At 49.5% G+C, this 57,671-nt stretch carries 51 protein-coding genes, 1 tRNA gene and 1 riboswitch; of the genes, 31 read left to right on the top strand and 21 right to left on the bottom strand.

What is annotated here, in order from left to right; all coding sequences use genetic code 11:
* Positions 1-178: 178 nt before the first annotated feature.
* Genes map through dapD form a run of 3 tightly spaced genes read left to right on the top strand, consistent with a single transcriptional unit; the run spans position 179 to position 4,439 of the window.
* Positions 179-964 (top strand): type I methionyl aminopeptidase, encoded by a 786-nt coding sequence (gene map, locus J0A65_RS16245; RefSeq protein WP_206595373.1) that lies wholly within the window; start codon positions 179-181, stop codon positions 962-964.
* Between the two features lie 14 nt (positions 965-978).
* The gene (gene glnD / locus J0A65_RS16240; RefSeq protein WP_206595372.1) at positions 979-3,627 is read left to right on the top strand and encodes a [protein-PII] uridylyltransferase; all 2,649 of its coding nucleotides are present in this window, start codon (positions 979-981) and stop codon (positions 3,625-3,627) included.
* Positions 3,615-4,439, top strand: a complete 825-nt coding sequence (gene dapD / locus J0A65_RS16235; RefSeq protein WP_206595371.1) for a 2,3,4,5-tetrahydropyridine-2,6-dicarboxylate N-succinyltransferase — start codon at positions 3,615-3,617, stop codon at positions 4,437-4,439. The genes glnD and dapD overlap by 13 nt, the downstream gene beginning before the upstream one ends.
* An 81-nt stretch (positions 4,440-4,520) precedes the next feature.
* Here the strand turns inward: dapD and J0A65_RS16230 are convergent, their stop codons facing one another.
* On the bottom strand, positions 4,521-4,958 hold the full coding sequence (locus tag J0A65_RS16230) for a flavodoxin domain-containing protein (protein WP_206595370.1): 438 nt from the start codon (positions 4,956-4,958) through the stop codon (positions 4,521-4,523).
* Positions 4,959-4,968: 10 nt separating this feature from the next.
* On the bottom strand, positions 4,969-6,024 hold the full coding sequence (truC, locus tag J0A65_RS27420) for a tRNA pseudouridine(65) synthase TruC (protein ID WP_206595369.1): 1,056 nt from the start codon (positions 6,022-6,024) through the stop codon (positions 4,969-4,971).
* A gap of 95 nt (positions 6,025-6,119) precedes the next feature.
* Here truC and J0A65_RS16220 point away from each other — a divergent pair, with 95 nt between their 5' ends.
* The gene (locus J0A65_RS16220; RefSeq protein ID WP_206595368.1) at positions 6,120-7,139 is read left to right on the top strand and encodes a DUF3549 family protein; all 1,020 of its coding nucleotides are present in this window, start codon (positions 6,120-6,122) and stop codon (positions 7,137-7,139) included.
* Positions 7,136-7,438, top strand: a complete 303-nt coding sequence (locus J0A65_RS16215) for a DUF3301 domain-containing protein (RefSeq protein ID WP_206595367.1) — start codon at positions 7,136-7,138, stop codon at positions 7,436-7,438. The genes J0A65_RS16220 and J0A65_RS16215 overlap by 4 nt, the downstream gene beginning before the upstream one ends.
* Positions 7,439-8,071: 633 nt before the next feature.
* Here J0A65_RS16215 and J0A65_RS16210 read toward each other — a convergent pair.
* Complete coding sequence (locus J0A65_RS16210; RefSeq protein ID WP_206595366.1) at positions 8,072-8,707, bottom strand: GNAT family N-acetyltransferase; 636 nt, start codon at positions 8,705-8,707, stop codon at positions 8,072-8,074.
* A gap of 94 nt (positions 8,708-8,801) precedes the next feature.
* Here J0A65_RS16210 and J0A65_RS16205 point away from each other — a divergent pair, with 94 nt between their 5' ends.
* Positions 8,802-9,029: a DUF2789 domain-containing protein gene (locus J0A65_RS16205; protein WP_206595365.1), complete on the top strand. Its 228-nt coding sequence runs from the start codon at positions 8,802-8,804 to the stop codon at positions 9,027-9,029.
* Positions 9,030-9,043: 14 nt separating this feature from the next.
* Here the strand turns inward: J0A65_RS16205 and J0A65_RS16200 are convergent, their stop codons facing one another.
* The gene (locus J0A65_RS16200; protein WP_206595364.1) at positions 9,044-9,403 is read right to left on the bottom strand and encodes a DUF3192 domain-containing protein; all 360 of its coding nucleotides are present in this window, start codon (positions 9,401-9,403) and stop codon (positions 9,044-9,046) included.
* 161 nt (positions 9,404-9,564) lie between these two features.
* On the opposite strand from J0A65_RS16200, the gene J0A65_RS16195 reads away from it, so the two are divergent.
* Positions 9,565-9,861 (top strand): hypothetical protein, encoded by a 297-nt coding sequence (locus J0A65_RS16195; protein ID WP_206595363.1) that lies wholly within the window; start codon positions 9,565-9,567, stop codon positions 9,859-9,861.
* A 7-nt stretch (positions 9,862-9,868) separates the two neighbouring features.
* Here J0A65_RS16195 and syd read toward each other — a convergent pair whose 3' ends face one another.
* The gene (syd, locus tag J0A65_RS16190) at positions 9,869-10,408 is read right to left on the bottom strand and encodes a SecY-interacting protein (RefSeq protein ID WP_206595362.1); all 540 of its coding nucleotides are present in this window, start codon (positions 10,406-10,408) and stop codon (positions 9,869-9,871) included.
* A 61-nt stretch (positions 10,409-10,469) separates the two neighbouring features.
* Here syd and queF point away from each other — a divergent pair, with 61 nt between their 5' ends.
* The 9 genes from queF (at position 10,470) to J0A65_RS16145 (ending at position 21,560) form a co-directional block, all read left to right on the top strand.
* Positions 10,470-11,306, top strand: a complete 837-nt coding sequence (queF, locus tag J0A65_RS16185) for an NADPH-dependent 7-cyano-7-deazaguanine reductase QueF (RefSeq protein ID WP_206595361.1) — start codon at positions 10,470-10,472, stop codon at positions 11,304-11,306.
* 394 nt (positions 11,307-11,700) lie between these two features.
* Positions 11,701-13,254, top strand: a complete 1,554-nt coding sequence (locus tag J0A65_RS16180) for a GGDEF domain-containing protein (RefSeq protein ID WP_206595360.1) — start codon at positions 11,701-11,703, stop codon at positions 13,252-13,254.
* Positions 13,254-14,618 (top strand): nucleotide 5'-monophosphate nucleosidase PpnN, encoded by a 1,365-nt coding sequence (gene ppnN, locus J0A65_RS16175; RefSeq protein ID WP_206595359.1) that lies wholly within the window; start codon positions 13,254-13,256, stop codon positions 14,616-14,618. The genes J0A65_RS16180 and ppnN overlap by 1 nt, the downstream gene beginning before the upstream one ends.
* 104 nt (positions 14,619-14,722) lie before the next feature.
* Complete coding sequence (locus J0A65_RS16170) at positions 14,723-15,100, top strand: DUF3192 domain-containing protein (protein WP_206595358.1); 378 nt, start codon at positions 14,723-14,725, stop codon at positions 15,098-15,100.
* Positions 15,097-16,752, top strand: coding sequence for a hypothetical protein (locus J0A65_RS16165; protein WP_206595357.1), 1,656 nt, complete (start codon positions 15,097-15,099; stop codon positions 16,750-16,752). Before J0A65_RS16170 ends, J0A65_RS16165 begins: the two co-directional genes overlap by 4 nt.
* A 145-nt stretch (positions 16,753-16,897) precedes the next feature.
* Positions 16,898-17,905, top strand: coding sequence for an isocitrate dehydrogenase (locus J0A65_RS16160; protein WP_206595356.1), 1,008 nt, complete (start codon positions 16,898-16,900; stop codon positions 17,903-17,905).
* 351 nt (positions 17,906-18,256) lie between these two features.
* The gene (locus J0A65_RS16155; protein WP_232850009.1) at positions 18,257-18,562 is read left to right on the top strand and encodes a ComEA family DNA-binding protein; all 306 of its coding nucleotides are present in this window, start codon (positions 18,257-18,259) and stop codon (positions 18,560-18,562) included.
* A gap of 118 nt (positions 18,563-18,680) precedes the next feature.
* Complete coding sequence (locus tag J0A65_RS16150; protein ID WP_206595355.1) at positions 18,681-20,096, top strand: mannose-1-phosphate guanylyltransferase/mannose-6-phosphate isomerase; 1,416 nt, start codon at positions 18,681-18,683, stop codon at positions 20,094-20,096.
* A gap of 9 nt (positions 20,097-20,105) precedes the next feature.
* Positions 20,106-21,560 carry a phosphohexomutase domain-containing protein gene (locus tag J0A65_RS16145; RefSeq protein ID WP_206595354.1) on the top strand — a complete coding sequence of 485 codons (1,455 nt, stop codon included), beginning with the start codon at positions 20,106-20,108 and terminating at the stop codon, positions 21,558-21,560.
* A gap of 76 nt (positions 21,561-21,636) precedes the next feature.
* Here the strand turns inward: J0A65_RS16145 and J0A65_RS27715 are convergent, their stop codons facing one another.
* From J0A65_RS27715 to J0A65_RS16090, 11 genes are all read right to left on the bottom strand, one after another.
* The gene (locus tag J0A65_RS27715; protein ID WP_206595353.1) at positions 21,637-23,388 is read right to left on the bottom strand and encodes a methyl-accepting chemotaxis protein; all 1,752 of its coding nucleotides are present in this window, start codon (positions 23,386-23,388) and stop codon (positions 21,637-21,639) included.
* 172 nt (positions 23,389-23,560) lie between these two features.
* The gene (argS, locus tag J0A65_RS16135; protein ID WP_206595352.1) at positions 23,561-25,294 is read right to left on the bottom strand and encodes an arginine--tRNA ligase; all 1,734 of its coding nucleotides are present in this window, start codon (positions 25,292-25,294) and stop codon (positions 23,561-23,563) included.
* Between the two features lie 28 nt (positions 25,295-25,322).
* Positions 25,323-26,915, bottom strand: coding sequence for a peptide chain release factor 3 (gene prfC, locus J0A65_RS16130; RefSeq protein ID WP_206595351.1), 1,593 nt, complete (start codon positions 26,913-26,915; stop codon positions 25,323-25,325).
* Positions 26,916-27,103: 188 nt separating this feature from the next.
* Positions 27,104-27,571, bottom strand: a complete 468-nt coding sequence (gene rimI / locus J0A65_RS16125; protein ID WP_232850008.1) for a ribosomal protein S18-alanine N-acetyltransferase — start codon at positions 27,569-27,571, stop codon at positions 27,104-27,106.
* A complete protein-coding gene (locus J0A65_RS16120) occupies positions 27,547-28,020 on the bottom strand; it encodes a hypothetical protein (protein ID WP_206595350.1) in 474 nt (157 codons plus the stop codon). The genes rimI and J0A65_RS16120 overlap by 25 nt, the downstream gene beginning before the upstream one ends.
* Positions 28,021-28,343: 323 nt before the next feature.
* Positions 28,344-28,420: transfer RNA gene (locus J0A65_RS16115), tRNA-Trp, on the bottom strand.
* Between the two features lie 79 nt (positions 28,421-28,499).
* Complete coding sequence (locus J0A65_RS16110; RefSeq protein WP_206595349.1) at positions 28,500-29,291, bottom strand: phosphotransferase; 792 nt, start codon at positions 29,289-29,291, stop codon at positions 28,500-28,502.
* Positions 29,278-29,892, bottom strand: coding sequence for a nicotinamide riboside transporter PnuC (gene pnuC, locus J0A65_RS16105; RefSeq protein WP_206595348.1), 615 nt, complete (start codon positions 29,890-29,892; stop codon positions 29,278-29,280). The genes J0A65_RS16110 and pnuC overlap by 14 nt, the downstream gene beginning before the upstream one ends.
* The gene (locus J0A65_RS16100; RefSeq protein ID WP_206595347.1) at positions 29,892-30,149 is read right to left on the bottom strand and encodes a hypothetical protein; all 258 of its coding nucleotides are present in this window, start codon (positions 30,147-30,149) and stop codon (positions 29,892-29,894) included. The genes pnuC and J0A65_RS16100 overlap by 1 nt, the downstream gene beginning before the upstream one ends.
* An 84-nt stretch (positions 30,150-30,233) precedes the next feature.
* The gene (locus tag J0A65_RS16095; protein ID WP_206595346.1) at positions 30,234-32,315 is read right to left on the bottom strand and encodes a TonB-dependent receptor; all 2,082 of its coding nucleotides are present in this window, start codon (positions 32,313-32,315) and stop codon (positions 30,234-30,236) included.
* Between the two features lie 65 nt (positions 32,316-32,380).
* A riboswitch (TPP riboswitch) is annotated at positions 32,381-32,503 on the bottom strand.
* Positions 32,504-32,587: 84 nt separating this feature from the next.
* Positions 32,588-33,175 carry a DUF502 domain-containing protein gene (locus J0A65_RS16090; protein ID WP_206595345.1) on the bottom strand — a complete coding sequence of 196 codons (588 nt, stop codon included), beginning with the start codon at positions 33,173-33,175 and terminating at the stop codon, positions 32,588-32,590.
* A gap of 181 nt (positions 33,176-33,356) precedes the next feature.
* On the opposite strand from J0A65_RS16090, the gene J0A65_RS16085 reads away from it, so the two are divergent.
* A complete protein-coding gene (locus tag J0A65_RS16085; protein ID WP_206595344.1) occupies positions 33,357-34,784 on the top strand; it encodes a phospholipase D family protein in 1,428 nt (475 codons plus the stop codon).
* Between the two features lie 21 nt (positions 34,785-34,805).
* Here J0A65_RS16085 and J0A65_RS16080 read toward each other — a convergent pair whose 3' ends face one another.
* Positions 34,806-35,681 (bottom strand): MBL fold metallo-hydrolase, encoded by an 876-nt coding sequence (locus tag J0A65_RS16080; RefSeq protein WP_206595343.1) that lies wholly within the window; start codon positions 35,679-35,681, stop codon positions 34,806-34,808.
* 98 nt (positions 35,682-35,779) lie between these two features.
* On the opposite strand from J0A65_RS16080, the gene J0A65_RS16075 reads away from it, so the two are divergent.
* The 7 genes from J0A65_RS16075 to J0A65_RS16045 all read left to right on the top strand — a co-directional run bounded on the left by J0A65_RS16075 (position 35,780) and on the right by J0A65_RS16045 (position 42,439).
* Complete coding sequence (locus J0A65_RS16075; RefSeq protein WP_206595342.1) at positions 35,780-36,526, top strand: sulfite exporter TauE/SafE family protein; 747 nt, start codon at positions 35,780-35,782, stop codon at positions 36,524-36,526.
* Positions 36,523-36,912, top strand: coding sequence for a rhodanese-like domain-containing protein (locus J0A65_RS16070; RefSeq protein ID WP_232850007.1), 390 nt, complete (start codon positions 36,523-36,525; stop codon positions 36,910-36,912). Before J0A65_RS16075 ends, J0A65_RS16070 begins: the two co-directional genes overlap by 4 nt.
* A 283-nt stretch (positions 36,913-37,195) precedes the next feature.
* Positions 37,196-39,721 carry an efflux RND transporter permease subunit gene (locus tag J0A65_RS16065; RefSeq protein ID WP_206595341.1) on the top strand — a complete coding sequence of 842 codons (2,526 nt, stop codon included), beginning with the start codon at positions 37,196-37,198 and terminating at the stop codon, positions 39,719-39,721.
* 15 nt (positions 39,722-39,736) lie between these two features.
* Entirely contained in the window at positions 39,737-40,525 is a 789-nt protein-coding gene (locus J0A65_RS16060; RefSeq protein WP_206595340.1) for an outer membrane lipoprotein-sorting protein, read from the top strand.
* A 2-nt stretch (positions 40,526-40,527) separates the two neighbouring features.
* Entirely contained in the window at positions 40,528-41,784 is a 1,257-nt protein-coding gene (locus J0A65_RS16055; RefSeq protein WP_232850006.1) for a DUF1302 domain-containing protein, read from the top strand.
* Positions 41,785-41,860: 76 nt separating this feature from the next.
* Complete coding sequence (locus J0A65_RS16050; RefSeq protein WP_188696665.1) at positions 41,861-42,079, top strand: YgaP family membrane protein; 219 nt, start codon at positions 41,861-41,863, stop codon at positions 42,077-42,079.
* Between the two features lie 51 nt (positions 42,080-42,130).
* Positions 42,131-42,439 carry an ArsR/SmtB family transcription factor gene (locus J0A65_RS16045; protein ID WP_232848735.1) on the top strand — a complete coding sequence of 103 codons (309 nt, stop codon included), beginning with the start codon at positions 42,131-42,133 and terminating at the stop codon, positions 42,437-42,439.
* An 8-nt stretch (positions 42,440-42,447) separates the two neighbouring features.
* Here J0A65_RS16045 and J0A65_RS16040 read toward each other — a convergent pair whose 3' ends face one another.
* Positions 42,448-43,743 (bottom strand): sigma-54 interaction domain-containing protein, encoded by a 1,296-nt coding sequence (locus J0A65_RS16040; protein WP_232850005.1) that lies wholly within the window; start codon positions 43,741-43,743, stop codon positions 42,448-42,450.
* 199 nt (positions 43,744-43,942) lie between these two features.
* On the opposite strand from J0A65_RS16040, the gene J0A65_RS16035 reads away from it, so the two are divergent.
* The 6 genes from J0A65_RS16035 (at position 43,943) to J0A65_RS16010 (ending at position 51,397) form a co-directional block, all read left to right on the top strand.
* Positions 43,943-45,217, top strand: coding sequence for an NAD(P)/FAD-dependent oxidoreductase (locus J0A65_RS16035; protein ID WP_206595339.1), 1,275 nt, complete (start codon positions 43,943-43,945; stop codon positions 45,215-45,217).
* Between the two features lie 243 nt (positions 45,218-45,460).
* On the top strand, positions 45,461-47,032 hold the full coding sequence (locus tag J0A65_RS16030; protein ID WP_206595338.1) for a cytochrome ubiquinol oxidase subunit I: 1,572 nt from the start codon (positions 45,461-45,463) through the stop codon (positions 47,030-47,032).
* Entirely contained in the window at positions 47,029-48,165 is a 1,137-nt protein-coding gene (cydB, locus tag J0A65_RS16025; protein WP_206595337.1) for a cytochrome d ubiquinol oxidase subunit II, read from the top strand. The genes J0A65_RS16030 and cydB overlap by 4 nt, the downstream gene beginning before the upstream one ends.
* A gap of 10 nt (positions 48,166-48,175) precedes the next feature.
* The gene (gene cydX / locus J0A65_RS16020; protein WP_102796560.1) at positions 48,176-48,280 is read left to right on the top strand and encodes a cytochrome bd-I oxidase subunit CydX; all 105 of its coding nucleotides are present in this window, start codon (positions 48,176-48,178) and stop codon (positions 48,278-48,280) included.
* A complete protein-coding gene (locus J0A65_RS16015) occupies positions 48,273-49,871 on the top strand; it encodes an ATP-binding cassette domain-containing protein (RefSeq protein ID WP_206595336.1) in 1,599 nt (532 codons plus the stop codon). Before cydX ends, J0A65_RS16015 begins: the two co-directional genes overlap by 8 nt.
* Positions 49,868-51,397: an ATP-binding cassette domain-containing protein gene (locus tag J0A65_RS16010; RefSeq protein ID WP_206595335.1), complete on the top strand. Its 1,530-nt coding sequence runs from the start codon at positions 49,868-49,870 to the stop codon at positions 51,395-51,397. Before J0A65_RS16015 ends, J0A65_RS16010 begins: the two co-directional genes overlap by 4 nt.
* Here the strand turns inward: J0A65_RS16010 and J0A65_RS16005 are convergent.
* Positions 51,394-51,810 carry an acyl-CoA thioesterase gene (locus tag J0A65_RS16005; RefSeq protein ID WP_206595334.1) on the bottom strand — a complete coding sequence of 139 codons (417 nt, stop codon included), beginning with the start codon at positions 51,808-51,810 and terminating at the stop codon, positions 51,394-51,396. The genes J0A65_RS16010 and J0A65_RS16005 overlap by 4 nt on opposite strands.
* A 69-nt stretch (positions 51,811-51,879) precedes the next feature.
* Here J0A65_RS16005 and J0A65_RS16000 point away from each other — a divergent pair, with 69 nt between their 5' ends.
* The gene (locus J0A65_RS16000) at positions 51,880-53,946 is read left to right on the top strand and encodes a tRNA(Met) cytidine acetyltransferase TmcA (protein ID WP_206595333.1); all 2,067 of its coding nucleotides are present in this window, start codon (positions 51,880-51,882) and stop codon (positions 53,944-53,946) included.
* Here J0A65_RS16000 and J0A65_RS15995 read toward each other — a convergent pair.
* Positions 53,918-55,969 carry a winged helix-turn-helix domain-containing protein gene (locus tag J0A65_RS15995; protein WP_206595332.1) on the bottom strand — a complete coding sequence of 684 codons (2,052 nt, stop codon included), beginning with the start codon at positions 55,967-55,969 and terminating at the stop codon, positions 53,918-53,920. The genes J0A65_RS16000 and J0A65_RS15995 overlap by 29 nt on opposite strands.
* Positions 55,970-56,087: 118 nt before the next feature.
* Positions 56,088-57,173: an acyltransferase family protein gene (locus tag J0A65_RS15990; protein ID WP_206595331.1), complete on the bottom strand. Its 1,086-nt coding sequence runs from the start codon at positions 57,171-57,173 to the stop codon at positions 56,088-56,090.
* Positions 57,174-57,671 lie beyond the last annotated feature (498 nt).

Here is a 57,671-nt window from a genome sequence, read left to right as displayed (position 1 = left end):
GTGTTTGCATCGCCACCTCATAACTGAGGCGGACAAAATGCGCGCGCTTTATACCATAAAGCAGCTATAACTTACAACCATGGGTTATTTTATCCGAGCCAATCGAACCTATACAGTGTGCAGCCTAGCAGCTAGAATGCGGCCTGTTGTTTATTACTGATATGACGTTGGAATCCTTTTGACAGCCATAATCAAAACCCCTGAAGAAATCGCCAAAATGAGAACCGCCGGCCAATTGGCCGCTGAGGTTCTGGAAATGATCGGCCCTTATGTAAAGAAGGGTGTAACCACAGATGAGCTTAATGCCATTTGTCATGACTATATCGTCAATCAGCAGCAGGCCATTCCGGCACCTCTTAATTATCACGGTTTTCCCAAGTCCATCTGTACGTCGGTCAACCATGTAATTTGTCATGGCATCCCCTCTGACAAAGCCCTAAAAGACGGTGACATTATCAATATCGATGTCACAGTTATCAAAGACGGCTATCACGGCGACACGTCAAAGATGTTTGTTGTCGGCCAGCCTTCCATCCTGGCGGAACGCTTAATGCGTGTTACCCAGGAATGCATGTATAAAGGTATCGAGTTAGTGCGTCCCGGGGTGCATTTAGGCGATATAGGCCATGTTATCCAGGTTCATGCAGAGCAGCACGGCTACTCAGTGGTACGCGAATATTGCGGCCACGGCATAGGTGCCGATTTCCATGAAGAGCCGCAGGTGCTGCATTATGGGCGCCCTGGCACAGGTGACATTCTGCAGGAAGGTATGTGCCTGACCATCGAGCCTATGATTAATGCCGGCAAACGCCAATCTAAGCTGCTGAAAGACGGCTGGACTGTCGTGACCAAAGACCGCAGCCTGAGTGCCCAGTGGGAACATACCATCTTAGTAACAGCAACAGGCTGCGAGATTCTGACACTGCGCAATGACGATACGCTGGCTCGCATTATCAATCACTAATCAAGGGGTTTGTCTTGGCGCTGCAAAATCTGCTTGGCGACATTAATCAGTTAGACGATGTGAACAACGTGGGCGCTTTCAAAGCCTGCGTTGAAAACAGCTACCGCTGGCTGAACAGTGAGTCGTCGCAGGTGGATGTTGCCCATCTGGTTACCGGGCGCGCGGTATTTGTTGATGCACTGCTGCGTCAGGCATGGCAGTTACTGCAACTGGATACCTACAGTGACTTGTCTCTTGTTGCTGTTGGCGGATATGGCAGAGGTCAACTGCAGCCTTACTCTGATGTGGATTTACTGCTGCTTAGCGTCAAAACGCCCAATGATGAGATTAAAGAAAAGCTGGGACGCTTTATCACCCTACTTTGGGATATCGGTCTGGATGTTGGCCAGTCTGTACGTACCGTAAAAGAAACCATCAAGCTAGCAAACCAGGATATCACCATTGCTACCAACCTGGTCGAAGCCAGGCTACTCAGTGGCAGCCTGTCAACCTTCGAACAATTACAAAAGAAGGTACAGAGTCGGGAATTTTGGAGTAGTCAGGACTTCTTCCTGGCCAAATATGAAGAGCAGGTTCAGCGTCATGCCAAGTTTAACGGCACCTCTTATAATCTAGAGCCTAACGTTAAAGAAAATCCGGGTTGCCTGAGAGATATCCAAAGCATAGGTTGGGTCGCCAAAAAGCATTTTAAGGTGCTTAAAGGTCGCGAGTTAGTAGAACACGGGTATTTTACTGCCCGTGAATTTGAAGAGCTCATAGAATGTCGTAATCACTTGTGGCGCATACGCTACAGTCTGCATTTGGTGGCCGGACGCAGTGAAAATCGCCTGCTATTTGACTACCAGCCACAAGTTGCCAAGCGCCTTGGTTACGGTGAGGAAGGAAAAGCCTCCGTAGAAACCATGATGAAAGCCTTTTTTCGCACAGTACGGCGCATCAGTGAACTGAACGAAATGCTGTTGCAGCATTTCCGCCACGATATCCTTGCTCTCAAAGTGCGTAACCATCAGGTGATAAACCAAGACTTTGCCTTGGCTGATGGATTGTTGCAAGCTCGCCATGAAGCAGTTTTTGACAGCCCGGAAAAGCTGCTGGGCTTTTTGTTGTTGGTTGCCGATACGCCACAGGCACAAGGGTTGCACTCGGCTACCTTGCGTTTGCTGCGCAATGCCAGACGGCGCTTCCGTGAACATTATTTTTGTGAGCATGAAGGATGTCGGCAGATCTTTATGCAGTTAGTTCGCCACCCTGACTTTTTCGGTCTGGCCTGGGACTTGGCCCACAAGCACGGCATTATGCAAGCCTACCTGCCACAGTGGAATCAGATTGTCGGCATGATGCAGTTTGATCTTTTCCACGCCTATACCGTGGATGAACATACTCACAGACTGATCAAAAATATCTACAGCTACTCACAGCCTCAAGGTGCCAAGAGTTTCCCCCGTTGCCACCGTATAATGCAGAACCTGGATAAACCAGAGTTGCTCTATATTGCCGCTCTTTTCCACGATATTGGTAAAGGGCGTAACGGCGATCACTCCAAGTTGGGTGCTGCAGATTTACAGGAATTCTGTCAACAACATGAACTGTCGAGCAAGGATACCGAGCTGGCTGTGTGGTTGGTAGAACAGCATTTACTTATGTCAGTTACCGCACAGCGCCGGGATATTTACGATCCCGAGGTTATTCACGATTTCGCCGGTAAAGTACGCAACAAGGCATATTTGAACCACCTTTATGCCCTGACACTGGCTGACATTCGGGCCACCAACGATAACCTCTGGAACGACTGGAAATCGTCGCTGTTACGCGAACTCTATCAGATGACTCGCAAGGCATTGGAAAATGGCCTGGAATGCCAGATAGATCTGCAATCGCTGGTCAATGAGCATAAGCAGGAAGCCCTCACCTTACTACGCGAGCAGGGCCACGATTTGGAGCAAGTCACCCGTCTCTGGCGTCGCCTCGACTGGGATTACTTTGTGCGCTTTAAAGCCAGCCAACTGGTTTGGCACACCAGCGTAATTTTGGGGCATGAAGAGCTGGATGAGCAGCAGGTATTGGTGGCGTTATCAGATGATACCTCCAAAGCCGGAACCGAACTGATCTTGTATGGGCGTGATCGGGCCAGTTTATTCGCACAAGTAGCCTCCGTATTGGATAGCCGAAACTGCTCGATTCACGATGCTCAAATAATGAGCACCCAGGATGGTTATGTGCTGGATAGTTTTATTATCCTTGAGCAGGATGGTGGCCGAATTGACTCGGCTTCACGCCGCCAGAGCCTCAAGAATGCCATTCAGACCCAATTGGCCAAACCTGGCCACCAGCATATCAATAATCGCAAGATGCCAAGGCGTATGAAACAATTAAGCGTACCGACAAAAATGCGCTTTTTTACTAACCAGGCCAACATGACCTTGCTGGAACTGGAAGCCCTTGACGCACCTGGCCTGTTGGCCAAAGTCAGTCAGCAATTTGTGGCTTTCGGCCTGTCACTGCATATGGCCAAGATCACCACCATTGGCGAACGCGCAGAAGACCTTTTTATTCTGACCAATGCTCAAGGCCAGGCATTGAGTCAGGAAGAACAGCTTTCTCTTAAAAAACAACTGATCGAAACATTAGATCAACATAACCACGGTGAAACATGTCAGAACTGAAATCCATTATTGAACAAGCTTTTGAACAACGTAACGAACTGAATGCAGCCACGGCTGACGCCAGTATTCATGACGCTGTCGCCCAGGCCATGGCCTTACTGAACAGCGGTAAAGCCCGAGTGGCAGAAAAAATTGCCGGCGAGTGGGTCGTTCACCAATGGCTGAAAAAGGCGGTTCTGTTGTATTTCCGCTTGCATGACAACAAGGTTATGGATGGTGCGGAAAGCCGCTTCTTCGACAAAGTTCCACTTAAATATGCAGACTACAGTGCAGAGCAGTTTGCTGCCGAAGGGGTTCGCGTCGTTCCCCCTGCCACAGTGCGCACCGGAAGCTACATAGGTAAAAACGTAGTATTGATGCCATCTTATGTAAATATCGGCGCCTATGTGGATGAAGGCACGATGGTAGACACCTGGGCTACGGTTGGCTCTTGCGCGCAAATTGGTAAGAATGTACATCTGTCAGGTGGTGTTGGTATCGGCGGTGTATTAGAACCATTGCAAGCTAATCCTACTATCATTGAAGACAACTGCTTTATTGGCGCACGCTCTGAAATCGTCGAAGGCGTGGTGGTTGAAGAAGGCGCAGTTATTTCCATGGGCGTATTTATTGGCCAAAGCACCCGTATTTATGACCGTGAAACCGGTGAAATTCACTACGGCCGCGTGCCTGCAGGCTCAGTGGTAGTGCCTGGCAATCTGCCATCTGCCGACGGAAAGTACAGTCTGTACGCGGCCATCATTGTAAAGAAAGTGGATGCCAAAACCCGTGCCAAAGTGGGCATTAACGCTCTACTGCGCGGCGCAGAGTAATTACTTTATCAAGCTAATGCATAAAGGCGGGACTCCCCGCCTTTTCTATTAACGGCTCCGGAATATCAATACCTTGAACAGTTAGCCAAACACCTGCTTAAGCCAAGGAAGTACCTCATCCTGTGGATCCAGCGTCTCACAAGCGTCCACTTCAAATAGCGGCGCCAGCGCTTCCCCTCTTAATTCCTCAAGCAAAGCAAAAATTTTTCGTCCAGCGCCACAATAAGTGTCGCCATAGCTGCTATCTCCCAACCCCACTACGGCAAAACCTTTACCGTTGAGCAGCGGGAAGCGGGACTCCAGATCGAGAATAAAACCTTCCAGATTAGGTGGTATATCCCCTTGTCCTGTGGTCGAACTGATAAACAGCAACTGCTCGGCTTGCTGAAAGTCCGCAATACCGGGTTCTTCCAACACTTGCGCTTTATGTCCGGCTGCAATTAACTGCTGTTTGGCATCTTCAGCCAACTGCTGTGCATTACCGTAAACACTGCCGTAAAAAATACTGATATCTGCCATAACGCCTCAACTACCCTTTAATTTGATAAGAATGCCATTGTTCCCATAGTGCATCGAAGCGGGGCTCTGTCTCAACCTCAATGCTCAAGGGTTTTTCACTTACCGGATGAATAAGGTCAACCCGCCAGGCACACAACCCCAAGCCGTTAAAATCAAACTGCTCTCGCAGCAAGGCATTGTGCTTACCGTCACCATGATTAACATCACCAACAATAGGGTGGCGGATGTGAGCCATATGACGACGAATTTGATGTTTTCTGCCGGTCTGTGGGTACAATTCAAGCACTGAATAGCGAGCCGTTTTATATGGCCTTACCGGATAAGGCAGCTCATATTGCGCCAAGGTCCGATAGGCAGTCACAGCTGGCTGTGCAGGTTTATCCATTCGTGCTTGTTTGTCGGCAATCTTGTCTAGTTTTTCCTTCAGTGGATAATCAATCAACCCTTCGGCCGGGGTAAATCCCCGCACAATCGCCCGGTAGGTTTTCGTCACTTTCCCTAAGGTAAATTGCTCCGTCATTTTGCGCGCCACATCCTGGCTAAGGGCGAATAACAAAACTCCTGAGGTCGGCTTATCCAATCTATGTATGGTGTATACGGTCTTTCCCAGTTGATCACGCACCGCTTGCATGGCAAATCGGGTTTCATATTTATCGATTAAACTGCGATGAACCAATAAACCTGCCGGTTTGTGCACAGCAACTAAGTGCTCGTCCTGATAAAGAACAGGTAACACAGGCATAGGTGCATACAAATCATCAAAGGCCTTTAATACATCAAGCAACGGGACAAGTTCAGCTCGAGCTCCCCAACTTTGCTCAGCCATGGGCATCAAACTCATGGTCTGTGGCAATGGCACCTCCTGACCAATAAGTGTTGTCATTCTGGGTAGGAAAACGAACTGCAGCCACTGCTCAAATGCCATGGTATCGATACAGAAAGGAGCCTGGCTGGCCAGTGCTTGTGGCGACGGCGGCTCAGCACGCCACATATTGGTTTGCTGCAAGGCAGTAATAAGTTTGCCTAGCAATTTGTTACTTAACTTGCGTTTTACAAAGTCTGACATGCTATTTCTATCGGGTTATACTTGCCGGCCAATTTCATCTTAATAATGTCGGGCCACGAGCATTAGGCGCCGACAACCTGACATGCAAGAGTAACATGACCAGCATCAGCACACTTAGCGAATTCCTGCTGCAATCCGGCTGTCAGTACCGGGTCTATGATTTAGGCCGGGGTATCCGCAAACTCACTACCCAGCAGTTTCTGGATATCGAAAACAACAAACAGCCCCATCCATACCCACGTTTAGGCTTTGCCTGGATGGCCGTGCTGTTTTGGAACAAGCAGCTTTCCGGCCAACATTACATCTGGTTTTTAAAGCTACCGTTGGACGAACAAGGTATGCTGGTTTGTGCGGCCCGTAACCACTTTTTGGGTATAGTGCTGGAAGCACTGGGGCGACAGATGGACAACAAATCACCGGATGAACTGCCCGAACATCCCTATGGTTTTGTTCCTGGTGCACAACAAATGGCCGACTTTAACAGCCTGGTGAGACATGCCCTTAAGCTACCTGAAACCGAGTATCAGAAAGTTGCCCTGGCTTACCTAAAAAAGCCTGAATATTTTAACTGGCAGGACATCCCCCTACAGGGGCTGGCGGATATTGTCGTCAAACTTGGTGAGGATGAGCTAAGGTCACTTTTTTTAAGCCGATTTGAGCAGTTAAACGAAGCGGTACAGCTTAGTTTGCTCAACTCACTGGAAAACCACAAAATTGATGTCAATCTTAGCGAGTTTGTACTGCAGCAAATGGATACCCATAGACAACAGCCAGTCTGGCAAATAGCTTGTTTACGGGCGTTAAGTCAGAGTCAGGCAGAGGGCTTAGTCACCGCAAGATTAGCGGCGTTACTCAGCGCCCCAACAGAAATCGATACGAATCTAATGATCATTATCTCCGGGCGTCACTGGCAAAGACTGATGCACAAGGATTTACTGAGAACCTTTATGGACCGTTTGGCAATGCAAACTCCCTCTCTGTTTGCCCCGGTTTTTGCCGATTTAGTCAGATTGCCTGAACTCAGAGCAGACATGCTGAGTTTGCTGCGTAGCCCAGATAAAAGTGATGCATTAACCCAAGCCATAGGGCGACTGTTTAGCGAGACACAAGCATGAGCCTAGGAGAATTAACCCTCATCCTGGTAATTATTGCACTGGGTTGGCAATTCTGGCGTATTCGAGCCATGACGGAACAGGCTTACCGCTATATGGATAATTACTGCAACAAACAAGGCTTACAGTTATTGTCATTATCGAGGTACAAAACCCGTATCCGGCCATACCGGGGCAAACTGGATTGGTATTGTGAATTTAATTTTGAATTTTCTGGTAATGGTGAAGATGCTTACCAGGGAAGTTTAGTGATGCAAGGAATGCAAGTTACTGAGACCAACCTGCCGCCTTATCGAGTTTAGTGGCATTAAAAAGAATAAAGGCGTGGTCAAAAGACCACGCCCCTACCAATAACTAATTCCCTTTACGGCATACCATTGCCACTTCCATCCATGTTCCAGCTCCTTCTGGAATCCAGTCCATTTGCCCTTACTCTCCCTGAGTAAGACACTCATCCTGAGTGGATCCCGCTCCTTAGTCCTTCAACAACGCCTCCCTTGTGGCGCGATTCTCTATCCTTGAGTTGTCCTTTTGCATCATCTTGATGCCTTCCTTATGCTTCATCCTTAAAGCGCATCCGTTTCACTTCATCCTGAAGCCAATCCTTTACTTTCATCCTGAAAGTTGTCCGTCTTCCTTCCTTGACCCATCGTGTTTCCTTGTGACAGGGATAAAGATATAGTATCGGCAAATATTTGCTATCCACCCGCCAGTGTCCTACAAGTACAAAGCGTCGAAATCGCAATCAGCTAAAAATTATTAATTTATAAGTATCAATAGGTTGTGAGTTTTCGTAGGAATTTGGAGGCGCTAATAAAAGCAATTTTTCCTACAACATTGTGAGAAATGTCTTACAAAATGAATCGCCATTGTCGTACAGAGGATTTTGGCTAGCTAGCAAGAAACTGCGTGAATGCTGTTAAAAACTTTCAGGACTAAATAGTTTTTGAGTGGAACATTAGGTGTCCGGACAATCTCCCTACCTGTAATTCTGTAACTAAGTCGTAGTCACCATCTTCAAAAAAGCCAAGGCACTTAGGTAAAGTAACGAATACCGCTACCCCCTCGCTTTGCACATTTTCACGCATCAGCGTATCAATAGCACCCATCAATACATGCCCGAGTCCACGATGCTGATGGTCGGGATGCACACCAATAAAGGACAACATGTGATAATGCTTGGCTGGCACTTGCTCTTTGACCTTTTGCTCCTTGTCCATCATTTGCTTGGTACCGAGAAAGCCCGCAGTTAACAGCATTTTCAAGCGCCAATGCCAGAAACGATTGGGCCCAATACTGGCATCTGGCTGTATCAGGCAAGCAACCGCTAACAAGCGTTCATCTTCAAACAAACCTATCATTGGCTGCTTAGCCATCCAAAAGGAATTAAGCTCTTCTCGAATTGCAGCCCGCAGTCGCTCTTCATACCCTTCTTTTTCTGATTGGAAGATGCTCATAAACAAGGGATCATCGTGGTAGGCAAGATATAAAATAGACGCTGCAACTTTCAGATCTTCTGCGGACAGATAAATGGCTTTAACGCTATCTCTTGTGAGTTGTGCCTGACTCATGTTGATCCCAACAAAGTTGTCTATAGTTGTAGACAATACATCAGCATGAGATCTTTGTTAACACTTTGTTATCGAATTCATTGCGGGGGATGTCATGACGCTAACGCCAAGTATTCACGATCTGTTTGAACAATTAGGACTGGAAAATACCGACAACGGCATTAATGGCTTTATCGAACGCCACAAAGGGCTGAACGACAAAGTAAAACTGGAAAATGCGCCGTTTTGGAACCCATCACAGGCACAATTTATTCAGCGTGCGCTGGCGGAAGACGCCGAGTGGGCGGAAATCATCGACCAACTAAACGCCAGGCTACGCTGAATCTTAGCTATGCTTTACCTTTGCTGGTAGGCTGTTTCTCCCCAACCTACCAGTTGGGATTGTTTAAACACCAGCGGGGTGCATTCATCTTTGCTGGTAGTGCCATCACCATGATTACGGTGCGTACGATAAAACAGTACTTGAATGTCTTCTTGATCCTGATGATAAAGTTCACTGAAATCAGGCACACCTAAACGTGCGGTAACCGCTTCAATTGACATCCCGGGTGCCAGGCTGGCAATGGTTTTGCGGTTCATATCTTCTCTTTGTTGCCAGTCAGCTTGCCCATGTTGTTCGGGCTTAACTGAAATAATGCAACCGGACAGCCCCATCAAGGATAAGCTCAGCAAAACGACGGCAATGGGTTTATTCATATAGTTATCTCCAAGGTTGATATGTGTCAGCTCATGGAAAAGCAAACAACAGACCAAAAAGATAACAAATTGATAAATAAAGACTTATTAACCATCAACATGATTGACAGCCAATGATAGAATGCGTGATTAGCTAATAGATAGTTAGATTGACCACATTTATGAATAATGCAGACTACATTCTGTCCCTTTGCCAGGAGTTGGCAGCAGCAGGAAAGGCCCCCTCAGTGGCCTTAGTTAAAGCCAAAGCACAGAAACCCATACCTCTGGCCGATATTTTGTCTGTGCTGCAAAAATGGAAACAGGCACCAGCACAGATGGCTGCGCAGGCACTTCCCAGTAAGGCAACGGAAGTGCTGGTTCCGTCACTTGAGCAACGGGTCGACAAACTCGAAAAGCAACTCGCCGAACTAACCAGCCTGGTAAAACAGCTAAATAAGCACTTGCTAGAAAAGTAACCCGAATCTATTGAGGTGTCAGACTTTCAAGGAAACTGGCAAGATTTTCAGCCAGCACTTCCTTGGCAGGCAACCCCACCCGCTCCAACATCACCTGACCGCTTTGATTGTCTATGCTCAGGATAAAGTCGTCATCATCGGTTACGGCAAAAAACAAGGTGATCGGTTGCTTCAAACGCTTCTTCATTAACACATGGCCAATGAGATTTTGCTGTAAGCGGGCAAAGTCATCCTCATTCCATGGCAACAGCAATTGCAACGGACCACGCGGCGTTATCGCAGCGAGGTTTTCACTCCAATAGGCACTAAAAAATGCTTTGATATCTGGGTGAAAATCGATTTCCAGCGCACGCTCCGTGTCCCTGAAGTCACTGATTTCATGTCTGGCAACCGGCAACCAACGAATCATCCCTTGCGCATCCGGCTCACTTTGTTGGCAAGGTGACAACCAATCGGCATCCCACTGCGTAATTAAAGGGGACTGTGCATTTTGATGGTGCTCCAGATATCGCTGAACAAAGGCCTGCATGCTGGTAATCACGTCCATAACTATGGCTTCACCGCTAAAGAAGATAGAATAGTGGCAGTTTAACCTGCTTAGAAAAACGATGACAGAGAAGAAGCCGAGCAATCCCCTGGCGCACCTCAGCCTGGGTAAAGTGTCTGAGTATATTGACCACTATAGTCCGAACCTCTTACAGGCTGTGCCACGCAGCCTCAACCGTGAGGATCTCGGCATTGTGGAACAACAACCTTTCCACGGGTGCGATATATGGAACGGCTATGAACTATCCTGGTTGAACAAAAAAGGCAAGCCCTGTGTGGCACTGCTACAGGTGACCGTGCCCGCCAACAGTCCGAACCTTATCGAGTCAAAGTCATTCAAACTATATCTGAATAGCTTTAATCAGTGGCGTCTGGCCAATTCACAAGCGCTGACCGATGTCCTACGCCGTGATTTGTCCGTATGCGCAGGTGCAGAGGTTGACGTAAAGTTATTTGATTTGAATGCCGCTAGCGATTTTGCCATTCATCAATACGACGCAGAGTCACTAGATGAGTTGGATATTGAGGTTGATCACTACCAACCTACACCTAATGTACTCAAATGCACAGACACACAGGTACAGCGGACGCACATCAGCCATTTACTTAAGTCCAACTGCTTGATCACCAGTCAGCCGGATTGGGCTAGCGTGATCATTCGTTATCAGGGTAATGAGATCTGCCCAGAGAGTTTGTTGCGTTACTTGATATCATTCAGACAACACAACGAATTTCATGAACAGTGTGTGGAACGAATTTTCTGTGACATTCTGCATCAATGCCAACCTAAAAAGCTAACGGTTTACGCCAGATACACTCGCCGCGGGGGTTTAGACATCAATCCATTCAGAAGTAACTTTGAGACGAACTATCCAAACCACCGCTTAGTCAGACAGTAAATCTGTAACCACAAAAGATTAATTACAAAAAGACTTTCATTTTAAGATTGGCTGAGTAGAATATCCGCAGTTGTTGAATACAGGACTGGAACACACATGCCTCTTAACAATAATAAAAACGACCGGTTACCCTACTATCTGGTCAAACGTCCATTGAACGACGACTGAAACAAAGGGATGGCCATGCCATCCCTTTGTTTTTCAGGTTCCAGAAGCGAGATAAGCGTAATTTTCACAGTTAACAGTCAACGAAAGTACTGCAACTCCCCGCCATTCTTGAAAAAATTGATTATATCCAGAAAAATTCCCATTATACTGACAAGCATAAGCGCTTGAACAAGCAGGCACCGAGCAAGTCTATCTGACCCTGAGCCGCTTTAAAGGACCCATCGGCATGGATAATGAGTCACAATCCAATACTCTGCGAGCAGATATGTCTCCCCAGAATCAGCAGAAAGTGCTGCGCAACTTCAAACATCAAATTGATACTCTGTCGCAGTTTATTCTCCGACTCAGCAAATTTTACGATGGTTTCAATCCCTTACTGGATAGAGAGTTACATGCGCTAAGAGGGCATTTGGTTGGCAAAATGAACTTTGCCATGGCCGAAGTCTGTATTAGTAAACTGACCGGATTGCTGATAGAAAATGCCGACTTCAGCAAACAGCAAAATGCCAAAGTACATGGTTTACTTGAGAATGCCGTCAGCGAATTGCAACGTAACAAATCGCTACCCAAAGAGCTAAAGGAAGATACCCAGCAGTTTCTGCTAACCCTGCAACAAAGTCACACGTCGCTTTTTTCCAGTTATCCATACTTTGACCAAGCGCTCTCTCTCTACCAACGCGCTTTGCAAAGCAGTGTCTCCAAAGACCAAGCTGAGCAGCCTGAAGCAGAAGAGGAAAGTTTTCATCAGCAATTGGTTTGGGAGCTCAGGGATTTAGTCCTGCAGCTTTCCAGTGCCAGCAAAGAACAAGAACTGCAAGAGATTCGTCAACGACTAGAGCAAGGACTGACGCATAACCAATTATTAGAGTGCTGTTTATTGTTAGTACGCGCACTTTCAAAAGAAGTCCTAAAAGACCGCAAGCAGGCTGAACGTTTTATTTCCAGCCTGCATAATACTCTGGGCAATGTCAGTCAGGCTGTGGGGCGTTCTTTAAAAGATAGCCAGGCTGCGTACCAGTTAAAAGTGCAGAATAATCAACAACTCAGACAGCAGCTTAAAGGCATCGAACTGGCAGTTGATGAAACTCAGGACATCGCTTTGCTCAAGCAACAGGCCGGTGAGTATTTGAATAAGATGGCATCCACATTGGATAGCCGGGAACGTGCGGACAAGGAAGAACAACTTGTCCTGATGAACTTACTCAGAGAAATGAAAGACCAACTCAGCGCTCTGGAAAAAGAAGCCTCTGAGTATAAGCAGAAATTGCTACAACAGAAGTACCATAGCCATCACGATCCGCTGACCCAAATTCCCAATCGTTACGCTTACAACGACAGGGTTGAGCTGGAGTATAGGCGCTGGCGCCGCTATGGCACGAATCTGAGCATGGCCTTGGTTGATGTCGACTACTTTAAAAGTATTAATGACAGGTATGGTCATGCCGGTGGCGATAAAACCCTGCAGGTCATTGCACAGAATATTAGCAAATGTCTGCGTTCCACCGATTTCCTTGCCCGCTGGGGAGGGGAAGAGTTTGTTATCCTGTTCCCTCAAACCGCTGTCAACGAACTGGATGCGGTATTAGAGAAAGTTCGTCTGCAGATTGAGAAAATCCCTTTTAGATTCAAAGAGCAGGCCGTCACCATCACCGTCTCAATCGGCGCCGCGGGTTTTAACCGTGAAGATGATGTGGAGGCGGTTTTTGAGCGGGCAGACCGCGCATTATATGATGCTAAGAATCAAGGGCGGAATCGCTGCGTTATCAATAAAGGATCATAATGAAACGAACCGTACAGCTTAACCCCATTGGGGCAATGAGTCTGCTTTCCCAACTGGAAGTCGACCGTCTGAAACGCTCAACCTCCAGTGAACTGTATCAACTCTTTCGCAACTGCAGTCTGGCAGTTTTAAATAGTGGCGCCCACGAAGATAACTTTGAGAATATCTTCTCACCCTACGAAGATTTTGAGATTAATCTGCTACGCCGCGAACGAGGCGTGAAGATTGAACTGATAAATCCCCCAGCCCTGGCATTTGTTGACGACAAGCTGATAAAAGGCGTGCATGAACACCTGTTTGCAGTGCTGCGCGACCTGCTGCATATGGGTGCTCGTTATGAATACAACCTGTGTGTGAATGCCCCCGAGTCCGTGCACACCACGCATATGGTCTTTGATATGCTGCGTAATGCAGAGGTCATCCGACCCAGTGGCGAAGCGAATATGGTGGTATGTTGGGGTGGCCACTCCATCAGCGAGCACGAATATAAGTACACTAAAGAAGTTGGCTACCAACTTGGCCTGCGCGAGCTGAATATTTGTACCGGCTGTGGCCCTGGTGCCATGAAAGGGCCTATGAAAGGCGCCACCATAGGTCATGCCAAACAACGAGTCAGACATGGTCGTTATCTGGGCATTACCGAGCCGAGTATTATTGCCGCAGAGCCGCCGAATCCCATAGTCAATGAACTGGTGATCATGCCGGACATTGAAAAACGCCTGGAGGCCTTTGTCCGCATAGCCCATGCCATTGTGATCTTCCCTGGCGGCGTGGGTACCGCAGAAGAGCTGCTGTATTTACTGGGCATCATGCTGCATGAACAGAATCGCGATCAGGTTGTGCCCATTGTGCTGACGGGCCCCAAAGAGTGTGAAGATTATTTTGCCAGTATTGATCAGTTCGTTGGAGCAACCTTGGGTAAGGAAACACAGAACTTATACACTATTATCGTTGACGATCCGGCTTTGGTTGCCAAAACCATTAAACAAAACCAGTCTGATATCACTGAGTATCGCAAGATGCGCGGAGATGCCTACCAGTTTAATTGGTCGTTGAAAATCGATCCTGAGTTCCAGCAGCCATTCATGCCCACGCACAACAATATGAAGGCCTTGAATCTGCATTTTGATCAACCCAAGGCGCAATTGGCCGCTTCGTTACGCCGTGCATTTTCCGGTATCGTGGCCGGTAATGTAAAAGCTGAAGGAGTGAAACAGATTCGCGAGCAAGGGCCATTTGAAATAAATGGGGACCAAAGCCTGATGAGCATGTTGGACGAATTATTGCAGTCATTTGTGGTACAGCATCGCATGAAACTGCCTGGTAGTAAGTATTTACCTTGCTATAAGGTCGTTAGAGCTTAAATAAAGCTCAGTAGAACAATATCAGCGTCAGAGCCCCCTGTTCTGGCGCGCTAATTTGTGTAGACTCTTGCTGTCACCATTACAAAAACTAAATTCTTGCATTTATGAACAAAACCATCGCAAAACGAATTGGCCTGGGTCTGGTCGTTTATCTGCTGTTTGCCGCCTTGGTATTGCTGTTTTATCCTGATGATCCTAATTCCATGGATTGGAAGGATCGCGAGCAGTACAACAAAGTACAAGTAGGCAAACTTGAGCTTGGTACAAGTCGTCAAGCCATTATTGAATTGATGGGCTCCCCGGATATCAGCGAAGCCAAACGCAGTAACGATGACAAACTACAAGTGATGTTTTATCGCACTCAGCATATGGAGTCTGATGGCATCACGACTATGAATGAATGCACCCCACTGCTGTTTAAAAATGATCAGTTAGTCGCTTGGGGTGAAGGGGCTTATCAGCATTATCTGGATTGGCAGTGAGCCTTGAGCTCAGTGTATTGGTCGAGTTAACCCAGGCGCTAACACAAACGGAATCTTTAGCCGAGCGTGAAGGGTTCAGCACCACCTTCTTGCAACACTGCCAACAGATTGCCAGCCTAACTAAGGTGGCCAGCAAACAGTCTGAGCCGTTTTATGCCCTGCTAGTACTGCGAGTGCATTGTTTATCTGACAAAGCACAACATGCCCTTAACTATCTGGTTGCCACGCAGCTGCTTTGCCAGCGGATGTCGGTTAACGAACATACTGCGCATACCCTGCTGAGTGCCGCGGTCTGCTCGGTATTTTGCCCAGTTCAACAACATCAGGCTCTATTGGACTGGTTAAAACAACGTAATCATTCCCTGTGGTACAGTTCCCTGATTGCCCTGACACGTATACTGCCACATATGCACAAACGGCGCGTGCAATCAGCGCTCAGCAGACTGCAAGCGCTGCAACGTTTAATGCTCCTGGCTGCACTGCTTAGTGACAATAAATCGCATCCAAATGGATTAAGGGGCCAGCTACAATATTGGGCACCAAAACTTCCACCCAGCTTTGTTCCCCTATTGGATAGCCTGTTTCCCTTTCCGGGACTGCTTCCACCAGGAACCGCCGTCAGGCTACCAGATAAAACATCAGCATTGATTCTTTCGTTAACAGCTGATGGTTACCTTGTCAGGCATATTTCCTCGCCAGCGCAACTCAAAACAGTTCCGGTGTGGCAACTTCACCAAGAGGAGGTACAAGAAGTGCTCGCCACTCAGGTAGTTGAGAATATAGAAGAGCTCGGTCTACGCTGGGATGCCCAGTGGCATAACATGCAATCGCAAACTGAAGCTATTTCAGCCTGCAGCAAGTCCAGCTACCCCATTGCGCAGCCACCGGCCAAACTCATCGTGATTCAGGATCTGTTAGGACATGCAGAACCGGATCTCGACAAGCTGGCCCGACACATTGCTGACGAAGGTTTCCTTGCCCATCAACTTAATGAAGATGCCAGCCGCAGAGCGAGACTGAAGCTCCAGTTTGTGGAAGTAAAACATGCCTTGTTATTTCAGGGATTAGCCCGCACCCGTCACTTACTGATCCAACAGGCACTGCTTAGCAGAGTGAACCAACATTATTTTCCATTGCAGGAAAGCCTATTACAGATGACACAAGTACTGGTCAATAGCATGGAGGTTCTTGCCAATCAAAACGGTACTGCAGAACATGGCGAAGTTAAGACATTAGGTTATTTTGCCTGTGCAGGCTTATTTACCAACACCTGGCTCAAAGGCAGAGTAAAACTGCCGCAAAGCGCCTCCCCAAATTATTCGCTGACAGGCCTATTGGCGGTACCCCAGGCCGATGAATTAATCAAGCACGCTATTGCGCTGGCTCAGGGATGGAAACAAGACTCACAGCTCATTCAGGCTCTGAGGTATCATGCATCACCAGCACCTCAAATCCCACGCCCCGCGCGACGCTTAGGATGCTTGCTAGGGCTGGGATTGCTTATGACTCGACAAATTTGGTTTGGCGAGTCCGAAACGACAGAAATGGACTATTATCAGGAAGCGATGGCCTATCTGAGGCTATCTCCGGCGCGCTGGCAATACCTCAAGTGGCAGACTGTGGAAGTAACACACTGTTATTGTCCTAGATAAGCTAAGGTTCATCGGTAGCGGGTAGAAAATCATCGGCTAAAGTGCTATAAAACGCGCCCAGAAATCTGGCGCCTTTTGCGACCAGAGCATATTGCCTGTGGAGCTCTTCCATAGGCCAGCCTGACGACAGACATAGGAATTCTTCATGACTCAACAACGTATTACGGTTATTCGTGGTGACGGCATTGGTCCGGACATCGTTGACGCAGCTATTCAAATTCTGGATAAAGTCGGATGCGATTTTGCCTATGATTACGCCGATGCGGGTTTGGTTGCATTGGAGAACCACGGTGAATTGCTGCCGCAGGAAACCCTCGATCTGATCGCGAAGAACAAAGTGACACTGAAAGGCCCGTTAACAACGCCAGTCGGTGAAGGTTTTACTTCCATTAACGTCAGCCTGCGCAAGAAGTTCCAACTTTACGCAAACGTTCGTCCGGTATTGTCTTTCAAAGGCACCAAGGCCAGATACGAAGACATTGATATTATTACCGTACGTGAGAATACCGAAGGTATGTATTCAGGCTTGGGTCAGGTAGTTTCTGCCGATGGCTCAGAAGCCGAAGCCATGAGCAAAATTACCCGTGAAGGGGCCGAACGTATCGTTACTTTCGCCTACGAACTGGCCGTTCGTGAAGGTCGCAAGAAAGTGACTGCCGTACACAAAGCCAACATTCTGAAATCCACCAGCGGCTTGTTCCTCAAAGTAGCTCGTGAAGTAGCGCAGCGTTATCCACAAATTGAGTCCACCGAGATGATCGTGGACAACTGCTGTATGCAGTTGGTGATGAATCCCCACCAATTTGATGTAATTGTCACCACCAACCTGTTCGGTGACATTCTGTCTGACCTTTGTGCAGGTCTGGTAGGTGGTCTGGGTATGGCGCCTGGTGCCAACATAGGTAAAGACTGTGCCATTTTCGAAGCCGTACACGGCTCTGCTCCGGATATCGCTGGAAAGAACCTGGCTAACCCCACATCGGTTATCCTGGCCTCTATACAAATGCTGGAATACCTGGGCATGGCCGATAAGGCCGAGAAAATCCGTGCTGCAGTGAAAGACGTGATTGAATCCGGTGACCGCACGACTCGTGATTTAGGCGGCTCTCACGGTACCACCGACTTCACTCAGGCAGTACTGGAACGTTTGTAATCGCTTAGCCTTAATACTCAAGCCGGTCTATATGACCGGCTTTTTTATGTCCAGGGAAGGACGGTATGCCGATGTTGTAAGGAGCTTTCATCGGCGATGTCCTAGGATGGACGGGCAGAATAACTGCTCCTGCGTTTTCTGCACTTCCACCATCCCTAGCGAGCGTATGCCACGATCTCATGGATGCGGATGAGTAGCGATGTCCAGTGAAGGACGGTATACCGATGTTGCAGGCCGCCCTTATCGGCGATGTTAAATTTTCCTGGATACCGACCTACCACCTGACGGTTTAAGGTCTACACTTCTATTCGACGCTCAGCGTCAGGACAAGGATGCATAAGGAGAAGGACTATGAGAAAACTCTCTCTTTTACTAGCGATGATGCTTGGGCTTAGTACCCCTGCCCTGGCATCAGATAAGGATGTAAACAAGGAAAATGGGCTACAGGTAGAGGCAGGTGTTACCAGTATCAACATTAACACCGCCTCGGCCAAGGAGTTGATGAAACTGCCAGGAATAGGCAAAAGTAAAGCTGAAGCCATTGTGAAGTACCGTCAGGACAATGGGAACTTTCAATCCGTAGAGGATCTCGCCAAGATCCAGGGTATTGGCAAACAAACCGTCAAGGCCCTGGCAGGAAAAGCCAGCGTGAGGTAACGGCCCTGTTGTCAGGCACAGGGACGTGCCGCGCACATCAGCATATCGCTTATCTCCCCTATACCCCTTCACGCAAGCCGATGTTATGCTTGTAAAAAATCAATCTGGAAGATAGCGAATGAAACCCATAGTGATGGCAGGTGGCACCGGCAGCCGACTTTGGCCCAAGTCCAGGGCGGCATTTCCAAAGCAGTTTTTAACCCTGACTTCAACACAAAGTATGTTGCAAGACACCTTGGCTCGATTAAAAGGGATTGAGCATGAAGCACCAGTGTTTGTTTGTAACGATGCGCACCGTTTTATTGTTGCTGAGCAGTTACTTCAGGCTGGTATTCGCCATGACGGCATATTACTTGAGCCTGTCGGTAGGAACACCGCACCGGCCATAGCCTTAGCAGCGCTGCATGCGACTCAAAATGGTGAAGATCCCATTCTGCTGGTGCTAGCGGCCGATCACCTGATCGAAAATATTGAAGCCTTTCATACTGCTATCCACCATGCAGAATCCCTGGCCAAGCAAGATAAATTAGTCACCTTTGGGATAGTGCCTACCTGTGCCCATACCGGCTATGGCTATATTCGCCAGGGCGATGCCATCAAGGACAGTCAGGGCTTTAACGTGGCCGAATTTGTGGAAAAACCCGACCTCAGTACCGCTGAAAAATATATTTCCTCCGGCGCTTATCTGTGGAACAGCGGTATGTTCATGTTTAAAGCCAGCCGCTATCTGCAGGAACTTGAAAAACACGCTCCAGACATTCTGACCATCTGCCGCCAGGCCATTGCCAGTGAGAGCCAGGACCTCGACTTTGTCCGGGTAGACAGCGATATTTTCTCAGGTTGTCCTTCTGATTCCATCGATTATGCAGTGATGGAAAAAACCAGTGACGCCGCTGTCATTCCCCTAAATGCGGGCTGGAGCGATGTGGGTAGCTGGTCTTCGCTGTGGGAGGTTCAGCCCAAAGATGCTAATGGCAATGTCGTACGCGGCGATGCGATATTGGAGAATGTGCATAATAGCTATGTCAACGCCGAGCAGCGCTTAATTGCATTGGTGGGCATCGACGATGTGGTGGTGGTAGAAACTAAAGACGCCATTTTGGTCGCTCACAAAGACAAGGTACAAGACATCAAAAAGGTCGTCGATACCCTCAAAACGCAGCAGCGACCAGAATTCGAATTCCATCGCGAGGTTTTCCGCCCTTGGGGTAGCTACGATTCTTTGGATCAAGGCAGTCGCTTCCAGGTTAAACGTATTTGTGTCAAACCCGGTGAAAAACTCTCGGTGCAAATGCATCACCACAGAGCCGAACATTGGATTGTAGTGGCCGGTACCGCGCAGGTGACCTGTGACGATGAAACCTTTCTGCTCACGGAGAATGAATCTACCTATATTCCCATTGGCGCTGTACATAGTCTCGAGAATCCCGGCAAGATCCCGTTGGAATTAATCGAGGTACAGTCAGGCTCCTATGTGGGTGAAGACGATATCGTACGCTTTTCAGACCGTTACGGCCGCACTAAGCAAAGCTAAGGGTAAGCCATGCAATTGAGTTGTTTTAAGGCCTACGATATCCGCGGCAAACTGGGTGAGCAATTGGATGAGGCCATTGCCTATCGTATCGGCCGCGCCTTCGCCGAACATCTACAAGCAAAATCTGTAGTGGTGGGTGGCGATGCACGCCTCACCTCTGAGCCACTCAAGTTGGCACTAAGTGCCGGTTTGATTGATGGAGGGGCCGCGGTCACGGATATTGGTATGGTGGGTACTGAGGAAATCTATTTTGCCACCAGCGACCTTAACCAGGATGGCGGCATAGTCGTTACCGCCAGCCATAACCCCATTGATTACAACGGCATGAAGCTGGTCAAAGAAGGCTCTCGCCCCATCAGTGGCGATACCGGTTTGTTTACCATTCAAGCCATGGCTGAACAATACGATAACAGCACGGTTGAGCAAGCTCTTACACACTATACTAAGCAGACTCAAACTTACGACTTTGAAGCAGGCCAAGGCCGAATAGATCCGGCCAAGCTGGCCGCCAGCGGCCACTACAGCCAGCAATCTAATAAAGCCAACTTTACCGCGCATGTACTGGGCTATATTGATACCAACAAACTGCGGCCACTGAAATTGGTGGTCAACGCGGGTAATGGTGCAGCAGGCCCAACTCTGGATTATTTGGAAAAGGTACTACAGCGGGCAGGATGCCAGATTGAGTTTATTAAAATTAACCATCAGCCGGATGGCACCTTTCCTCACGGCATCCCTAATCCTTTGCTACCAGAGTGCCGACAACAAACGGCCGATGCCGTTACCCAACATCGGGCAGATATGGGGATAGCCTGGGATGGTGATTTTGACCGCTGCTTTTTGTTTGATGAAAAAGGCCAATTTATCGAGGGCTACTACATTGTTGGACTTTTGGCCCAAGCCTTTTTAGACAAAGACCCTGGCGCCGCGATTATTTTTGACCCCAGGGTATATTGGAATACGGAAGACATCGTCAAACAGGCAGGCGGCCGTCCGGTAAAAAGTAAAACCGGCCATGCCTTTATCAAAGAGAGAATGCGCAAGGAAGATGCGGTATATGGCGGTGAGATGAGTGCACATCACTATTTCCGTGATTTTGCTTACTGCGACTCAGGTATGCTGCCCTGGCTCTTAGTGGCAGAGCTTATCTGTACTAGTGGTAAACCCTTATCACAATTGGTGGAAGAGCGGATCCAGGCCTTTCCTTCATCCGGTGAAATTAACAGCGTGGTGAAAGATGCCGATGCCACCTTGCAAAAGGTGCTGAGTCATTATCAGGCTGATGCCGTCGCGCTGGATCACACGGATGGTGTTGGTCTTGAGTTTCCCGAGTGGCGCTTTAACCTGCGTAAGTCTAATACCGAGCCTGTTATTCGCCTAAATGTCGAGTCCAGGCGTAACATTGCTCTGATGGAAGAAAAAACCAAGGAACTACTGCAACTTATCAATAGCGGGGCAGAATAAACAAGGGGTGGTTTACCCTCCCCCATGTTGTTTAATTTTCACCAGTGACTTAGCTGTTACAGCTCTTACCACCTGACTATTCTCTTCGATTTAACACTTTCAGGGTATCAGACAAGCTGTTAAGCAAGCTTTGATTGGTACTGACCACCTGATTAATTTCACTGGCAGACTCACCTGCCTTGGCGGCCAGGTTACGCACCTCATCAGCCACCACAGAAAATCCTCGCCCGGCATCACCAGCCCTGGCCGCCTCAATAGCGGCATTGAGTGCCAGCAAGTTAGTCTGATCGGCAATGGCATTGATGCTTGCCACCATATGGTTGATACGCTGGCCAGATTGAATCAGTTGTTCCATCACAACTTCACTGTTTTGCACCACAGTTTTGTGCTCACTCACATCCGTACCAAACATAATGACCTTGTAAGGCTCTCCGGTCACTGTCCTTATTTGGCCAAACGTAGCCGCAATCACAAAGCTACGTCCGGCAACATGAATAACTACATCAGCAGATACATCGTCTTTCTCAGCAAAGTACTGACGTTGCTCCATGCTCAAATACTCGCTCCAGGGCTTCATCGCCTTGGCAAATATCTGGTTATCAATATTAAAGTGGCTGCTGGGATAGTTGTTAATCTCCAGCAAGTTACCCGCGTTATCCCATTCCACCAGTAAGTTGGAGCGACTTATCACTTGAAATCTCGTCTGATATTCCAAGGCGGCTGTTTTCACCACACTGATATCGGCCAAAATGGCAATAAAGCCGGCGTGTTGCCCCATCTCGTCGGTGACCGGGTTACTGGTTACCGATACCCACAATGAACAACCGTCGCGCTTATGTATCTCAAGTTCATCATAAAATGCCGCCGGCTTGGACAACTCATCCACGATACGCTGGCGGGTTTGCTCATCGGTTCTGGGGCCCACCAGAATGTCCCGGGTAAGCTCGCCTACCGCTTCGCTTTGACGGTAGCCAGTCATGCGACAAAAGCCGTTATTAACGTATCTAATACGACGCTCAACATCGGTAATAATTACCGCATTGTCGGTCTCATTGGCCACTAATGACAACAGCTTGAACTCATCTCGCTTTTCCACTTCAGCAGTGATATCACTGGCGAACTTCACTATTTTCTGCAGGGATTTATCGGGCCCATAAACCGGATTGTAGGTCGCGTGGATCCATACGGCCCGCCCCTCTTTAGTGATTCTCTTATATTCAGCGGTCTGGTAAGTACCGTTTCGCAAACTTTGCCAGAACTGCCGATAAGCGCTGGATGATGCTTCACCAGGTTCAACAAAAATCCCATGATGCTTACCCTTTACTTCTTCCAATTGGTAGCCCATCAGGTTCAGGAAATTGTCATTTGCGGTAAGAATATGGCCCTCAAGGTCAAACTCGATAACTGCCTGGGCTCGCAGAATAGCCTGTATCTGCGACTCATAGCTCGCCCGCTCCAGCACTTGTGCCGTCACATCGGAAGCAAACTTGATGATGCGTTCTACCTTGCCTTTTCTAAGGATGGGGGTGTAAGACGCCTGGATCCAAACAGCTTGCCCGGATTTGGTAATACGCCTGAACTGGGCTGTTTGCGGCTGACCTGCACGTAATTCATCCCAAAAACGTTGATATGCCTGACTGTTGGCTTCTTGGCTATCCACAAATATCTGATGGTGTTTGCCCTGCACTTCACGTAACTGATAACCCATTAAGGTCAGAAAGGTCTGATTGGCCGTCTCAATGGTTCCATCCAAGGAAAACTCGATGACTGCCTGAGTTTGGTGAATAGCACGAATAATGTCGTCGGCGTGACTGCCTCTAAACCACATAAAGACCCCAGTTAATCCCTTGAGTTATAAAGAAATAGTCAATAGTGGAGGATTTGCAAATAAGGTTCACTCAGTAGAAACAAATAGTGGCTTCTGGCCAAGTAAATATAATCGAAGTAAATAAAGCAAAAACGCCGGCGAAAGCCGGCGTTTTACATAGTGAAAAGGTCTTTTACATCTTTTCCAGAGTATCAATTCCTAGCAAGTCCAAGCCCGTACGCAAGGTCTTGGCGGTCAACGCTGCCAGTTGCAGGCGGCTGTTACGTATATCCGCAGCCACCCCTTCTTTGAGGATTGGGCAGGCTTCGTAGAAACTCATAAATTGGCTGGCAAGGTCATATAAGTAAGCACACAATACATGTGGCGTGGCATCACGTTCAACCTGCACTATGGCCTCTACAAACTGACTAAGTTGTAATGCCAGTGTGCGTTCCTGAGGTTCCAACAACTGAATCTTTGCCGTCAGACCCGCCGCATCCACGCCGGCTTTGCGGAAAACGCTCTGCACTCTGGTATAGGCGTACTGCAAATAGGGAGCAGTGTTACCTTCAAAAGCCAGCATACTGTCCCAACTGAACATATAGTCCGTCGTACGGTTCTTGCTGAGATCAGCGTACTTAACCGCACCAATCCCAACCGTTTGGGCAATCTGGTTTACCTCCTCAGTACTAAGATCGCTGTCTCTGGCAGTAATCAGCGCGGAGGCACGTTCCACCGCTTCGTCCAAAAGCTCAGCCAGTTTCACTGTGCCGCCGGTGCGGGTTTTGAAAGGTTTACCGTCACTGCCCAGCATCATGCCGAAAGGACAATGTTCATAGCTGGTCTGCTCGCGGATAAACCCGGCTTTGCGGCCGACAATTTCTGTCTGTTTAAAGTGCAGCGCCTGACGCGCGTCGGTCAGGATCAGGATACGATCAGCCCCCAGTTCAAAAGAGCGGTATTGCATGGCGGCCAAATCGGTGGTGGAGTACAAGTAGCCACCACCGGATTTTTGCACGATATACACCGCCGGGTTGCCTTCCTTGTCCGCGAGTTCCTGAATAAACACCACCTGGGCACCCTGATCTTCCACGGCCAGGCCCTGCTCTTTTAAGGCACTGACAATACCGGGCAGGCGCGCGTTATAGGCACTTTCACCCATAATATCTTCGCGCTTGAGGGTCACGTTCAGCTTCTGGTAAACCTCTTCAGAATGGGCGATGGAGATATCCACAAACTGTTGCCAGAGTTTCAGACACTGGCTGTCGCCGCCTTGTAGTTTAACCACATAGTCTCTGGCACGGTCAGCAAAGCCCTGTTCTTCATCGAAACGCACTTTGGCGGCACGGTAGAATTCTTCCAGATCCGACAAGGCTGTTTCGGCGACCTGATCCTGAAGCTGATCACTAAAGTGCGCCAGCAACATACCGAACTGTGTTCCCCAGTCTCCCATATGGTTCTGGCGGATCACCTTATGGCCCATAAATTCCAGAATACGCACCACGGCATCACCGATGATGGTGGTTCTTAAGTGGCCAACATGCATCTCTTTGGCCAAATTGGGCGAGGAGTAATCCACCACCACCGTTTTGGCGGATTCCTTTTCAATGCCCAAACGCGGGTCCTGGACGGCACTATCCAATTGAGCCGCCAGCCACTGGCTGCAAAGGTGAATATTAATAAAGCCCGGGCCCGCCACTTCCAGTTTGCTGGCAATGCCATCCAGTTCCACCGCTTGAATAATTTTGTCAGCGATATCCCGTGGCTTTTGGCCCAGCACTTTTGCAAGCGCCATGGCACCGTTAAACTGATAGTCACCAAATTCAGGACGGGTGCTGCGCGTCAATGGCGCCTGAGCACCTTCTGGTGCACCCACTTTCGCCAGCGCTTGCTTGAATTTATCCAGTAATAGTTCGTATATGTTCATCGTCTTTATCATCCTGTATCGCAGCGGCTTAAGAGTGTTCACGGGTTTTGTGGAACTTGATATCCGGATGACGCTCTTGCGCCAGTGACAGATTTACCATAGTCGGTGCGATATAAGTCAGGTTATCGCCGCCATCCAAGGCCAGATTCACCTCGGCTTTACGACGAAACTCGTCCAGTTTTTTGGCATCATCACAGTATACCCAGCGTGCCGTAGACACATTGACCGGCTCATAAATGGCATCCACGTTGTATTCAGCTTTCAGTCTGGCCACCACCACATCAAACTGCAGTACCCCAACCGCGCCAACGATAAGATCGTTATTGATTAGCGGCCTGAAGACCTGCACCGCACCTTCTTCAGATAACTGGATCAAACCTTTCTGCAATTGCTTCTGCTTAAGCGGATCTCTTAAGCGAATACGTTTAAACAGCTCAGGAGCAAAGTTAGGAATACCGCTGAATCTAAGTTTTTCGCCCTCAGTGAAAGTATCACCAATTTGAATCGAGCCATGGTTGTGCAAACCAATAATATCGCCGGCAAAGGCCTCTTCCACCGCTTCACGATCACCGGCCATAAAGGTCAGGGCATCGGATATTCGCACGTCTTTACCTATACGGGTCTGATGCAACTTCATGCCTTTTTCATAGCGACCCGACACAATACGGCAAAAGGCAATACGGTCGCGGTGCTTGGGATCCATATTGGCCTGGATCTTAAACACAAAACCGCTGAACTTTTCTTCTTCCACACTGACTTCGCGCACATCGGTTTGGCGGCCTTGCGGGCGCGGCGCCCACTTCACCAAGCCATCCAACATATGATCCACGCCAAAGTTACCCAAGGCAGTACCGAAGAATACCGGAGTCAGTTCACCGGCCAGAAAAGCGGCCTGATCAAACTCGTGAGAGGCCCCCATTACCAGTTCCAGCTCGTCGCGCAGTTGGCCAGCCAGAGAATTGCCAACGGCAGCATCCAGCTCGGGGTTATCCAATCCTTTTACAATGCGCACTGCCTGGATGGTATGGCCCTGACCAGACTGGTACAGAATGCTTTCATCACGGTGGATGTGGTAAACCCCTTTAAATTCCTTGCCACAACCTATGGGCCAGGTCACCGGCGCACAGGCTATTTTCAGTTCGGTTTCCACCTCATCCAGCAATTCCATGGGGTCACGGATATCGCGATCCAGCTTGTTCATAAAGGTCAGAATAGGCGTATCACGCAGACGGGTCACTTCCATCAGTTTGCGGGTGCGGTCTTCTACACCTTTGGCTGCATCGATCACCATCAGACAGGCATCCACTGCGGTAAGGGTACGATAGGTATCCTCTGAGAAGTCTTCGTGTCCTGGGGTATCCAGCAGGTTAACCAGGCAATCAGCATAAGGGAACTGCATCACCGAGGTGGTAACCGAGATGCCCCGCTCTTTTTCCATTTCCATCCAGTCAGATTTGGCATGCTGGTTAGAGCCACGCCCTTTCACAGTACCGGCTTTTTGAATGGCGTTTCCGAACAAGAGGACCTTTTCGGTGATGGTGGTTTTACCGGCATCTGGATGCGAGATGATCGCAAAGGTGCGTCGTTTGTTCAGTTGTTCTAGATAAGCTTTGCTGGCCACGGGACTCTCTGCTGCTGTTTGGCTGATATCAGACTGTTTTCTGTTACCGGCAGCGCGTTGTAGCCGGACAGAAACAGTTTAAAAACAAGGCGCGGATTGTAGCCTAAAGCGCGTGTAAAGTCGCCCATGAGAGAGAGGAATTTAAGCCAATGGGTATCAGTCGAAGAAATGACTGGCCGCTGTCGTCATCAACTATTTTCCCAGCTAAGTTTCATGATCAGGGCGTCTTCACGCCCTTCATGGGTGGGATAATAGTTTTTACGCCGCTCAATCAGCACAAAACCATAATGTTCGTACAAACCAATAGCCGCTTGATTGGAAGCTCGTACCTCCAGCCACACCTCATTAATGCCTTTGTGGCGGCACTGGCTGAAAAAATGTTCCAGCAAAGGTTTAGACAAGCCTTTTCCACGATGTGAACTGGCAATGCCGATATCCATTAATGTGGCTTCCTGCAAGACCTGCAGGCCCACATAAAAACCGGCCAGTTCACCTTTCTCTTCCATTTGCCAGGCAAAATACTGACCATCCAGGCAACTGGCGAAGGTCGCTTCAGACCAGGGATGGCTGTGGCAGGCCACTTGCAAAGCAAAGGCCGGTTGGTAGTTTTCGCTGTTTAATAAGAGGAAGTTCAGCATGCTTGCAAAAGCAGCCATAAGCGGCGCTTAAGACGGCTATCGGCGACTAGTGCGGCCGGCTCAGGACAATAAAGTATCCCATCCACCAGCTTTAACTCATCGGCTTGTTGCCAACGAAGCGACTTTTGCCCATCGGGCCAATTTAGTGCCAGCAGCATATCGCTGAGCATTGGCTCACTCTCAGCCACCCACACAGGCTCCGTCTTGGGCTCTGTACCGGGCACAGATAGCGGTGCAGGTTCTGATTGACTTTGGGTAGCTGTGGCACTGCCCTGCATGGCCTGCTTCAATCTGGCAATAGCAGACTGGGCGTTAGCTCTTGGCGCAGAATCTGTGGGCGGAATCATTGCAGCAGTGCTAGGCGTAACGTCTGCTGCCTGAACAGATGCAGACTTGTCACGCAATTGCCACTGAACAATGCCCAGTTCAGTGAGTACCGCTTGTTGATATGGAGTCAGTGTCGTCATAGGAGTGCAAGCTTACCATCAGAGTCAAAGCAGCGTCGACACTTGATGCACGATGAGAGATAGCCAGTGAGAGCAAGGCCTTAAGTTTATCAATGCAGAAAAGCAAAAAGCCCGTCACTAGGACAGGCTTTTTTTGAATGCTGGCAGGGGCGGAGGGATTTCCTCAGGTGCCTCCCTGCACCTGACCACAAGTGGCGCTAACGCGGTACACTTTGCTCCCGGCAAAGATGTCAAACCCCAATGGGGGTTCTCGCCCCACCGCCACGTTTCTTCGATGCAGAAAAGCAAAAAGCCCGTCACTAGGACAGGCTTTTTTTGAATGCTGGCAGGGGCGGAGGGACTCGAACCCCCAACCATCGGTTTTGGAGACCGCTGTTCTACCAATTGGAACTACGCCCCTGCAATGGAGGCAGAATTATACTCATCGACCTTTAAAGGTAAAGCAAATTTCTGTCACATTTGAACTGTTTGCGCAAATGTTAAGCGACAGGACTTTGCTTAACGGGATTTTGTGCCAAATGCCAGAGCTGATTGGTCAATCTGGCGATGGGTAACATTTGCTGAATATCCTGCCAAAGCAGCTCAGCAGACAACGCGCAAATTCTGGCATATTCGTCGCACAGTACCCTGCTCTGCGCATCGTTCAGCCCTTGGGCCAGGATACTGGACGCCAGGTCGTAAGCAGGTGTCGACATCGCCGCATATTCCCAATCCAGACATAAAGCATCCGGACTCAGGCAAACATGGGCAAAACTAAGATCATGATGACTAAACACCGGCTTAGGCAATGCCCGCCAGAGCCGACTTGCCCTTGCGACATTTTCGAGCAAGGCTGGCGTTTGAATATTGCCCACCTTGATATAGTGCTGCCAGTCCTCAACCAAAGGTAAATCGGTGCATTGAATAGGCAATGCATGAATAGCGGCCAGGCGCTGTGCCAGGCAGATAAGCTTGTCCCGCATCACTAATTTACTGGTGGCGAGGTCTTCAATATCCAGCCAGGTTTCCAGCATAAAATCGCCCGCGGCAGACAAATACAATGGCGCTGGCGCCATGCCAAAACCGGCGATCTGTTGCTGCAATGCGAACTGGCGGTGGCGATCCTGACGATCGCCACCGTTTTGGCAAAAGAATTTTAGAAAGTAGCGGCCCGACACACTGCGCAAACAATAGCTTTGATTTACCGTACCGCCGGACAAGGCGTCAAGTTCAAAGTCTGCGCCGATAAACGCCAGTTCCTGCAGCTCCTGGTGCTGCTTAGCCGATAGCATGGGCATCCTGCGCCAGGTAACTGCTGCGCCACTTCAGATAGCCATACAAGGCAAAACCCAGATAGCCGACAAACAACAGTGCGGTAAGGTACAAACCCGTCTGCCAGTATAGCCATGCGGCAAGGCTGTTGATCGCCAGCCAGTACAGCCAGTTCTCCAGTACCTTTTGCGTCACCAGATAGGTGGTAAACAAGCTGAATACCGTCACCAGCGCATCCACGTACAGATGCTCATTGTTGAAATAGCTCTGCAGGCTCCAGCCAATCACCAAAGACAACGGCAACAGCACCACCACCGCCAATAGATGATAAGTATTACTGCGGGTTTGCACCCTGCCCGGTTCGTGATCAGCCATGGCCCGCCAGTGCCACCAGCCATATACCGCCATACCCAGATAATACACATTTAGCAGAGTTTGCAGTGGCAGCGTATGGGCCCAAAACAGCCAGCTGTATATACCGGTACTGACCAAAGCACAAGGCCAGCACCAGATATTTTGCCGGGCCGCCAGCCACACATAACCAATGGCCAGCACCACTGCCAGCAGCTCCCAGTAAGACTGAGCCGCCCATTGCTCTGAGAGAGTTTGCAACAAGTCCATTAACGGCCGCTGCCCATGGCATCACCGTTTAAAAATTTACACACGAAAATAGCCTGGCCAATTTCCTGATGGCTGCGCTGCATCTCTTTCGCCAGGATTTCCATGGTCGGCAGGTATTCACCACAAATACGGGTGCTGGTGGCACTGGTATCAATTTCCAGCTCAGGGTATTGGTTTATACGATCAATAAAGGTCTGAATTGGCGCGATGTATTTATCGGCCAGAGGATACAGGGAAATTTCAGCAACCAGTTTCATAGAATCACTCCAATTAAAGGAGGGGTTGAGACCTCCAAAACGCCAGCCTGGCAACATCCCGGCTTCCCTGCCGGGCACGTTAGATTAAAACAAGTAATCTAGGCTTATGCCCAGCATGCGGCCATCGCCCAACTGGGTATAAAGCTTGGATTTATTCTGGTCATAGCCATCTTCGGGTTCATTGTTAAAGTAGAAACCGCGCACATGATATTCACGGTCAAACAGGTTCTGCCCCCACAAAGACAAACTCCAATTCCCCAGCTGCCAGCTCAAACGGCTGTGCACCAACACCTCGGAATGAGCTTGTTGATTATGTCCATCCGAGAAGTAGAACCCGTCCTTGCCGTCAGCTTCCACATGCCAGTGCCAATCATCCGCCAGTTGCCAGTCCATGCCGACATTAAAGGTATAACGTGGGGATTGTGCCTGATCTCGCTTATCAACAAACTCCCCTTTGGCATTGGTGTATTCCTTGAAGCTGGCACGCAGCCACCCCAGGTTGGCATAAAGCCCCAGGCTGTTATTCACCTGCCAGCGGCTTTCTACTTCCAGACCATAGTTAGTACCAATATCCGCATTAGCGATAATGTCGATAAAGTCAGCGGCCTGGCCACTGGAGGCCACCAACTCATAGTCACTGACCTGGGTATCTTTACGCTGCATATAGAAGCCTGCTACACGTAAGGTCAAATCACCTTCGGCATTGGCGCCTTTGACACCCAACTCATAGTTCCAGTTGTACTCAGGCGCATAGTTACGACGAGCGCTGCTGACCTGATCGTCAACATTAAATCCACCGGCTTTATAGCCGCGGCTGATGCCAGCGTACACCATGGTCTGCTGGTTAACCTGATGATCAAGTACCAACTTACCGCCCAGCATGTCGTCACTGACATTGGCGACAAAGCCGTCCGAGTCGAGATAATCGATGTCAAAATGGTCGTATCTCAGTCCCACTGTCAGACGAGTTTTGTCATTCAGTTGGCTGATAGTCTGTCCATACAAGGCCTGGTTATCCGGTTGATACTCACTACGGAAAATACCGTCCAGATAGTCGTATTCGCGGGTTAGCACTTCGTCCACTTTCTTACTGTAGGCCCCCACCACCCATTCGGTGCTGTCATTGAACCACTTGGATGTTGCAGAAGACGCCAGACGTAGTTCCAAGCTGTGGGTATCGCGCTCACGTGCGTAGGCATCAAAAGCGGTGTAGCCACCAGGATAGCCGTCATACAACCAGTCATCGTCGTAGCCGTATTGCATCTTTGAGTCAGACCAACTGCCAATGGCACTTAAGGTTGCCCAGTCAAGACGCCAATCCGCTTTAAGGCTCAGTGCATGGGTTTGCTGGCGGTCATAGCCTGGCTGGTCTGAACGGGTTTTACCGTCGTTGGTCTGAGTAAAGGCGTCGTAGCCGTTATCGATATCAAAATACTGATAGTTAAGTGCCAGAGTCAGGTTATCACTGGCCAGATATTTGAGCTTAAGTCTGCTGGTCAGTTCATCGCGATTAGCGGTATCGTCCCGCCCCAGGTATTGGTTTTCAATAAAACCATTACTTTGGTATTGCTGGGCGGCCACACGGTATAACAGCTTGTCGCTCAGTTCACCGCCATGGGCAAAACCGGCCGACCAACTGTTGTTCTCCGCCAGGCTAAGACTGACGCGGCTGGGACTGTCATTACCTGCTTCCACGGTTTGAATTTTCACCACGCCGGCCAGGGCCGCCGCGCCGAACTCAGTGGCTTGAGGGCCTTTGAGCACTTCAACCTGCTGAACGTCAAACAGTGTGCCTACTGCGGCAATGCCAGAAAAATCCATATCATCAATGACAAAGCCCACCGATGGATTAATCGGCTCGGCAAACTGGCTGCGCTCGCCGATACCGCGAATTTGAACAAAGCGGCCACGGGACGCGCCACTGGCAAAGTTGACATTAGGGGCGACATTCAGGATCTGTTCTAAGTGCTGTGCCTGACGGGCAATAATTTCATTCTGGCCCACCACCGAAATACTGGCCGGAACATTCTGCAGATTACGCACAGCAAAATCCGAGGTCACCACAATATGTTCAACAGCCTGCAGCTCTGCATTGATTTCGTCAGCCCATACAGGCTGACATGCTAGCGCCACGGCAACAGAAAGATAACGGTATTTAGTTTGCATTGGATCTTCTCATCACAGCTGGAAAAGATCCGGGGTAACGGCAGGTCAATGGGACAAAATCTGGAGGAAAACCTCGTAACCATTCCTACGCCGGTATTATCCGGATCAGGTGTAAGGGTTTGCGCTGATATTCAGCCGCATCTCAGCCGTCTCTCCAGATATGGAGGTGGGCACCCCTTGGCTTTGGTTCTTAAGCGGAACCAGAGTGAATTGTAACAGGGCGGGCAGACCTTTGCCTAGGCAAGAAAGCGCCCGCACCTATAGCATTTTGGTTATGGCTTCTTGTTTTTAGCCTGACTGATGTGCGCCGTCAGCACCTGTTGCATGGCTTTTTGCACTGGCATATCCAGCGGCTCACAACGACTACGAGGCAAATACAATAGATGCCCGCCTACCTGATAGCTTAAGGGCACATACACGGCAATAAGGTCGTCATCGCCAGCAAAGTCGATTTGTTCATTGGTGACAAAGCCAATCATGCGAATATCTTCGTGCATGCTCACCAACACGACTTTTTGCAGTTCATCCTGACTGGAGCCGGAAAACAATTTCATAATGTCCTTGGCACTACCGTATAAAGTCTTGACCAAAGGAATGCGTTCAAGCACCGACTCAAACCAATGAAACAGATGCTTAACCAAATAAAGCTGAACCAGGAGCCCCAGCAGGAAAATGATCACCAGGCCCGACACCACTCCCATACCTGGCACATACCAGCCTTGTGGCAGCAAGTAACTCAAGGGGACGCTTAGCAAAGACTCTGACCAATTAAAGAACCAATACAAGGCACCAAAGGTAATCACTAGCGGTAAGCTGAACAACATACCCCGGGCAAAGATCTGAGACAGAGACGACTTCATAAACAACCCAATGCAAGGCCAAAGGCAGGCAATGTAACACTGGCCTGTGACAAATCAACAGGCCGGGTAACAAATCCATCTGCAAAGCGCCCTTTTAGCCATCGCTAATGACCAGACATTGACCCTGAAGCATTTAACTGTTAGACCAGATAGCATTGACCCGCATAGCCGGTTTTATTGGATGAACAGACTGACGTTGTTGATTTGTATGACTGCCAGCGAAGGGCTATTAGTTGACGCCATAAACAACCTCAGGCATCCGTCACCCAGTTTAACTGGCGTAGCACCGCTAACCACCAGCCAGAGCGCCTTGGATGAGAGGTTAGCGATTATAAATAAAGCAACGGTCAGTATCGACCTGCAGTACTACATTTTCCGCGATGACCAAACCAGCAAGATGATTGCAACGGCACTGCTAAAAGCCGCCGAGCGAGGAGTACGAGTGCGCATGTTGTTAGATGACTGGCAAAAACGCAGTGACCATAACCTGCTTAGCCTGGACAGCCACCCTAATATTCATGTCAGGCTATTCAATCCGGTTCGAAACCGGGCCTTTCGTAACCTGGCTATTTTGTTCAACCTGGACCAGCAAAACCGGCGCATGCACAACAAATCCCTTACGGTCGATGGGCTTGTTTCCATTGTTGGGGGAAGAAATATCGGCGACGAATATTTGCTTAATAGCGCAGCTGTTACTTTTGGTGACTTAGATTTGACTGCCATCGGTCCTGTCGTGCAACAAATCAGTCAGCAATTCGACATGTATTGGAACTCCCCACTTAGCATCAATATTGCCGCTTTGGCCAGTCGCCACGCTCGTCATACCCAAACTCTGCTTGGCTGGCAGGGCATGTTGCAGCAAAGCCTTGACCAGCCTGATACTCCCTTTGAAGCCGAGTGGGGAAAGCTGTTGCAAGACACATCAGCCTGGCACTTTGGTGAGGCAGAATTATTCTTTGACCAACCCGGCAAAATTAACCGGGATTCACCAGCTTCTCAGATGCTTCATCAGATTGGCGCGGTTATCAGCAAAACCCGTAACAGCTTGCTAATTGTATCGCCCTATTTTATTCCCTCTAAAGGCGGCACCCAGGCTCTGATCAAAGCGGCACAGCAAGGCATTGATATCACTATAGTCACCAATTCCCTCGCCTCTACCGATGTATTTGCCGTACATGGCTGGTATGCACATTATCGAAAAACCCTGCTCAAGGCAGGAGTAACCTTGTGGGAAACCCGTGTGAATCCTATCGCTAAACCCAAAGCCCGTTTATCTGGCAGCAGTCGTACCAGCTTACACGCTAAAACCTTTGTCATAGACAACCAGGAAGTCTTTGTCGGCTCGTTTAATTTCGATCCCCGCTCTGCCCGCCTCAATTCTGAAATGGGCATCTTTATCCACCAGCCAACACTTGCTGCACTAATCGGACACAACATCGGCCCTCTGTTGCCCGCATTGGCTTATCAGGTAAAACTAACCGAAAAGGAACAACTGCTCTGGATCGATCATGCCAATAATCAATGCCTTAGCAATGAACCCGACGCCTCGATGTTTCGTCGCTTTGGCGCCTGGCTGTCAGGACTGCTGCCAATCGAATCACTATTGTAGAAAAATACACATCTTATGGCGCTAGCTGTTGGTACTTCCTAATAGGTTCACCGGCACTTTCAGGTAAATCTGCCCATTGTCCTCCGCCTCAGGCCATTTTCCAGCCCGGATATTGACCTGAATACTGGGCACAATCAGGCGAGGCACGGCCAGCGTGGCGTCACGAGACTGGCGCCTGTGAACAAAGGTCGCTTCACTGGTATCGCTACTAATATGGACATTGTGCGCCTTATGCTCAGCGACCGTGGCCATATAGGCCAGTGCCCGACCTTCGGGCTGATAGTCATGTCCAACATAAATACGCATATCATCCCCCAGTGCATAGAGTTTTTGCACCGATTGATAAAGTAGCGCGGCACTTCCGCCCGGAAAATCACAACGCGCGGTGCCGGCGTCCGGCATAAACAGGCTGTCGCCAACAAAGGCGTTGCCGTCAATGACGTAACTCAGGCTGTCATTGGTATGCCCGGGGGTGGCCAATATCTTTCCCTGAATATCCCCAAGACAAAAGTTATCACCTTCATCAAACAGATGATCAAAATCGCTACCGTCGGTTTGCAAACTGTCGTGCAGGTTAAAGATGCCCTGAAAGGTATGTTGTACTTTGGCAATGCCCTTACCTATGGCAATCACCCCACCCAACTTGTTCTTCAGATACTGGGCGGCGGTTAAATGATCCGCATGGGCATGGGTTTCCAAAATCCACTTCAGCTGTAAGCCTTGAGTTTCAACGTAGTTGATTAGGCTGTCTGCAAAGGCGGTGTGGCTGCGTCCGGACGCATAGTCAAAGTCCAGGGCAGGATCGATGATGGCCGCCTCGCCGCTATGTGGCTCATAAATCACATAGCTTAAGGTTGAGCTGTCCTGATGAAAAAAGGTCTCGACATGCAGTGCCATAAAATATCACTCCCGATGAAGATTTCGCCTTGAACTTTAGCAAAACACGAAATAACATACAACACAAGGTTATAAACTTATTCCAAAGAGAGATAACGATGCAGTTAGCCCTTCTTGCCGCCGCTGGAATTGGTCTGAGCCTGGGAATATTAGGTTCCGGGGGCTCTGTGCTAGCGTTACCTCTGCTTGTCTATCTTGCCGGTCAGGACGTTAAGCAGGCCATTGCCGGTTCACTCTTTATTGTGGCGCTGATCAGTCTTGCCACTTTGCTGCTTAGCCCAGCCAAGCAGCAAATAAACTGGCGCGCCGCGTTGCAACTTGGCATAAGCGGGGCCCTGGGTGGGTATCTTGGTGCCCTAGCGGCCAAATTCGCCCATCCGATGCTGCAATTAATTGTCTTCGCTACGCTTATGCTCATTGCAGCCAGGGCAATGTGGCGACACAAAGATGTCACGACACCTAAGTCAAACCCTTACGTTACTCTGGTTGCCGGTACGCTTGCTGGTGCCCTAACCAGCTTTACCGGCGCTGGCGGCGGCTTTATGCTACTGCCCATTCTGATTCGCTTTGCCGGACTGGATTTTTTCCATGCCCGGGCCACCAGCTTACTGCTGATTTTCAGCAATGCAGCGCTTGCCTTAATGGCCAATCTGTCTATGCAAAACAGTTGGCAATTGGACTGGTCGCTCTTACTGGCCATCAGCGCTTTGGGAATTGTCGGTAGTTTGACTGGTCGCTACTGGTCGGCAAATTGGCCGCAACAGCGTTTGCGTCGCGGTTTTGCCCTGTTATTACTGATTATCGCTTTGTTTATCGTCGGACATAGTCTATTGGAGGTCATATGATTAAAACCGCCCCACAGTTGGTTGCAGAAGCAAAACAACGAATCAAGGAAGTGCCAATCAGCACATTGGAACAACAGTTGGCGCATCCTATCATTGTGCTGGATGTGCGAGAGCCAGATGAATACCGCCAGGGTTTTGTGCCCGGAGCCATCAATGTGCCAAGAGGGATCTTAGAAACCAGTTTAACTAACCTACCGCAGGCTAAAGGTGCGGAAGCGCCGCTGGAAGAGCTGGCCGAACAGGATATCTACTTGTATTGCCGCAGTGGCGCCCGCTCTGCATTGGCCGCCGAATCGCTGATGCGCATGGGCTTTACTAAGGTTTATTCGGTTGAAGGTGGCTTTGAAGCCTGGAAAAAAGCCGATTTGCGTATCGAACTGCCCTAGGGTGCGAATATAGCTACTCTATACATTCAGCCATTAATCTAAGCGTGTCTCTGTTCCAGGGACGCGCAACGCCCATCTCGCATCTCGCATCTCGCATCTCGCATCTCGCATCTCGCATCTCGCATCTCGCATCTCGCATCTCGCATCTCGCATCTCGCATCTCGCATCTCGCATCTCGCAAAGCTTAATTTAGCAAAAAGCGAAATAAATAATGACAGATGTTTTTTTGTTCGCTATATTTCGAGTTATTCTAAATTAGAAATTTCTGATATTTGAGGCCCAGATGGTCAACGTACTTTTGAACTTCTCCATCCATTATCGTAAATGGGTATATTGGGGCTTGCTGTTTTTGACCCTGATATTTGTCGCACAATTACCCAAAATCCAGATTGATACCGATCCGGAAAATATGCTCAATGCCAGCAATCCAGAGCGGTTGTTCCACAATCAGGCGAAAACCACTTTTGCCATGCACGACACTATCGTCGTTGGCGTGGTCAATGCGCAAAGCATCTACAACCCTCAAACATTGTCAGCCCTGGTGGCTCTGACCGAGTATGCAACAGGCATAGAGGGCGTGGTTCAGGCCGATCTGATGTCTTTGGCTAATGTGGACAATATTACCCAGGCAGAGCCAGGTACCATACGCTTTGAGTGGATGATGAAGTCCGCCCCAAGCGATATAGCAGGTGCACAGCGTATTCGCGAGCAAGCCGAGAGATTACCGCTGCTGCGTAACACCTTAGTATCTGGTGACGGTAAGGCGGCGGCGTTGTACGTGCCTATCGTGGATAAAAACCAAAGCTACGCCATAGCCCGGGATCTGAAAGCCCATATTGCTACCTTGGGCAGCCAGGATGAATGGCACATCACGGGTCTGCCTGTGGCAGAAGACAGATTTGGCTACGAAATGTTTGTTCAGATGGGCATCTCTGCGCCTTTAGCCGGGCTAACCATCTTTATTCTGCTGTGGGTATTCTTCCGCAATGTGCCCTTTATTCTGCCCGCCATGATAGTGGCTATGGCCACCGTACTGATCACCATGGGTGCCTTGATTGGCATGGGTTTCACTGTGCATATCATGTCCTCGATGATTGCCATTTTCCTGATGCCCATCGCCGTGGTGGATTCAGTGCACATCCTGTCTGAGTTCGCCGACCGGCATAAACCCGGACAAGCAGCCAGTCACACTATTCGCCAGGTGATGGGGCACTTATTTACTCCCATGCTATTTACTTCGGTAACCTCAACAGTGGGTTTCCTGTCACTGATGCTGACCCCCATTCCGCCGGTTCAGGTCTTTGGCGCCTTTGTCGGCAGCGGTATTATGCTGGCGTTCTTACTCACTGTGATCTTCGTGCCTGCGTATCTGTCAGGGCTAAGTGACAAATCTCTGGCCAAGCTGATTACTAAGTTGCCTAAAGAAGCCGATTCAAAACTGACACCCGCACTTCGTACTTTAGGCAAACTGGCGGGCAGCCATGCCAAGCTTTGGCTGCTGGGCTTTGCAGGACTGTTTGCGGTATCTGTTTACGGTATCAGTCTAATCAATATCAACGACAACCCGGTTCGCTGGTTTAAGTCCGAGCATGAGCTGCGCGTTGCCGACCGCGTGTTGAATGAACACTTTGCCGGTACCTACGATGCATTTTTGGTCTTAACTGATACCAGCAACGTCAATCATGAAGCCATTCAAGCCATTGCTGCGGCGGAAAATGACAAGCAAATGTCTGAAACGACCCGTATATGGCTGCGTCAGCAGGCCGAACTGCTGGTACAAAGCAATAGTTTGTCATCTATGCTAATGGCCATTGATGACAAATCATTCGAACTCAATGATGCCACCGAGTTGGATAACCTGCTGGCACTGCAAGCTAAGTTGGAAAGGTTATCCAGCCAGTCCAAGCGTTTCTTGTCACCCGAGGTGCTCGACTATATGAGCCAGTTACAGGTGCACCTGCAGGCCAGCGGCTTGGTGGGTAAATCCAACAGCCTGTCGGATGTAGTTAAAACGGTGAACCGCGAATTACGCTCTGGCACCGAGACAGACTTTGTTCTGCCCTCCTCTGCCAACGGCGTGGCACAAACACTCTTGCAGTACCAGTCTTCACACCGTCCACAGGATTTGTGGCACTTCGTCACCCCTGATTACCGCCAAAGCCTGATTTGGCTGCAACTGACCAGTGGCGACAATCAGGACATGACTGCGGTTGTGCAGTTGGTAAATGAGTATATACAAAGCCACCCACTACCGTCCGATATGAAACTGGACTGGGCCGGAAAGGCTTACCTTAACGTGGTATGGCAACAAGAAATGGTCGCCGGCATGCTCGACAGCCTGCTGGGTGCCTTTGTGATGGTACTGGTGATGATGGTTGTGCTATTCCGCTCTCTGGCATTTGGCATTCTGGCCATGCTGCCACTGACCTTAACTATCAGCCTGATCTACGGCTTGATCGGCTGGATTGGTAAAGACTATGACATGCCCATTGCCGTGCTATCGTCACTAACCTTGGGTTTGTCAGTGGACTTTGCCATTCACTTTATCGAACGCTTCCGTGCCACCTGGGCAGAACATAAAGATTGGCCAACCACCCTGTCACTGATGTTTGAGGAACCGGCCCGTGCCATCAGTCGCAATGCTATTGTTATTGCCATGGGCTTCACTCCGCTGCTGTTTGCACCGCTGGTACCTTACATCACAGTGGGTGTCTTTCTGGCCAGCATTATGGCCATATCGGCACTGGTCACTTTGATTATGCTGCCCTCGCTGATCAGCCTGGTACGCCCCTGGCTGTTTAAATCCTGATAAGGAGAAATGATCATGAAAAACGCAGTATTTTTACTTCTGACGGGTCTGTCACTGACCAACACCCTGTACGCCCAGGAAGCTCGCGACATTGTCAAACAAGCCGAGCTGGCTGCCTACTATGCTGGTGATGACGGCCGCAGCGCGGCGCGTATGATCATCACCGACAATCAGGGACGCAAACAGATGCGCCAGTTCACCATTTTACGCCGCGACCAGGCCGATGGCGGTGCGCAAGACATGATGGTGTTCTTTTCCCAGCCTGCGGATGTTCGCGATACAGTATTCAGAGTAGTCAAGCACACCGACAGTGACGATGACCGTTGGCTGTACCTGCCGGGTCTGGACTTAGTTAAGCGGATTTCGGCCGGTGACAAACGTACTTCGTTTGTCGGTTCACATTTCTTTTATGAAGATGTTTCAGGCCGTAACACCGAGCTGGACGACTTCACCCTGCTGGAACAAAACACTGATCACTATCTGTTGCAAGGTAAACCCAAAGATCCGGCCTCAGTGGAGTTCAGCCGCTACCAGGTAAAAATCGACAAGACCAGCATGCTGCCGGTGGAAATCCGTTTTTTTGACAACCAGGATCGTGAATACCGCAAAGTTGAAACTCTGAAAGTTGAAAACATCGATGGGCACCCTACCGTAACCCATTCCAGGGTGCAGGATTTGCTCAGCGGCGGTCAGACCGAAATGCAATTTCGCTTCATCAAGTATGATCTTGGTCTGCCAGAGGACATCTTCTCTGAGCGCAGTCTGCGCAATCCCCCCAGGGATTGGTTGAATCTGAAGGACTGATTATGACGCGTATATCGCTACTCGCCCTGATGGTTAGTCTTAGCGTGGCGGCACAAGAGCCGCCACAAGACGACTGGGATGTGGACTGGCAGGAGGAAAGCACTACCCTGCCGGTACAAGGCTTTGCCGAATTGGCGCTTGGCAGCCGGCTGACTTCCAGCCAATGGAATCCGCGGGTGAGCCTGGCCGATGCCAGGCTCAGACTGGAAAAAAGCAGCCAGTGGCAGCACGTTTCTGTAACCGCTAAGGCAGACGGCTGGTATGACGGCGTGCAACAACAATGGCGTGGTCAGTTTCGTGAGTTATCTGCAGGCTTTAGCCTAGGCCAGCACCTGGATGTCAAAGCGGGACGGCAGATTCTTACCTGGGGAACCGGTGACTATCTGTTTCTAAACGACCTATTTCCGAAAGACTGGCAGTCGTTCTTTGCCGGACGCCATGATGAATACCTCAAAGCTCCCTCTGACGCGGTAAAGGTATCGGGCTATTTTGATCTGGCTAATGTTGACTTGGTGTGGACCCCAAAGTTTGACCCGGACAACTATATCAACGGCGACTACTTTTCGTTCTTTAACCCCTGGGCAGGCGGCATCATCGCCCTTGGCTTTGATGCCCTCACACCCCGCTCTGACGAATGGGCCTTACGGCTGTTTAAAAATTTAGATGGTCGCGAGATGGCTTTCTATGCCTATGATGGCTATAGCAAAAGTCCAGAGAGCCTGAGCCCTGAAGGCATCCCCACTTTCAGTCGCCTGCGGGTCGTAGGCGCATCCATTCGCCAAACTCTGGGGGCGGGTCTATTCAACGCGGAATTGGCCTACCACGACAGCCGCCAAGACAAGGATGGCAGCAACCCCACAGTGCCAAACAGCCAGTGGCGCTTGCTACTGGGCTATGAGCAGGAGTTGATCACTCGCTTAACCGGCGGCTTTCAGTTTTATCTGGAACACACTTTGGACCATAGCGCCTTGCTCGCCCATTCACCTTTTCCACAATGGGAAAAAGAGCAGAATCGCGTGGTACTGACCAATCGGCTGACTTGGCGCAACGCTGCGGATGACCTAACCCTGTCTCTGTTCAGCTTTTATTCCCCGACGGATCAGGACGGTTACCTGCGCCCCAGCTTGAATCATAGACTGGATGACAACTGGTCCTGGGCGGCCGGGTTGAATCTGTTTTTCGCCGACAAGCAACATACCTTCTTTGGCCAGTTTAAAGACAACAATAATGCCTGGCTGCGAGTCAGGTACGGTTTCTGAGTAAAGCAGTTGCCATGTAGCAGTGCATCGGTAACTGATAGACAACCACTGCTAGCTCAATATGAGGAGACGTAATATGAGTGCTGAACGAGCCCTGACTGCCTTTGCTGGCTTTATGGTGTTATTATCCGTGGCCCTGACGGTCTGGGTACATCCCAACTTTGTCTGGTTCACCGTGTTTATCGGTGCCAACTTATTTCAGCAGTCTTTTACCGGTTTTTGTCCGGCCACCATAGTACTGCGTAAAGTATTCGGTTTTAAAACCGAAGCAGAACTGGCCAGGGCTGGTAAATAACCGTTTATGCGGCACCTGCAAGTGCCGCATTTTGTTGTAAAGGAGGTAACCATGACCAACATTGAAATGCATCAAGATGAAGCGAGTAAAGCGGCCGCTTTCCTTCGCTCGCTGGGCAATGAGCATCGGTTGCAGATCTTATGTCGGCTCGCCACCGGTGAGTTAAACGTTGGCGAATTACATAAAACTTTCAGCCTCAGTGCCTCAGCTTTTTCCCAGCACCTGGCGGTCTTGCGGGAGCAAGGTTTGGTGCAATGCCGAAAAGAAGCGCAAACCATCTTTTACAGTATTAAGGATCCCGATACCTTACGTTTTATGCAACTGCTCAAAGATAAGTTCTGCCCGGAATTACCAGCCTGATCTGCGCATTAGCGAAAGCGTAAACCGAACTTGTGCAGCTTTCGATATAGGGTCCTGTCACTGACACCCAGCGCATCAGCCAGCGCCTCAAAGCTTCCTGGGAACGTCTGGCAAAGTTGTGCCAAATAGTCACCTTCGAGCGCTTCTAAACTGCGGATCTCATGATCCGACGCCCCTTGCTCCTGGCTATGATTCTGTAGCACCTGCGGTAGGTCTTCAATTTGAATTTGACTATCATTGGCAATCAGACTGGCCTGCTCAACAATGCTTTTAAGCTCGCGTATATTACCTGGATAGCTGTAGGTACATAGCTTCTGCATAGCAGCATGAGAGAAGTGTTTACCTTCAGTTGATACCAATAAAAATTGTTCCACCAGCAAGGGGATGTCGACAGGTCGCTCGCGCAGTGCCGGAAGCTGAATAGGAAAACCGGCGATTCGGTAGTAAAGATCCTGCCGGAACTCTCCAGCCTCCACCATAGCCAGTAAATCTTTATGTGATGCGCAGACCAGGCGAAAGTCACTGCGCTTCGGGTGCAATCCACCCACCGCTCTGAAACTGCGGGTCTCAAGAAGGCGCAGCAACTTCACCTGCATATTTAAGGGTACGTCACCAATCTCGTCAAAAAATAATGTGCCGCCATTAGCTAGCTCGACTAAACCTTTTTTAGCCTGAGAGGCACCAGTAAAGGCTCCCTTCTCATGACCAAAAAGTTCGCTTTCAAACAGCGCTTCACTCAGTCCGGTGCATTCAATTATCACAAAGGGTTTGTCGTGTCGAAGACTAGCATCGTGTACCGCCCTGGCCGCCAGTTCTTTGCCGGTGCCAGTTTCCCCTTGTAACAACACACTAATATCAGCCGATGCTGCCCTGTTGAGCAGATTCAGCATTCGATTAAATGGGGCTGACACACCAACCATCTTATTCACGTCTGTCCCTGCCGCCGCGAATGTCACTTTGTTTAAAATTTCCAGATATCCAAGGGTCATGCCATCTTCATCACGAACCGGGCGCATAAGAATGTCGCAGTGCTGTAGGCCTGTTTGAGTATGGTGAACATGTACCACGCTGGTGCTGCGGCCATGCTGCTGGCAATAAAGCAGAGGACACTCTTCACCGTGACGATCGCAAGGCTCTGCGGCGTGATGAGAAATTTCATGACAACGACTATGCCCTAGCTTCACTGGTTGTTTGTAAGTGTCCAGATAGGCCCGATTTACCGCCTGGATGGAATAATCCGGGCGAATAAAAATTGCAGGCTTCTCCAGTGCATCAATCATGGATTGGATAACGGACAAGTTCATAATTGCCACTTTTGTCAGAAAGACTAAGAAAATACTGCCACATTTGACAAAAAGAGCCTAGTGAATCTTCGGCTTCCAGTGGCGGAGTGACCTGACGCCCTTATTCTTTAAGGCTGCGCAAAAAACGACCATACCTGGCAAGCCTTTTGCTAACAATTTATTAACACAAATTAATGCACTGCAAAAAAAGAGGCAGATCATGACAAAAGTAGTGGTACTAGGTGCAGGAACCGGAGGCATGCCCGCAGCCTATGAGATTAAACAGGCTCTGGGAGCCGAACATCAGGTCGTGGTAGTAAATGAGTATCCGATGTTTCGTTTTGTCCCTTCCAATCCCTGGGTGGCGGTGGGATGGCGAGAGCCCAATGCCATCACTTTCCCCATAGAAAAATATCTGAATAAAAAACACATTGATTTTGTCTGTGCCAGTATAGAGAGAATTGATCCTGAGCAGCAGCAACTGATAGGCCGCGACGGCGAACTCATCGACTATGATTATCTGGTGATTGCCACTGGCCCTAAGCTGGCATTTGAAAGCATTCCGGGGGCTGGCCCCGCACATTTTACCCAGTCAATATGCACCCTAGACCACGCTATCAACTGTCACAAGGATGTCGAGAAGTTGATCGCCACACCAGGCCCTGCAGTTGTAGGCGCATTTCAGGGAGCCAGTTGTTTTGGTCCTGCCTATGAATATGCCTTTATTCTGGACAAGGCATTGCGTGAAGCCAAAGTCAGGCACAAGGTGCCCGTAACCTATGTCACCAGTGAGCCTTACATTGGCCACCTCGGCTTAGGTGGTGTTGGCGATTCCAAGTCTTTATTGGAGTCGGAGTTACGCCAGCGAGACATAAAGTGGATCTGCAATGCCCAGGTTGATGAGGTGAGTGACGGGCAAATGCAAGTCAGTGAACTCAACCGCAAGGGCGAATTGGATATTAGCCATCAACTGCCTTTCCAGCATGCCATGCTTATCCCCCCTTTCTCCGGTGTTAAAGCTGTGGCTGACGTTGAGGGATTGTGTAATCCCAAAGGCTTTGTTATCACCGATGAGTTCCAACGCAGTCCAAAGTACCCAAATATCTTCTCAGGCGGCGTGTGCGTGGCGATTCCGCCGGTAGAATCTACACCTGTGCCCACCGGCACACCCAAAACCGGTTATATGATTGAGACCATGATGACAGCCATCGCACACAACCTAAAAGCCATAGTAGTAGACAACCATCCCCCGCACTATAAGGGCACCTGGCACGCCATCTGCCTCGCGGACATGGGGGATACTGGCGCTGCTTTTGTGGCTATGCCGCAAATACCGCCGCGTAATGTAACCTGGTTTAAAAAAGGTAAGTGGGTGCATTTAGCCAAGATTGCCTTTGAAAAATATTTTATGCGCAAGATGAAAACCGGTACCAGCGAGCCAATTTATGAAAAGTATGTGCTGAAAGCCTTGGGTATTGAGCGATTGGAACCCTGAATATACTACTTTTACACTAACTCCAACCTACACAACTGACAGATTTGTCAGTTGTGTGCTTTTCTTTCTACTCTGTAGTTATCTACCATTTCCCATATTGTCAGCGAATATAAGCCTCTTCATACCAATTTGGTACCTAGGTGGTGATATGGATCAAAACTTGCTGATACTCACAATGAGAGAGTAATTCTCAATAAAATTAATCAACACCTTCACAAGGAGTGCTGCTATGAGGGTTCGGCTATGAATGAGACACTCATCGAACTATCACGTTGGCAATTTGCCCTAACGGCCATGTTCCACTTTATCTTCGTACCACTGACACTTGGCTTAAGCTTTTTGCTGGCCATTATGGAGTCTGTCTATGTGATGACAGGCAAGGAGATCTACAAACAGATGACCAAATTCTGGGGCAAGCTGTTTGGGATTAACTTCGCCATTGGCGTGGCCACCGGTCTAACCATGGAATTCCAGTTTGGCATGAATTGGGCCTACTACTCACACTATGTAGGGGATATTTTTGGCGCGCCACTGGCTATCGAAGGGTTAATGGCTTTCTTTCTGGAATCCACCTTCGTAGGATTATTTTTCTTTGGTTGGGACAAAATGTCCAAGGTCAAGCACCTCACCACTACCTGGTTGGTTGCGCTTGGTTCAAACTTCTCGGCCTTGTGGATCCTGATCGCCAATGGCTGGATGCAATACCCGGTAGGTGCTGAATTCAACATTGAATCCATGCGAATGGAGATGACCAGCTTTGCCGAAGTGATTTTCAACCCGGTCGCTCAGGTGAAGTTTGTCCACACGGTGTCAGCCGGTTACGTCACAGGTGCTATGTTTATCCTGGCCATTTCCAGCTATTACCTGCTTAAGGGTCGCGAGATTGCCTTTGCCCGACGCTCATTCGCCATCGCTGCCAGTTTTGGCTTGGCTTCAATATTGTCAGTCATTGTACTGGGGGATGAAAGTGGCTATGAATTGGGTGATGTGCAAAAGGTCAAGCTGGCCGCTGTTGAAGCAGAGTATGAAACCCAACCCGCTCCAGCTTCATTTACCCTGTTTGGTATTCCCAATGACGAATTGGAGAAAACCGAGTACGCGGTAAAAATCCCCTGGCTGATGGGGCTAATTGCCACCCGTTCATTGGATGAGGAAGTAATGGGGCTCCGAGAGCTTAAGGAAGAGCACAGACACAAGATTGTTGCTGGCACCAAAGCTTATGGTCTGCTGGAGAAAGTCAAAGCAGGACAAGCGAGCGAGGCTGAGTTGGCCATTTTTGAACAAAACAAGGCCAATCTTGGGTATGCCATGCTGTTAGAGCCATTCACTAAAGATGTTGCCAATCCCAGCGAAGAAGCCATACAAAGGGCGGTTGATTACAGCATACCGCCAGTAGCACCACTGTTCTGGAGTTTCCGTTTGATGGTTGCGTGCGGCTTTCTAATGCTGGCACTCTTTGTCGCTGCCTTCTGGTATAGCACCAAGCACCAGATTACCAAGCCCCGTTGGTTACTTAAGGCTTCGCTTTTTAGCTTGCCTCTCCCCTGGATTGCGTGCGAAGCGGGGTGGTTTGTCGCAGAATTTGGCCGCCAGCCCTGGTCCATCGCTGAAGTGCTGCCCGTTCATGCTTCGGTGTCTAACTTGTCTGTCAGCGACGTCATTATCACCTTGGTGGCATACAGCAGTTTCTACCTGGTGATGTTTATTATTGGTTTCTACCTGATGCAAAAGTTTGCCAAGCAAGGCCCAAGCGCTCTGGCCCAGCAAGCTGAGCAGGATAAATTAAACCTCGGCATCAAAGGAGCACAAGCATGATCGATTATGAAGTACTACGTGTTATCTGGTGGGTGCTGGTCGGCGTACTACTAATTGGCTTCGCCATCACCGACGGCTTTGACTTAGGTGTTGGTGCACTCTTGACCCTGGTAGGAAAAACTGATCAGGATAGAAGGGTGATGATCAATACCATTGGCCCACACTGGGATGGTAATCAGGTATGGTTTATTACTGCCGGCGGCGCCATTTTCGCAGCCTGGCCGATGATCTATGCTGCCGCCTTTTCAGGCTTCTATTTGGCCCTTGCCTTAACGCTGATCGCCTTATGGATGCGTCCCATTGGCTTTGATTACCGCAGTAAACTGCCCAATGCAACCTGGCGAAAAGCCTGGGACTGGGCACTGTTTGCTGGCGGACTAATTCCTGCCCTTATCTTTGGTGTGGCCTTCGGCAACCTGCTGTTGGGTGTGCCTTTTGAGCTGGATAACACCCTTAGACCCACTTACACCGGCAGTTTCTTTGGTCTGCTAAGTCCCTTTGCTATCCTCTGTGGTCTGGTGTCTGTCGCCATGTTGCTCAACCATGGCGCCACCTGGTTGCAGTTAAAAACCACCGACCAGTTACTGGCACGCTCTCGAGCTGTTTCAGTAGTGCTGTCAGTTGTGTCAGTCGTGCTGTTTATTCTGGCCGGAATCTGGATTGCATATGGAGTAGACGGATTTGTGGTGACCTCAGCCATTGACCCTTATGCCACCTCTAACCCATTAACTAAAACCGTTGAACAGCAAAGTGGTGCCTGGCTAAGCAATTATGCCAGCTATCCCTGGATGCTGACGGCTCCACTGTTGGGTATTGCAGCCGGTCTGGCATGTGCCTTGTTCTCCTTGAAAAGACGCGGCGGATGGGCCTTTGTCAGCAGTGCACTCTGCATGACCGGCGTTATCCTTACCGCGGGTTTCTCCATGTTCCCGTTTTTGATGCCAAGTTCCACCATGCCTAATGCCAGTCTAACCATGTGGGACGCCACATCCAGCCTGCTGACTCTGAAGGTTATGTTTGCAGTTGCCTGCATCTTTGTTCCTATTGTTCTGGCTTATACCACTTACAGCTTTTGGGTCATGCGCGGACGCATAAAGCAGTCCGAACTGAACCAAAGCCATGCGATTTACTAGGAGGATTATTATGTGGTACTTCACTTGGATACTTGGCGTATTGTTGGCCTGTGCCTTTGGTATTATCAATGCCATGTGGCTGGAGTCCACCGAAGACATGGACAGAAATGACTGAGCATGCCGCCGGACTCAGCCTGACAAAGTGGCTTAATCAACAGGGGGCCGCCTCACGCGGCGCCCTGCATCTACTGACACTTCTGGGTTTGGCCGGTTTTACCTGCCAGCTCGGTTTATTTTGGTTTGTTAGCCTTGCGGTTGACGATCTCATCGTCAATCAACAGCCGCCAGCCTCCACTGCAATGCAGGGCGTGGGACTGACGGCCGCCTTATGGCTAGTGTTCGATTATCTGAAACAGCAATTTACCCAACGCACACACTTACAGCTATGCCAACGTTTACAAGCGAAGTTGCATACGCAACTCCTGCGAGGACAACTGGCCTTAGTGCGTCAACAGCCTAATTTTTACTGGCAGCAATTATGGTCGCTGCATATTCCTGCCACGGCAGATTTTCTCACCCATTATCAAGTGCAAAAGCAACTGGCGGTTTTAGCCCCTTTACTGGCCCTTGTGTGCCTGTGGCCTGCCAGTTGGCTGATAGCCCTGCTAATGTTCGTTACCTTACCTGTCGTTCCTTTATTTATGTATCTGGTAGGTAGTGGCGCGGCGACTCGACATCGCCGACATTTCGCTGCACTAACGCGCTTGGGCAGCTTATTTGCCGACCGTCTAAAAGCTGCCGACCTGCTCCTGGTGCATCAGGCGCATACCAGCCAACAACAACTGCTGAAAAACGCCAGCGATGATTTAAACCAGCGCACCATGAACGTGGTTAGCCTGGCGTTTTTATCTTCCAGCGTACTGGATTTTTTTGCCACCCTAGCCGTGGCTTTGGTGGCGGTGTTTGTGGGTTTCAATCTATTAGGCGAAGTGCAAATTGGTCCGGTGCTGAGCCTGCAACAAGGGCTGTTTATATTACTCGTCGCTCCCCTTTGCTTCAGTGAACTGAAAACGCTGGGCCGTCTTTATCATCAAAAGGCCGCCGCCGAAGCTGGCGCCGCCGAACTAAAACCTATTTTAGACATGCCGCTGTCCCCTTCTCCACAGGGACATTTTACGGGGCTGGACTGGCTGTCGGTGCAATCGGAGCATCCTCGGCTACATGCCAAAAGACTGGTCTTACACCGCAAAGATTGGGTGCAACTCTCAGGTCCCTCAGGTAGTGGAAAAACCCTGTTGCTGGAATGTTTACTTGGACAGCGGCCATGCAGCCACAAAATGCAGGGGCAAGCAGTATTGTTAACCCAACAGGCTATTATTACCCCGCAAAGTCTGCGCGATAATCTGTGCCTGGGGCATGCGCACAACGACCAGAAGCTTTGGGACATCCTCTCGCAAGTTGAGCTGCATGATTGGGCCAGTAATCTCCCCCAGGGTCTGGAGACACTAATGGGGGAACACCCGCCATTATCTGGGGGCCAGGCTCAGCGCGTCGCTTTAGCACGGGTTTTATTGTCTGACGCCTCACTGGTTTTATTGGATGAACCCACCGCCCACCTGACCGACGAGCAACATCAGCGGCTCTGCCTGCTGCTCAGGCAACAACTGGCCGAACGCACGCTGGTGTGGGCATCTCATAAACCCCTGCCAGAAGCATGGTTTAATCGTCATTGGCAGACGAATAACCTGGAGGTGGTCAGCCAATGAAATCTAACCTGCTGGCCACGCTGTTGGCGGCCGTCCATGTCTCTGCCGGCCTTATCTTACTGATTTTCTCCAGTTGGTTTATCGCTGCCTGTGCCATCGCGGCGCCCGGCTTTAACTACATGTTGCCTGCAGTGGTTATCCGCGCACTGGCGTTGATCCGCATTGCTTCAGGCTACGGCCAAATGTGGCTTGGCCATAAGCAACTCCTAACCCGACTGGCTGTTACACGCTTAGCTTTATTCCAACGTCTGCAGGACAGTCGTTTACCGCAACAGGATGCCAGTACCGAAGCCTTGGTTCAGCATACCGAAGCCGTGGCAGCGTTGTGGGTTGCCTGGATAGGACAACATACCGGTGTGATCGTGATGATGCTGATTAGTCAGCTCACTCTGCTGTGGCTCCTCCCCACAATGGCAGTGTATGGCTGGGCGTTACTTATCGGCGGGGCGCTGAGTTTTGGCTGGGTATGCATAAAAGCGCTGCGCGACAGTGAGGAGCTCTTAAAACAAAAGCAAGCATTCAGGCAGTACAGCAATGGCCAGCTAACGAGTTGTTCTTTATGGCATTTACAAACTAACCTGACGCTACCAGATGCATCATTAATGTGGCAGGCACAGCAAGCTGTTCAGGCCCGGGGCGATAATGCCGTAAGGCGTTTACATCTGTTAAGTTTGGTTCTACTCACCACCATACTGCTACAAGTACCCCAAGCGCTGTTTGGCCACGCCACCATTCTTATCCCTGTTATGCTGCTGTTAAGCGCACGGGACTGGTTAGCAAGCCCCTTACGCTCTCAACCCGCCCTGGCGGATTGCCTGAACGGAAAATCACAGTTAACTAACCTCGCCATCCATAAGCTGACGCGCCAAGTCCTAGATATACCGCTGACAGAACTGCATATCCGCCGGTTGAAAGTGGACAGCCGGCCACTACCACCAGTAAACCTGAGTATGAAACAAGGCCAGTTATTGCTGCTGCAAGGTAGTTCCGGCTCAGGAAAAACCAGTTTACTGCAAGCCATATATGGGTTTATTCCCTATCAGGGAGAACGTGTGGTCAATAACCAGGTACTTAGCCAGGGCTTGGTTGATAGCTGGTATTTTGCCGAGCAACAGCCTACTTGCTTGGCAGGTAGCCTCAGGGACAATCTACAGATTGCCAGACCAGACGCGACAGATACGGCATTACGTGACGCATTACAAAAAGCCAACTTAAGTCACCTGGAGCGGGCTTTGGATGAGTGGTTAGGAGACACGGGACGCAGATTAAGCGGCGGCGAGTTAAAACGTCTGAATCTGGCCAGAGCCTGGTTAAGCGATGCACCGCTTTGGTGTCTGGATGAACCTTTTGAGGGATTGGACAGCCATCAGCAGAAGCTGATGGCCGACAGTATCAACCTGGCAGCAACGGACAGAATCGTCATCCTGGCTAGCCACTTACGACCAAGCAATCTCAATATCAGCCACAAACTGGATATTGATAAGCTCGCTGAAGTTAATACCTGTGCAACGCATCAGGTGGGCTAGGCCAACATATTCAGACTTTTCAGTTCCTGATGGGTTTGCGCTTCCAGCTCTTCCATGGTTTTACCATGGGGAACCGGCAAGCGCGTATCAGGATCTACTCGCACGAAGACAATATCATCGGCAAAGCAGATGGTCTTCTTGGTGGCTTTGTTACGCACCAGGCAGGAAACCGTGATAGAGGTGCGACCCACTTTTTTGGTCGCCAGACCAAATTCCACTACGTCGCCTTGCAGCGCGGGAGATTCAAAGCTGATTTCGCCAATGTGTTTGGTCACCAGATGATTGCTTTCCAACTGACAAATGGCATAAATCGCCGCCTCTTCATCAATCCATTCCAACGCACGGCCACCAAACAGGGCATTGGCATAGTTAAGATCATTAGGCATAACCAGACGACGAGATAAAAAGCGCATTCGAATTCCTCTACAGCTATAGGATAAACTAGTGGCTAAGTATACCAGTTATCTGAGCATAAGGCCGTCGTGCAAAACGCTTTTCAATCCTGGCTACATGAGCGCCAGCAAGGACAATTCCACCGTCAGCTATTGCTGATTCAAGGGACACCGGACTGGGTTTGCCAGCAGGCACAAACACTAACCCAGGGCGGTGAGACGCTATGGATTAGCGAGGAGCAAATTCCTTGCAAAGCTTACCGACAACAGCTCGGCAGGGAGTGGGATTGTTTAGTCTATGATTTGCGCTCCGGCGTCAGTGCCAACGCATTAGTGGCCCTCTCTGGCACAGTGCGTCGCGGCGGATTGATGGTGCTTTTAGCCCCCCCCATCGAGCATTGGCAACAAGACCTGCCATCGTTACCAGGCAAACAGTCCTTCGGCACTGAAAAATGTACCGGCGTTTTCAATCAATGGCTGTTAGAGAAACTGCAAAGCGCCTCTGGTGTGGTGATATGTAACCAACAAAGCTTTCGTGGCGAGAATATGCCGGTATTAACTCGGCCTAAGGATGTTCCCACGCCTTATGCCAGTCATGAACAAGCCATGGCAGTGCAGGCCATCCATAAGGTGGCAAGCGGACACCGGCACCGGCCATTGGTGCTTACCGCAGACCGTGGCCGCGGAAAAACCTCGGCGCTTGGCATTGCCGCCGCCCAGTTGATGGCAAAAGACAAACAGATCCTAATCACTGCGCCGCATTTGGACGCCACAGAACAAGCCTTCAACCACGCCCAACAGCAATTAACCGATCTACAGCGGGAGAAAGGTTATCTCAAGGCACAACAAGGATGCCTGAAGTTTGTGCCGGTGGATGTGCTGATACGGGAGAAACCACGCGCTGATTTGCTGCTAGTCGATGAAGCCGCAGCTATCCCTGCACCGCTGTTGAAAAGCTTGCTGAACCAATACAGCCGCGTGGTGTTTTCTTCCACCGTGCATGGCTATGAAGGCAGTGGACGCGGCTTTGAAATTCGCTTTAAACCTTATTTAGAGGCGCATCGTCCACAGTGGCAAAGTCAGCATATCAGTGAACCATTGCGCTGGTATCAGGACGACCCGCTGGAACAATTCTGGTTTGATACCTTGCTTATGCAGGATGCCCCCGCAAATCAATCAACGTCAGACCAGCCTTTGTGTTTGCAACAACATAGCAAAGCGCAACTGGCGGCAAACCCAGTATTGCTGCATCAGATTTTTGAATTATTGGTGAATGCGCATTATCAAACCAGCCCGGACGATTTGCAGCGCATGCTGGATGCGCCGGATATGCACATCTATTCCCTGCAAAAGCAGGGGAAATTGCTCGGTGCCATGCTGGTCATGGTTGAGGGCGGCTCCCCACTCTCTTCTCTGGCCGATGCCATCAGCTTAGGCCAACGGCGGGTTCAGGGCCATTTGTTGGCACAAAATCTCAGTGCTTACCTGAGCGAACCGGCGCTGGCAGCACTTAGTTACTGGCGCATTGTGCGGATAGCCTTACAGGCTAATTCGCGCCGGCAAGGTTTAGGACAGTGGATGTTAAACGAGCTTGCAAAAGCGGCTAAAACCAAGGGCATTGATGCTTTGGGAACCAGCTATGGACTATCTAATGAGCTACTGAGATTCTGGCAAAAGGCCGGGTTCATGCCCGTCCGCCTTGGCCACAAGCAAGATGCCGCCAGTGGCGAACACAGTTTGCTGATGCTGCAAGCGTTAAGCGAGCCGGCCAAACAGGCCCAGCAACAATTAACCTCGTACTTCAGTCAGGAATTTCAATATCTATTGCCCAGTACCTTTGCGCAGCTGCATGCCCCCTTGCTCTTACAACTATTCGGCATACTTTGTCAGCCACAAATACTTGGCCACAATGATCGTCGCTTGTTGATAGCCTTTTCATCAGGCACACAACCACTTGAGAACCTGCACTTGGCCATGCGAAAACTGCTTAGCCAACCCAAATGCAAAGTGCATCCTGGCGCAGAGCTCGCTTGTCGCTATGTGTTGCAAGGATGGAGTATCGCATCGATTTGTGCCGAATATAATGTGGCTGGTAAACGCCAATTATCTGAGCAACTAAGAGACTGGGTTAATGTGGCACTGGACGAAGCACTTTAATATCGCCCTCGACCCTCTCCCTGGCCGCCACCATCAGTTCGCCGGTTGGATCAACATCAAAATGCCAGATAAAGTGCCCTGAGGTTATTAACGAAGGGGTGCTTTGCTCATTTAACGCTAACTGCCAGATCTGGATCCCATTGTCCCATTTTGATTGCCAGTAGAGACGACCGTTAACCAGCTTAATATTGATTAACTGATTGGTATGCTGGCCATCCAACCGCGTTATCTGTTCGCCAGCCTCATCTAAAGATTTTTTGCTTTGCAGCGCACTCGGTGTAAATACTAACCAGCGTTTTTCATGCCAGTCGTAATGTACAGCCAGTGCCTCAATCGCCCATTGTTGCAGGATAACCCCCTGCCGATTGTACAAACTCAGGTTGTTACCATCGAACGCATAAAGCCGCTCTTCATCCACCCAGCTCAGACTTAACAAGGGACCACTAAGCTTTGCGCTGAATTCAGCAATTTCACCCTGACGACCATATAAGACAATTTGCTTATCCCGGTTAGACAATAACGCACTATTATCCGGACTCCACTGCAAAAAATCAGCATAAGCATTACCGCTATATTGGGACAACCTCGTCAGCTTGCTGCCTGCCTGTAAATAAACCTCACACACACCACTGCGCCTTGACATAAAGGCCGTTTCTCCCAATGGGTTAGTGGCAGGCAGATAATCGATGGATGAAGAAGAAAACAATGGCATATTCAACTTGTTGCGAATATTTACCTGCCAGGACTCACTGGCCACAAACAACTGGCCATGCTGGTCGGCGGACACAGAGGTAAACACCCCCTGCGCGGTATTGGCCACGACAACCGGCTCATGGCCTAGGGCCTGCTCAAGCACCCCACCAATCTGGCTGGGGTGATTAATTATCAGGGTCTCGCGTTTAGGATTATAGGATAACAACCACACCGGATGATCCCATTCCATCATGGTCTTACCTGCGAGCGATACTAAGCGGCTGCCCTGACCTAATCGGTTAATCAGGTAAAAGATCTCGTCATCCCAGGCCCGAACGGCCCCCCGTATCGTTTCATCTGCCTCGAGATCCAATGGCAGCAGAATAAGCTGACCTGTACTAACCCGATACAAATAAGGTAAGTTCTGGTGGTTTCGTTTTAAGATCACCACCAGTTCGTCCTGGCTATTCCAGACCGGACGCTTTGCATAAGTACAAGGTAAGGGACGACTAACATGAATACTGTCCAATTTATCGTCTGATAAATTCAGCAAACACTGACCTTGTTGATATTGCCAGTATGCCAGTAGCGAGCGCTCTGGATGCCACTGGGGAAGACTAACCCGGGTATCCACTTGCCGGCTTTGCAGCAAATTGCCACTCTTGTCGGTTACCTGAAGTTGGTTAATATCCTTCACATAGGCAATTAAATCCTGGCTTCGATGGGCACTGACTTCAGCTTCCAATCCAAGTGCATAGCTGACATCCGTCAATTCATACTGTACAGGAGGTGGCGCGTCATACCTGCTGCCTAAACTTGCTACAGCTGCGAACCCAGCCACACTGACGGCGCCCCAGCCCAGCCATTTGGCCCAGGAGAAGGAAGAAGATCTGGGCAGCGCAGTAATAACAGGCGCAATCCTTGCATCCATCAGGGTTGCATTGGGCAAAAAACGATAACCCCGCTTGGGGATGGTTTTTATAAAGACGGGCTGACGAGGCGAGTCATTAAGCAAGCGCCGCAGCTTGGTAAGCAACTGATAAAGGCTGTTGTTGTCAACGATCGTGCTAGGCCAAAGTGACTTTTCCAGCGATTCACGGGTCAGCAAATGCCCTTGCGACTGACAGAACAACAGCAACAAACGACTGACCTGAGGCTCAAGCTTGTGTTGCTCACCGCTTTGGGTATCTACCAAGAGATCCTGACCGCAGATAAACTGAAACTGAGCAAATTGCCAGTTCTCGACGTCCAAACCGTCCATGCTGAATACTTGCCTTTCCACAGCCGAGGAACCTTTTAACACCTGTAGATGCGCAACATACTTTTCCATCAGACAAAGTCAACATGCGTAACACCCTGACCAAGATAATTCAGATAAAAGTCAGAGATGATCGCCTCATTGAGATTAGATTGAATGCCGTCATCTCAAAGTGCATGTTTTGATGATTTTATGACTCCAAAGCTCTTTTGGCTGGGCCTTCCCCGCTTTTTCTTCTATGTAGCCAAGCCGTTAAGTGCTTCTTAAGCCAAGGGGCTAATGGACGTTCCACAAAGCGGTGAATAGCATAAGCGGATACCAGCATCAATGATGCCGCTGCAAACAGCATCAGGTACTTGTTTATATGCTGACCATAGGCGTTAAACAACATATAGCCTATGTTTTGATGAATCAGATACAGGGGATAGGTTAAGGCGCCCCAGGCGACAAACCGGGCTTTTCTTAATGGATGCTGATTGGCCAGCGCGCTGAATAACATCAGACTAAGGAAGAATAGATTCAGCCCAAGGATAATAAATTCATTGAAAGCTGTGCCATACCAACCTTCCATCATGCTGGTAAATAGCCAGTTTTGACAGACTACAAAGACTAACGCCAGCACTAACATGAATGACTTCAATAGACTCAACCCATCTCTGTGAATGAGATACAGCAGGCAACCTGTCGCGAAGTATCCCCACCAATGAGGAAAAGCGTTAGTCCAGAGATCGAATTCTTGCCCCCAACTGGTGAAAAGGGAAACCGTACACGCCGCCAACGACACGCCAATCAACGGCAGAATAAAACGCAACCAGCCGAACCAAGCCAGGGCAAACATGACCAGATAGAACTGCATCTCTATCCACAATGTCCAATAGGCAGATTCTATATGTTTAATTCCTATAGCGGCCTGGAACATAGTGGCATTGGCGGCAAGTTCAGCGCCCGACGCCTGAAACTGGCTTTGATTGAAGTATAAAATACAGCTACCGGTTAGAAGCACTCCAATCCAGTACGCTGGATAGAGTCGAATAAAGCGAGAGACAAAAAACTTATCTGGTTCGCCATCTTTGGCACTCATCAGGATCACAAAACCGCTGATAATAAAGAAAAAGTTGATACCCAGGTAAAAATAGCGGCTGTACTCGCCTATGCTATCAAAGCGAATATCAGGTGCGTAGCCCAGCATATACCCCACAAAAGTATAGTGAAATACCAACACCATCACTGAGGCGACAAAACGATAGAGATCGATCTCATAGAGTCGCTTATCCATTTACTACTCTCCCATCCGGATCAACAAACCACTCATATCTGCCTGACATTACAGGATATTTCTCTGCGAACTAGCGAAAGATATCGACCTTCAGAAAAAATCAGATCTACGGGTGTTAGGTGTTAGGTGTTAGGTGTTAGGTGTTAGGTGTTAGGTGTTAGGTGTTAGGTGTTAGGTGTTAGGTGTTAGGTGTTAGGTGTTAGGTGTTAGGTGTTAGGTGTTAGGTGTTAGGTGTGACAGGGTAAGTGCTGGATTTGGTTCTTACAATAAAGTACGGGCTTTTTATTGGATAAGCTGAGGGTTACGTCCAGGGACTTTCATTAAGGTTTGCGGAGTGGGCAGTCAACGTGAGCTGCGTTGATTGGTGGTAAATCAGGAGCAATAAAAAAGGGCTATCCACCCGGATAGCCCTTCTTCGTATTGGGAGCCTGGCGGTGTGCTACTCTCACATGGGGAGACCCCACACTACCATCGCCGCAGTTACGTTTCACTTCTGAG

Origin of the sequence: Bowmanella yangjiangensis (assembly GCF_017255015.1) — a bacterium.
In the GTDB taxonomy this organism is placed as follows: domain Bacteria; phylum Pseudomonadota; class Gammaproteobacteria; order Enterobacterales; family Alteromonadaceae; genus Bowmanella; species Bowmanella yangjiangensis.
Note: the sequence above shows the minus strand (reverse complement) of the source record. Positions and strands in the feature narration are given on the sequence as shown.

Bases quoted from the DNA above. Each gene is read 5' to 3' on its own strand.
- dapD (WP_206595371.1), top strand. From the start codon at position 3,615: ATGTCAGAACTGAAATCCATTATTGAACAAGCTTTTGAACAACGTAAC.
- J0A65_RS16230 (WP_206595370.1), bottom strand. From the start codon at position 4,958: ATGGCAGATATCAGTATTTTTTACGGCAGTGTTTACGGTAATGCACAG.
- truC (WP_206595369.1), bottom strand. From the start codon at position 6,024: ATGTCAGACTTTGTAAAACGCAAGTTAAGTAACAAATTGCTAGGCAAA.
- J0A65_RS16220 (WP_206595368.1), top strand. From the start codon at position 6,120: ATGACCAGCATCAGCACACTTAGCGAATTCCTGCTGCAATCCGGCTGT.
- J0A65_RS16215 (WP_206595367.1), top strand. From the start codon at position 7,136: ATGAGCCTAGGAGAATTAACCCTCATCCTGGTAATTATTGCACTGGGT.
- J0A65_RS16210 (WP_206595366.1), bottom strand. From the start codon at position 8,707: ATGAGTCAGGCACAACTCACAAGAGATAGCGTTAAAGCCATTTATCTG.
- J0A65_RS16205 (WP_206595365.1), top strand. From the start codon at position 8,802: ATGACGCTAACGCCAAGTATTCACGATCTGTTTGAACAATTAGGACTG.
- J0A65_RS16200 (WP_206595364.1), bottom strand. From the start codon at position 9,403: ATGAATAAACCCATTGCCGTCGTTTTGCTGAGCTTATCCTTGATGGGG.
- J0A65_RS16195 (WP_206595363.1), top strand. From the start codon at position 9,565: ATGAATAATGCAGACTACATTCTGTCCCTTTGCCAGGAGTTGGCAGCA.
- syd (WP_206595362.1), bottom strand. From the start codon at position 10,408: ATGGACGTGATTACCAGCATGCAGGCCTTTGTTCAGCGATATCTGGAG.
- queF (WP_206595361.1), top strand. From the start codon at position 10,470: ATGACAGAGAAGAAGCCGAGCAATCCCCTGGCGCACCTCAGCCTGGGT.
- J0A65_RS16180 (WP_206595360.1), top strand. From the start codon at position 11,701: ATGGATAATGAGTCACAATCCAATACTCTGCGAGCAGATATGTCTCCC.
- ppnN (WP_206595359.1), top strand. From the start codon at position 13,254: ATGAAACGAACCGTACAGCTTAACCCCATTGGGGCAATGAGTCTGCTT.
- J0A65_RS16170 (WP_206595358.1), top strand. From the start codon at position 14,723: ATGAACAAAACCATCGCAAAACGAATTGGCCTGGGTCTGGTCGTTTAT.
- J0A65_RS16160 (WP_206595356.1), top strand. From the start codon at position 16,898: ATGACTCAACAACGTATTACGGTTATTCGTGGTGACGGCATTGGTCCG.
- J0A65_RS16155 (WP_232850009.1), top strand. From the start codon at position 18,257: ATGAGAAAACTCTCTCTTTTACTAGCGATGATGCTTGGGCTTAGTACC.
- J0A65_RS16150 (WP_206595355.1), top strand. From the start codon at position 18,681: ATGAAACCCATAGTGATGGCAGGTGGCACCGGCAGCCGACTTTGGCCC.
- J0A65_RS16145 (WP_206595354.1), top strand. From the start codon at position 20,106: ATGCAATTGAGTTGTTTTAAGGCCTACGATATCCGCGGCAAACTGGGT.
- J0A65_RS27715 (WP_206595353.1), bottom strand. From the start codon at position 23,388: ATGTGGTTTAGAGGCAGTCACGCCGACGACATTATTCGTGCTATTCAC.
- argS (WP_206595352.1), bottom strand. From the start codon at position 25,294: ATGAACATATACGAACTATTACTGGATAAATTCAAGCAAGCGCTGGCG.
- rimI (WP_232850008.1), bottom strand. From the start codon at position 27,571: ATGGCTGCTTTTGCAAGCATGCTGAACTTCCTCTTATTAAACAGCGAA.
- J0A65_RS16120 (WP_206595350.1), bottom strand. From the start codon at position 28,020: ATGACGACACTGACTCCATATCAACAAGCGGTACTCACTGAACTGGGC.
- J0A65_RS16110 (WP_206595349.1), bottom strand. From the start codon at position 29,291: ATGCTATCGGCTAAGCAGCACCAGGAGCTGCAGGAACTGGCGTTTATC.
- pnuC (WP_206595348.1), bottom strand. From the start codon at position 29,892: ATGGACTTGTTGCAAACTCTCTCAGAGCAATGGGCGGCTCAGTCTTAC.
- J0A65_RS16100 (WP_206595347.1), bottom strand. From the start codon at position 30,149: ATGAAACTGGTTGCTGAAATTTCCCTGTATCCTCTGGCCGATAAATAC.
- J0A65_RS16095 (WP_206595346.1), bottom strand. From the start codon at position 32,315: ATGCAAACTAAATACCGTTATCTTTCTGTTGCCGTGGCGCTAGCATGT.
- J0A65_RS16090 (WP_206595345.1), bottom strand. From the start codon at position 33,175: ATGAAGTCGTCTCTGTCTCAGATCTTTGCCCGGGGTATGTTGTTCAGC.
- J0A65_RS16085 (WP_206595344.1), top strand. From the start codon at position 33,357: ATGAACAGACTGACGTTGTTGATTTGTATGACTGCCAGCGAAGGGCTA.
- J0A65_RS16080 (WP_206595343.1), bottom strand. From the start codon at position 35,681: ATGGCACTGCATGTCGAGACCTTTTTTCATCAGGACAGCTCAACCTTA.
- J0A65_RS16075 (WP_206595342.1), top strand. From the start codon at position 35,780: ATGCAGTTAGCCCTTCTTGCCGCCGCTGGAATTGGTCTGAGCCTGGGA.
- J0A65_RS16070 (WP_232850007.1), top strand. From the start codon at position 36,523: ATGATTAAAACCGCCCCACAGTTGGTTGCAGAAGCAAAACAACGAATC.
- J0A65_RS16065 (WP_206595341.1), top strand. From the start codon at position 37,196: ATGGTCAACGTACTTTTGAACTTCTCCATCCATTATCGTAAATGGGTA.
- J0A65_RS16060 (WP_206595340.1), top strand. From the start codon at position 39,737: ATGAAAAACGCAGTATTTTTACTTCTGACGGGTCTGTCACTGACCAAC.
- J0A65_RS16055 (WP_232850006.1), top strand. From the start codon at position 40,528: ATGACGCGTATATCGCTACTCGCCCTGATGGTTAGTCTTAGCGTGGCG.
- J0A65_RS16050 (WP_188696665.1), top strand. From the start codon at position 41,861: ATGAGTGCTGAACGAGCCCTGACTGCCTTTGCTGGCTTTATGGTGTTA.
- J0A65_RS16045 (WP_232848735.1), top strand. From the start codon at position 42,131: ATGACCAACATTGAAATGCATCAAGATGAAGCGAGTAAAGCGGCCGCT.
- J0A65_RS16040 (WP_232850005.1), bottom strand. From the start codon at position 43,743: ATGAACTTGTCCGTTATCCAATCCATGATTGATGCACTGGAGAAGCCT.
- J0A65_RS16035 (WP_206595339.1), top strand. From the start codon at position 43,943: ATGACAAAAGTAGTGGTACTAGGTGCAGGAACCGGAGGCATGCCCGCA.
- J0A65_RS16030 (WP_206595338.1), top strand. From the start codon at position 45,461: ATGAATGAGACACTCATCGAACTATCACGTTGGCAATTTGCCCTAACG.
- cydB (WP_206595337.1), top strand. From the start codon at position 47,029: ATGATCGATTATGAAGTACTACGTGTTATCTGGTGGGTGCTGGTCGGC.
- cydX (WP_102796560.1), top strand. From the start codon at position 48,176: ATGTGGTACTTCACTTGGATACTTGGCGTATTGTTGGCCTGTGCCTTT.
- J0A65_RS16015 (WP_206595336.1), top strand. From the start codon at position 48,273: ATGACTGAGCATGCCGCCGGACTCAGCCTGACAAAGTGGCTTAATCAA.
- J0A65_RS16010 (WP_206595335.1), top strand. From the start codon at position 49,868: ATGAAATCTAACCTGCTGGCCACGCTGTTGGCGGCCGTCCATGTCTCT.
- J0A65_RS16005 (WP_206595334.1), bottom strand. From the start codon at position 51,810: ATGCGCTTTTTATCTCGTCGTCTGGTTATGCCTAATGATCTTAACTAT.
- J0A65_RS15995 (WP_206595332.1), bottom strand. From the start codon at position 55,969: ATGGAAAAGTATGTTGCGCATCTACAGGTGTTAAAAGGTTCCTCGGCT.
- J0A65_RS15990 (WP_206595331.1), bottom strand. From the start codon at position 57,173: ATGGATAAGCGACTCTATGAGATCGATCTCTATCGTTTTGTCGCCTCA.